Raw genomic sequence first — 57671 nt, forward strand, 5'->3', positions numbered from 1 at the left:
GACGGGGCGTGGGGCGGATTGTTGGCGTGCTGTTCACCTTTCATGTCGTCTGCTTTGCCTGGATCTTCTTTCGCGCACCAAACCTTCAGCTGGCGACGGATTATCTGGCGCTGATCCTGCAAGGCACCACTGACATTTCCATGCTGACGCCCTTCATTGTCGGGTTGATCCTGACCTGCGCCATTGGCCAGTTTGTCCCGGCTCGCACCTATGAGCGCAGCTATGTGATGCTGTCGCGACTGGGAACCGTCGGCATGGCCTTGGCTTTTGCCGCAGGATTGCTGGTGATCCAGTGGATCGCACCATCGGGCACAGCCCCCTTCATCTATTTCCAGTTCTAGGAGCAGACCTATGGCCAAGTCCCATCCCGACCACACCATGCTCCGTGTCCGCAGCGCGTTGATCGCTCTGGTGTTCGCCACGCTGGCGCTGGCTCTGTTCCAGTCAAACGGGTTGGTGAGCTGGTCCTATGATTTGCCGATCTCTCCCCTCAGCGAGCAAATTGTTGTGGCCTGTGAGACTTGGAATGGCTGGATGGAAGCGCTGGGCACCACGACAATTAGCGAGACCGTACAGGATTGGGTCCAGTCGCTGAAGGATCATGAATTCTGAGGCAATGAGCCACGGAATCTTTGATGCAAAAGGCTTTTTCACAACGACAGGCCAAGATCAGACCCAGCTGACCAGACAGGTTTGATACCAGATCTGAAATGAACCTGATGCAGGATTAACACTATCTAAAATATTCGCTTCGGACCGCTTGCACGCTGCATCAATCGGACATAGGCTGCTGCACCATGTTTAGCATATTGTTAACCGGGATTGCGACATGAGCGACTTGAAGAATGGCATGTTTCTGCGCCCTTTGGCGCGGATTGTCATCACCCTGCTGACCCTCGTCACCATGAGCCTTGGCGTGGCAGCAGAGAAAACCAGTGATACTTCGGCTGAAGACAAGAACCCACCCAAAGTGGTGTCGATAGCGGTGCTCGGAGATTCCCTTGCAGACGGACTTTATGCTGGTCTGGTGCAACTTTCTCGCCATGATAAATCGGTCAATCTGAAAGTGACCAAGTATAGCCGCGTCAATACCGGACTTGTCCGTTATGACCGCTATGACTGGTCGAGTGCTGCCAAAAAGATCAGCAAAAAAGACAAGTCTACGATCTATATCCTGATGTTCGGAGCCAACGATCTTCAGACAATACGCAGCAGCAAGAAACGCCACCATTATCAATCCGAAGGATGGTTGAAAGCCTATAAGGAGCGGATCGACACGGTGCTGCAATCGGTCAAGCAGCCGGGGCGCAAGGTCTATTGGGTCGGCTTGCCGATTGTTGGAAAATCCAACTTCGCCAAAGGCTATCAATATCTCAATGGTATTTTTGCCGAACGGGCAAAGGCCAATGGGGTGACCTATATTGAAAGCTGGTCCTGGTTCGCCTCCAAGAATGGCAAGTTCCAGATGAGCGGTCCGGGCGCGGATGGCAAGAAACGGTTGCTGCGCGCCAAGGACAAGGTGCATTTCACTGCGGCTGGCTATCGCGATCTCAGTCACTTTGTAGCGCGCGAGATCGAACTGACCAAGTGAACCTGCCAAACAGACGATCAGGGGGCTCAGGCCCCCTTTTTCAATCTGGTCTGGTTTTCAGAAAAACCCGCCTGACCATATCGATGAGACGGCAGGCAAAAAGCCATTCATCGGGCTGTCCTGTTCCTTCCTTTTGAAGATAGATTTCAAATCCGACATAGACCGGTTGTTCGGCACGCCAGATCGCTTCAGGCAATTCAGGCTTTGAGAAGAGCTGTGAACGCAGGGCCTCCATGCTGAGTTCATCCAAGTCCGCATCCGAAACCATGCGGATCGGCCGCAGATATTTGCCCGTCATGAGCGGATCTTCTTCATGGGCTTTCAGACAATGGTCCAGAAAGGCGGCATCGGCAGCAAACAGATCCGCATCGGCACGATCTTTCTGGCGACAATGCAGGTCGATCATCAGCTGACAGTTGTCGCTAATATCCTCCGCAATGCGACGATAAAGCCGGTCGTGACGATCGAGGTAGGCTTGCAACTGATCGGGTCGGGGCCGCCGCGCAGACAGCCCATGACCTACCCGCAGGATATCGATATTCTTCCCTTGCAGCAGCTTGGCAACCTCTTCACCAAATGCCGCTTCTTCCCGATGCACACCGATGACAACAAGCGTATCCTTGGCTCCAGGTTCGTTGGATATCGTCTTTTTTGAACGGAAGAACGGAAGGCGCATGCGGGAACAGCTCCTGACTTCAAAGCGCAATTGCAGTCGAGTGGCAGTGTGGGAGAAAAGTGGCCCACATGCAACCGCGCAAAGCCATTGCCAAGAAGACAAAACAACCCGGCAGCCTGTTTGCCGGGTTGCATCGCCTTTTCAGTAGACAATGGTGCTCATGGTCAGCCGATCCCACATTTCGCGCACCGTCTGGCGAATGTCGCGCCTGCGATCCGAATAGTGGGTATGGAGCAAGGCATGGGCCTTGTCCGAGTTGGGCGCTTCAAGAAAATCGCGATAGAGCGACTGAACCTGAAGATTCTTGTGCGACTGGCGAACAAGCTGCTTCCGATCAACATTATAGATCGTCGCACGGCGCGCCATGGCCTTGTCGAGATAGGCTTTCTTGGACCGCAGGGATCCGCCACCATCGACGCAACCACCGGGACAGGCCATGATTTCAATAAAGTCAAAATCTGCCTCTCCCTTCCGGATTGCCTCGACCAATGCCCGCGTTTCCCCCAAGCCATGACACATGGCGACCTTGACTGTACCGAATGGACCGCCGAGATCGACGCTGGCTGAGCGAACTCCATCGAAGCCGCGCAATTGTTCCAGCTCGATTTGGTCCAGTTCCTTGTCATTGATCACCGCATAAAGCGTGCGGACAGCCGCTTCCATGACGCCACCAGTGGTGCCGAAAATGGCCCCGGCACCGGAATATTCGCTCATATAGGGATTATCAAAATTTGAGGGTTTGATGGTCTTGAGATCGATCCCCTCGCGCCGCAGCAGGCGTGCAAACTCCCGGGTTGTCAGAACCACATCGGTGTCGGGCATACCATTGGTCGCCAGTTGCGGCCGCGCTGCCTCTTCTTTCTTGGCCGTGCAGGGCATGATCGAAATGACGCGGATCTTGTCAGCAGGCACGCCGACCTTGTCAGGCAGGTAGGTCTTGGACAGGGTAGAGAGAACCTGTTGCGGTGATTTGGTCGAGGATAGCATTGGCAGGATGTCGGGATAATGCATCTCGGCGAAATTGATCCATGCGGGACAGCAGGAGGTGAAAGTGGGCTTCTTGCCTTCCTTCAGGCGGTTCAAAAGCTCGATCCCCTCCTCCATGATCACCACATCGGCTGCAAAGTTGGTGTCGAGTACAATGTCGATACCGATCTTGCGGCAAGCGGCGATAATCTGGCCTTCCACATTGGTACCAGCGGGCAGACCGAATTCCTCACCAAAGGCGACGCGGACGGCTGGTGCAAACTGGACCACCGTTGTCAGCTCGGGGTCGCAGATATAATCAAGAGCCCGATCGGTTTCATCCCGCTCGCCCAAAGCTCCGGTCGGGCAGACCAGCACGCATTGGCCGCAGGACACACAAATGGAGTTGGCGGCATCCACCCCATCGCGCATCTGGACCAGCCGGTTGACCCCGACCCCCGCCATGACGAGAGCATCGACTTGCTGGTGCTGGTGGCAGACCGCGACGCATCGCTGGCATCGCACACAGCGGCGCATGTCACGCACCAAGGCGGGTGATGAGCGATCAACCTCGCGGGCCTCGACCTTGGCGCGATCAAAGAAACGGTTTTCCTTCAAACCTACAAACTGCGCCAGATCCTGCAACTCGCAGTCCCCATGCCGGTTGCAGGTGGCACAATCCTGCAAATGGTCAGCCATCAGCAACTCGACCTGCAGCTTTTGCATGTCACGGACCCGTTGGGTTCGGGTCTGGACATTGAGTCCCTCGCGCACGGGGGTGTCACAGGCGGTGACAATTTTTGTCTTGTCCTTACCAGCCTGTGTGATCTCGACAACACAGACACGGCAGGTGCCCGGTGTATGGTCGATATCATCCAGCTCGCAAAGGGTCGGGATGTAAATGTCATGACGCCGTGCGCAGGCAAGGATCGTCTCGTCCGGGAACGCCTTGCACTGGCTTTTGTTGATGGTCAGCGAGATGGTCGCCTCATCGGGGTCGCGGTGGGCATGGTGCGTCAGATCGAGTGTACACATGGCTCAGTCCGCTCCTTCAGGGATGGAATGTTTGGTCACAACAGAATAGACCCGATAGCAACGCATGCAGCGCTGGGCCTCGGCATAGGCATCCTGACTGGAGATAGTGCCTTCCACTTCTCCAAACATATGCTTGCGCAAGTCGGGGTCGAGTTCCGGATTATGCACCCGATAGGCCGCGCGAACCGGAGTCTGAACCACATCATCGGCAAGGAATTTGTTGTCCGAGAGGAGATGGCGCATCCGGGAGCGTTTGAAAAAGCGAATTGTGCCGAGCTGGATCCAGTCGTTGATGTTGCGGGCCGCCGTCAGGCCAGCCGCCATGGCATAGATCAGGGTTGATGGTCCGGTAACGCAATCACCGCCCGCAAAGACGCCGGGCCGTGAGGTGGCCATCGATTTGGCCGCTTCGATGCAGTTCCAGCGATCCAGATTGATCCCCCCCTGCTCGATGATCGCCCCGTCCTCGACCTGCTGGCCGATGGCGGCAATCACCGTGTCGCAAGGCATGGTGAATTCCGTCCCCGGAACCGGGCGGACGCTGCGCCGCCCGCTCTCGTCCGGCTCGGTTTCCTCCATTCGGATCAGCTCTATGCCAACCACCTTGCCATGTTCGGTCAGAATGCGGGTTGGATTGCACAAAGTGTGGAAGTGGATGTCTTCTTCGTCGGCGGCATCCACCTCCTCGGTGTCGGCAGGCATCGCCCCACGGGTGCGGCGGTAGATCAAATGGACGTCGTCAGCGCCCAACCGGATGGCCGAGCGGACGCAATCCATCGCCACGTTGCCGCCTCCGACAACAACGACATTGCCCTTGAGGCGCAGATCCTCTGTCTCGTTGACATGATCGTGGACCTTGAGCAAAAACTCGATGCCACTGAAATAGCCTTTCGCCTTGGTGTCCTCGCCCTTGACGCCAAGGGTCGTGCCTTTTTGGCAACCCAGCCCAAGAAAGACCGCCTTGTAACCACGCGCAAACAGATCATCGATGGTGAAATCCCGGCCCAGTTGCTGACCAAACAGGAAGCGCCCCCCCAGATCGACGATGATGTCGGTTTCCATGGCCAGCGTGTCCTTGGGCAATCGGTAGCTGGGGATGCCGATCTGGGCCATGCCACCGGCCTGTTCAAGCTTTTCAAACACGTCGACCTTGTAGCCATGCAGCAACAGGTGGTAAGCGCAGGAAATCCCGGCAGGCCCCGCGCCGATAACGGCCACCTTCATGCTGTCATCAAGGGGTTTCTTGATCATGTCGCGGCTGAATTTCAGGGCTGCGGGTCCCTTTTGCTGGTCTGCGACATAGCGTTTGAGCAATTTGATGCCGACTGCCTCATCAACAAACTTGCGGCGGCAAGCCTGCTCGCAATAGCGCACACAAACCCGGCCACAGGTCGCGGCCATCGGGTATTTTTGAAGCACGACCGCCAGTGAGCTTTTCGGGCGTCCATCGCGGATATAGTCGATATAGCGGGGTACATTGACCTTGGAGGGACAGGCCTCGATGCAAGGAGCGGTCATGTAAACCATGCCATGCTGGGCGCGGATCGGCATGTGGTTGGCGACTTCGGCCTCTAGCTTGTCGCGGAAATGATGCAGGACGTCGAGCAAGGCGACCGAGCAGGTCTGACCAAGACCACAAAGCGAGGTTTCGGTCATTTGTTCGGCCAGCATCTCGATATCGTCAAAGGTCAGTGCCGAGTCGAGGCCCCGTCGCATATTGTCGAGCGCATCACGCACCAGCACCGTGCCCATCCGGCAGGGGGTACAGGCACCGCAGGACTGTGTCGCTGCCTTGTCCATATAACGATAAAGGGAGTCGATAAGACTGACTGTCTCATCAAAGACGAAAAAGCCCCTGTCCGCAAAGAAGGCGCGGATGTCGTTGCCATCGTCAAACTCATTGAAATTCTTCAGTTGCGAGAGAGGAGTTTCCTCGGCGATCGCGCCATTGCGCGCATCATGGACCACTCCATCCCAGACGCCATACACAACCTGTGCCATTGCGACCTTGATCCTTGTGTCGGTTGTCGATGCGCAACCCACTCCCAAAATCGCCTTTCAGATCGCCAAGGTCTGCTTTCGGCCTCGACAATCAGGTCCTCCGACGCCCTTTGAACGCGAGTCTACACATGCTCAACTTTAGTTTCACAAGGCGCAAGAATCCATGCATTAGGTCAAAGACCCTTCCGTAAGGTAAGTCATGTATACACAGCGTAGAAATCCGTATTTTGTTGAGTGAATTCTATTTCATATTAAATTTATACTTTTAAATAAATAACATCCGAAACCGGCCTGTTGGGTATCAGCAACAGCTATTAGGCGAAAAACCGGATTAAGATCAGACAGATAGCAGTCAATTTATGGGTAATAGGACTTATTTACATCGTTCTAACCCGCAAAAATTGCGACCAATTCGTTAATTTTGCCGAGCCTGAATCCCGGCATACCTGCCGAGGCAACGGGCTGCGACAAAAGCGCACTCTTACTTTTGTCAGCAAGTAAAAAGGGCGGAAACCGCTTTTGGTTCCCGCCCTTGATGTCTTTCTCAATCCCTTTTGGCTGTCAGCCGGCCTGACTTGGCAACCAAAGCACAATGGCCGGGAAGGCAACCAGCAAAGCGATGGTGGCAGCATCAGCGATGAAGAAGGGGGTAACGCCCTTGAACACATCTTGCACAGACAGATCATCCCGCACCCCGGCCACGACGAAGCAGTTTAGGCCGATGGGTGGTGTGATGAGGCAGAACTCTGCCATCTTGACCACCAGAATGCCGAACCAGATGGCGCACATTGGGCCAGACATGCCGAAGGTGCTGTCAGCAGCGGAGACAAACTCGCCCCCATTGAGTGCCATCACTGCCGGATAGACGACCGGCAAGGTGAGAAGCAGCATGCCGATGGCATCCATGAACATGCCAAGCACCGCATAGGCCAGCAGGATGCAGATCAGGATCAGCATCGGTGACATGGTCAGAGAGGTGATCCAGTCGGCAAAGGCACCGGGCAAGTTGGCAAAGCCCAGGAAGCGGACATAAATCAGCACGCCCCAGATGATGGTGAAGATCATCACACTGAGCTTGGCGGTTTCAAGAAGAGCGTCCTTGAATTCCGACCAACGCATGCCATGCTTGAGTGCCATCAAAAAGACCACGAAAGCCCCAATCGCCCCACCCTCGGTTGGCGTGCCGAAGGCATCACCGCCAAAGGGGTTATAGACGAAGAAAATGATGGTGAAGACGACAAACAGGATCGGCAGAGCCGGTGGCAATGCAGCGAACCGCTCTTTCCAAGTGAAACCGGTGACCGGAGGACCAAAGCCTTTGATGGTGACCGCCATGCCGATGATCAGCAAGCCATAGATAACAGCTGAAAAAGCACCCGGAATGAAGCCTGCCAGCAACAGCTTGCCGACATCCTGCTCGACGATGATCGCATAGATGACGAGAATGGCAGATGGTGGAATCAAGGAGGCAAGTGTACCACCTGCTGCCACCACGCCCGCGGCAAAGCGCTTGTCATAGCCGATTTTCAGCATTTCCGGGATGGCAATCCGGGCAAAGACGGCTGATGTGGCGACCGACGCCCCGGACACGGCAGCAAAGCCAGCGGTCGCAAAAACCGTGGAGACGGCCAAGCCCCCCGGCACCCAGGCAAACCAGCGTTTTGCTGCTTCGAACAGAGCACGGGTCAGACCGGCATAATAGGCCAGATAGCCAATCAGAATGAAGGTCGGGATGAGGCTGAGAGCCTGCGACGACACTTTGGAATGCGGCACCTGACCGGCAGTCTTGACGGCAACCGTCACGGCCTTCATGAAACGATCCGGATTGTAGCCGAATTTCGCCCAGAAGATCCAAATCAGGCCGACCATCCCCGCAGCACCGGCCGCGAACGCAACACGCATGCCCAACAGGACCATGACGAGCATACCGCCCGAGACGGCCAGACCAATATCAATCGGTTCCATATGGGGCTCTCCTATTGGTCATGGCCGGAAACATGTCCGGCTTCTTCTGCGGCCAATTGAGCCGCATCGGCAACAAGCGGCACAGCAATCGGGGACGTATCATTGCGGATAAAGGCACGCAGATAGGCCCAAACCTGCACAACAAGCCGCACACAGAGCAGCGAAAAGGCAACCGGAGCCAACAGCTTGGCCGGCCATATCGGCAAGGCGATGTCCATCGAGCTGTCACGGCTCCACATCGGCATGGCCAAGTCGAAGCTGCGTTCGAAATGGGACCAGGTGCCCCAGACAAGCAGCAGCATCAAGCCCAGAATGAACAGGGTGGTGAGCAGTTCCACCAGATAGAGCGGGCGGCCACGCAGGGTACTGACCACCATATCCATGCGGATATGCCCGCCAGAACGCTGGACATAGGCGATGCCCATGAAGGCAATCAGCGGCATGGCCTGCTCGATCCAGTCGACATAGCCCGGCAAGGGTTGATTCAGGATATTGCGCCCTCCTACGGAGAGCACAGCCAGCACCATCAGAACAAATACGGTGAGACCGCTCAGCAATGCGAAGAAGGCTTCGATTTTCTCGAGAAAACGGTCGGTGCGGCCAAGGGCACTGTCATCAGACAACAGCAAAGAGGAACCTGCCATCGCAGACCTCCTTCATCTTTAAAGCCAGAAAAAAGAAACAGCGCCCGTCGCGAACGGACAGGCGCTGCCTCTGGAGGGTTATTTTGTCTCGGCAATCATGCCGGTGATCATGTCATACAGCTCCTGAGCCGGCAGCCCGCGAGCGGTATTTTCCGTGACCCAAGCCTCTGCTGCCGGGGCAGCCGCAGCTTTCTTGAAGGCGGCAATCTGGTCATCGGAGAAGGTCACCTGTTTGATGCCACGCTCTTCAAGTGCAGGGCCCCAGGCCTTCATGGTCTTGTTGTTGTAGAAGTCGATGTAATAGGCCAGAGACTCTTCAACAGAACCAAGCAGGGCGTCACGATGCGCATCGGACAGATCATTCAGCGCGTCGGTGTTGACCACGACCGGGCAGTTCACGGTGCCTGGATTGAGGTTGGTGGTCCACCAGTTGGCTTTCTCGATGGTGCCAAAGGACATGTGGGCATGCGGTGCAAAGCTGGCAGCCTTGATCACACCGCTATCCATGGCCTGACGGACTTCGGTTGCGGACATGGAGGTCGGGACAGCGCCAACGGTTTCCATCGCCTTGCCAATGCCACCGGTGGCACGCACGGACAGACCTTCAAAGTCGGAAAGCTTGGAAGGTGCGTCGCCCACACCGACAATATTATATTGCGGCAGTGGCGATGGCATCAGAAGCGTTGCGTTCCAGCGGGCCAGATCCTTGACAACAGCAGGATGCTTGTAGAGTGCCATCGACAGCTCGGTTTCCTGCTTGAGCGTGGAAACGCCAAGGAAAGGCAACTCAAGAACGGTGATGGATGGGTTTTTGTCGCGGTGATAGCCAGCGCAGAACTGAGCCATTTCAAACGCGCCGATGGAAATACCATCGAGATTCTCACGGTTCTTGGACAGACCGCCATAGCTGATATTGAGGGTAAACTCGCCATTGGTTTTGGCACTGACCAGCTCAGCCAATTTCTCGACATGCTCGGTGAAAGCACGGCGTTTACCCCAGAGGGATACGTTCCACTCCGTGGCATAGGCTTCGGAAACAAAGGTGACAGAAAGGGCGACCAGAGCCGCCTGGCCTAGGAATTTGCGCATGGTAATCCTCCCGATTTGCATGCTGTCTCATTTTTTGTGTGGAGCTAGCATCCCGGATTGGTTTGGATTTGGCTATGAGTCTTTTCGCGCGATCTGTGGGACAAGCCCTGCGGAAACCCGCAGGGCAGAAGAATATGCCCAAATTCAGAGCAAAGCGTCCTTGTTGAGGCCAAGTTTCACGATCTTCTCGTTCAAGGTGCGTCGGCCAATGCCCAAAGATTCGGCAGCGGCATCCATCCGGCCCTCGTGCTCGCGAATGGCTTTGCCGATCAACTCGCGCTCAAAGGCGGCGACCGCCTCGCGCAAAGTGCTTGGCACCCCAGCGATCAACTGGTCGCTTTCGATGATCTGCATCATCGATGTTCGACCTCGACGCGCCCCCAGCACGCGCCGCTCGGCCACAGAACGCAATTCGCGCACATTGCCCGGCCAGTCGTGGCTCATCAGTGCAGCAAGATCCTCCGATCCCAGCGCGAAGCCCATTTCTGCCCCCTGCTCTACATCCTTGTCTGGCCTTTGCTCAGATCCCTTCTGTGGCCAATCGGCACCATAGACACGGGCATATTCCCCCATAAAGTGGGTCATCAGCAGGGCAATGTCGTCACGCCGCTGGCGCAACGGTGGCACGGTCATCACAAAGGTGTTGATGCGAAACAGGAAGTCCTGCCGCAAGAGGCCATCGGAGACGGCCTTGGACATATCCTCCTTGCTGGCAGACACCACGCGGAAACTGACCGGGATTGGCGTGGAGGCTCCGACCGGCATAATGCGCTTATTCTCGATAACCCGCAGCAACTGCGCTTGCACCGGCACCGGGCAGGAGCAGACCTCATCCAGAAACAATGTCCCGCCAGAGGCGGCCAGCAGACGTCCATCCTTGCCACCGGATGTGCCGAACATTTCGCTCTCAAAGGTATCGGGAGATAGTACCGCGCAATTGATCGCCAGAAAAGGTCCGTCGGCATTGGGGCCCAGATCATGCAGCGCGCGGGCAACCAGCTCCTTGCCTGTGCCGGTTTCTCCCTTGATCAACACAGCGGCAGGGACATCAGCAAGGTCGACAATATCACGGCGTAGCGCCTCGATTTCCTCGCTTTGCCCCAGCAGCATCCGGTCGAGACCGGACAGGCGCCTCAGTCGGGCTTTCAAGCGGGCATTGTTGAGGGTGATGCGATATTGATTGGCGGCATTGCGCAGGATGGTCAACAGGCGGCGCGGCTCACAGGGCTTTTCAACGAAGCTGTAGGCGCCGTCCTGAATGGCCTGCACGGCCATCGGAATGTCACCATGGGCGGAAATCAGCACCAAGGGCGGCGACATGCTCTTGTCGAGACTGGCCAGAAGATCAAGACCTGACATGCCGGGCATGCGAACATCGGACAGGATGGCGTCGGGCTGGAACTCGGCCAGCCGGTCCGGCACCAGATTGGCGCGGGCCACCGCTTCGACGCGCCAACCAGCAGCTTCCATCAGGTCGGTCAGCGATTGGCGCATGGCCTTGTCATCATCGACGATCAAGACACTGATTTGCTGGTCTTCCTTCATGCGTCCCTGTCTTCTCCCACTTCGTCTGACGGGTATTCTTGCAAGGCTCCAACCGCCCGGTCGTCCTTGATCGGCCAAGCGGTCTCGAGCGCATGCAGTTCCACCCGGAACACCGCCCCACCCTCAGGTCGATCCCAAGCGGACATCTGGCCATCATGATCATTGACGATGCCTGCGGAAATGGCCAGCCCCAAACCCATACCGCGTCCACTTTCGCGCGTTGTAACGAAAGGCTCCTGCAATTCCTTAAGGCTTGTGCCGCCAAGCCCGTGGCCATTGTCGATGATTTCGAACCAGACCGTGTGCCGCGTTCGGCCCATTGCAATTGTCATTGCTGGATCATCAACCTCCTCGCACGCATCAATCGCGTTGCGCAGAAGGTTGGTCATGGTCTGCTCAAGGCGAAACCGACTGCCGCGCACAAGGATCGGCTCAACCGGTGGTGAGAAGTGCACCAGAACGCCGCTTTCCTTGAGGTTGGGTTCCACCAGACCAAGGGAAATCTGCATTGCGTCACGCAAATCGACATCCTCGAAATTCTCTTCATCCGTGCGGGCAAAGAACTTCAATTGCCGCGTGATATCCTCCATCCGGTCGACCAAGCCGCCAATCCGTGTCGACAGGGTGGAAGTCAGATTGGAGGTTCCACTGATTTCTGCGGCGGCAACATAATTGCGCATGGCTGCGATGGGTTGCCCCAACTCGTGGGTCACGAGCGCGGCGAGCCGCCCCAACGCCGCCAGACGGCTGGCCCGCTCCAGCTCGTCCTGCGTCTTTTGCAAGGCCTGCTCTGCTGTGCGCCGTTCGCTGATCTCGACAGCCAGTCGTTCATTGGCCTGACGTAGCAGGGCTTCTTCCTCTTCGGACCGTTTCAGCGCTGCGCCAATACGTCGGGTCCGTTGCAACTGGAACAGGATCAGAATTGCCGCCGCGATCATGATTCCGAACCCGGTGACAAGCATGGACCGGGCGACGGCCCGATCATCGGATGCGAAATAGTGCAGGCTCCAGTCATGGGGCAGATCGCTGCTGAACAAATAAAGGCTGGACATGCCATCAATGGTGGCCCGGCTCGGCTCAGGATGCAGGTGTTGTTGCCAATTCAGTGGCTCAAGGTCTTGACCGGGGAATTGCCGTGACAGGCGAATGCGTTCCTTTTGCTTGTCGGTCAACGGGTAGAGCACACGAAACCGCCAATCTGGTTCAGAGGCCAGCAAAACCACGCCGGAACGGTTGGTCAGCAAGATTTTCTCGCCCGCATCGCGCCACCGCTCCTGCACCTTGGAGAGGACAATCTTGATGGCCAGAACGCCAAGGATGGTTCCATCTTCGTCCTTGACCGCATCGGCAAGGAAATATCCAGGTTGGCCGGTGGTTGCGCCAATGCCATAAAAGTGGCCCTGTTCACCCTTCATGGCAGAGAGAAAGTAGGGCCGGAAGGAATAGACCTGTCCGACGAAACTTGAGGGTGTGCCCGCATTGGACGCGGCGATGGTCACCCCGTCGGCATTCATCAGATAGATGGAATCCAGCCCCGTCGCAGCGACAAAGTCCTTGAAACGATTGTTGAGAAAACCGGTATCGCCGCCTGCGCTGATCTCCACCACATAAGGGTCGCGGGCGAGAATGTGTGTCAGATGGGAGAAGCGCTGCAACTCGGCAATCAGCGACGAGCGATAAAGCGACAGACGTCCTTCGGCCTTGCTCTGTTCTTCGGACTGGAAATAGCCAAAAGACCCCCAGAATATGCCGGTGGCGATGGCAAAGACGGCAAACAGGGCGGAGATTTGGGGCAGCCAGCGCATTTAGATTGTTTCAGCCAAGATGTTGGAGAGTGTTGGAGGGACTATATATCTTGGCTTTTTTCGAAACAAGCAAAGGCTGCCCGACGGATAGCGGGCAGTTTCAGGCATCAACAAAACGCGGCGGCTTGTCGATACTGAGCGGCGGCAACGGCTTGTCCCAGCTTTCGACAAAGACCAGCGTGGTATGGGCAATGTTGCCCTGTGCCAAACCGGACGTGCCCTTGTCGATGGTCAGCACATTGGGGTTGCCATGCACTTCCAAGGCTTCACCATCGACCTGAGCAATGTCGAGCCATGCTCCAGTGGGCAGGGAAATGCAATCCCGGCGCATGCCATCTGTCACAGAAATGGCAGCGAGCGTCGCGCCTCGCTCATTGAAAATGCGGACGAAACCACCGTCCTTTATGCCGCGTTCCTTCGCCGTTTCGGGATGCAGGAAGCAGATTTCACGCCCCTCGCGTTTGCTGCCAACCGACTCTGCGCCGCGATCATTCTGGCTGTGAAGCCGTGTCCATGGCTGGGCAGAAATCAGATGCAAGGCACCGTCTGGCGCGTTGGTCAGATTTTCGATCGGCTGGATCCAGCTCGGATGGCCCGGACAATCTGACAGGCGATACCCGGCAATGGTTTCATTGAACAGGGTCAGCTTGCCACTTTCCGTGCCAAGTGGATGGGCGTCCGGGTCTTTGACAAAGTCGGCCAAGGCCACCCGATCCTCATCGCCATGGTCGGGCAACTCGAAGCGGCCCATAGCCTTGAAGCTTTCAAAATCCGGCACTTCGAAGTCGTTTTTCTCAAAGCGCTTCTGGACCTTTTCCCACAGAATGCGAAGCCAGCCTTCGGCGTCACGGCCCTCAGAAAAGGCCTGTTCGTAGCCCATTTCGGCAGACAGCAACCGCATGATGTCGAAGTCATCCTTGGCGTCCCCCAGCGGTTCAAACATCGGGGACATATAAATGACGGACGGATCCGTCTTTTGCATCATGATGTCGGTGCGCTCCAGTGGGCTCGTAGCCGGCAGCACAATATCGGCGCGCCGAGCGGTGGCCGTCCAGCTGTGATCACAAACGACAACGGTGTCAGGTTTCTGCCAGCCCTTCTGAAGGCGATGCAGATCCTGATGATGATGGAACGGGTTGCCGCCGGACCAGAAGATCAGCTTGATGTCGGGATATTGGTATGGATGGCCCTTGTAGAAATATTCGCCGCCCGGATTGAGCAGCATGTCGGTGATGCGGGCAACAGGAATCGTCCGCTTGACCGCATTCTTGCCTTGCGACAGGGATGGCCAGCGGGTGATTTTGGTTGGACGGCCGATGGTGCCGACACCGGAATAGCCAAAACCGAATCCACCGCCGGGCTGGCCGATTTGACCGATCATTGCCGCCAGCGCCCATCCTGCCCAAAGGGCCTGTTCCCCATGGTCCGAACGCTGCAGCGAGAAGGAGACATTGATCAGGGTGCGGTTGGTAGCCATGTCCTTGGCGAGCGCGATGATCTGTTCTGTGGGAATGTCACAAATCGGAGCGGCCCAATCCGCACTTTTGGCCTGACCGTCACCTTCCCCCAACAGGTAGGCGCGGAAGGTCGGCCAGCCACTGGTGCAGCGCTCAAGGAACCCCTCGTCATGCCACTCGTTGATCAGCAGGGTATGGCACAGAGCCAGCATCAGGGCGACATCGGTGCCCGGACGGATAGACAGCCATTCGCCACTTGTCATATCGCTTTGCTGCGGCGAGATGTTGATCTTTCGACCCTTGAGCGCGGCCATCCAGCTTTCGGTTTCGTGACGCGACAGGCCAGAGGAGCTGACCTGACCGGTGCGGCCGGAAATGCCTCCAAAACCGACCAGCAGGGTGCAATGCTCGATCAGGTTCAGCCAGCTGGTGGTCTGTTCCTGAAACTGGGCCTGTGTCAGCCCGGTGATGTAGGGAAACAGCACTTCGGCTGCAGCGTGGGAATAGGTTTCGGTCGAGGTGATTGAGCCACCTGCGAGATTGAGGAACCGGCGCAGCTGGCTTTGGGAATGATGAAAGCGCCCTGCACTGGCCCAGCCATAGGAGCCACCGAAAATGGCCTCATTGCCGTGATCAGTGACCACGCGGCGGACTTCGCCCGCGACCAGCTTGGCGGCCTGCTCCCATGAGACTTCAACATAGACGTCATCACAGCGTTTGGTGCCCTTGTCACCCTCCAGCCAACCCTTGCGAATGGCCGGACGCAGGATGCGGCTGTTTGTGTCACGCGCTGCACTGACCCAGCCCTTGCCGATACGAGAGGGTTCCGGGTCATCCTTGACAGGATGCAACTGGTCGCCCTTGATCTCATATGTACCCCAATGCGCTGCGGTCAATTTCATGTCGGCCTCATTTCTGGAAGTCAGGATCAGCAAGCGGATCCGAAGAAAAGAAGTCAAATGGCTAGCATTGTCCCCTTGCCTTGGCAATCCGCTTTTGCCTTTCCCTGCCAAACAGCCACCGTCCGTTGGTCATTTTTATTGGCGCGGGTGACATAAGGCTCTATCCTGCCCATATAAGAAGTAACCCTTAGCAGCCGAGAAAAGCCGTTCCCGATGGATGAAATGACCCCCTCTTCCCTGTCCTTTCCGTTTGACAACAGCTATGCGCGTGAGCTCGAAGGCTTTTATGCGCCTTGGCAGGGGGAGGAATTTGTCCATCCGCAGCTTGAGATTTTCAACAGCAGTCTGGCCACCCAGCTGGGTCTGTCTCTGGATACCGAGGATGAGCGGTTGGCGGCCTATTTCTCGGGCTCCGACATGCCCGACGGTGCCGCGCCACTGGCACAGGCCTATGCGGGGCATCAGTTTGGAGGTTTTTCTCCGCAATTGGGGGATGGTCGTGCGCTGCTAATGGGCGAAGTCGTCACGCCGGGGGGCAAACGGTTTGACATTCATCTCAAAGGCTCCGGGCCGACCCCTTTTTCGCGCGGGGGCGACGGCAAGGCAGCATTGGGACCGGTTTTGCGCGAATATCTGATGGGCGAGGCGATGCATGCCCTTGGCGTTCCGACCACCCGCGCCCTTGCAGCGGTGACCACAGGCGAACGCATCCTGCGCAAAAGACTGAAGCCGGGAGCGGTTCTTGCCCGGGTGGCGTCAAGCCATTTGCGGGTCGGCACCTTCCAGTTTTTCGCAGCCCGAAGCGAATGGGACAAGGTGCGGCAGCTGGCCGACTATGCCATTGCCCGTCATTTTCCCAGCCTTGCGGGCCGGGATGACAAGTATCTCGCCTTTCTGGCGGCGGTCAGCAAACGACAGGCGGAGCTGATTGCCCGCTGGATGCAAGTCGGCTTCATCCATGGGGTGATGAACACGGACAATATGACCATTTCCGGCGAAACCATCGATTATGGTCCCTGTGCCTTCATGGATATCTTCGATCTCAATACCGTTTTCAGTTCCATCGATCATCACGGGCGCTATGCCTATGGCAACCAACCGATAATGGGGCGCTGGAACCTGACCAGACTGGCCGAAACCCTTGTGCCCCTGATAGACCCTGACAATGAGGACAAAGCCATCAATCAGGCCACCGACGTGCTGGCGGATTTTGTCCGTGATCACAAACAGGCCTGGCTGAACGGCATGGGACAGAAGATCGGCCTGTTGCGCATCGAAGAGGGCGACGATGCCCTGGTCAAGCATCTGTTTGATGCAATGGCAGCGGGCCGTGTCGATTTCACCAGTTGCTTCCGGGCGCTGGCCGATGCCTTACGCGGCAATGACGCACCGCTCACCGGCCTGTTCAGTGATCAGCAAAGGCTCGCCGATTGGCTCGAACGCTGGCAAAAGCGGCTGGCGATGGAGACCGATGATACTCAAGCCGTGGCAGCGGCAATGGATCGCGTCAATCCTCTTTACATTCCGCGTAACCATCTGGTCGAAGCGGTTCTGGAGAAAGCAGAAGAAGAGATGGATCTGGGCGACTTCAAAGCCTTGTTGGCGGTGGTGACCGACCCGTTTCTCAAGCGTGACGGACAGGAGGCCTATGAAGGCCCGGCGCCGGACACATTCGGCCCGCATGTCACCTATTGCGGCACCTGATTCCGCAAATCATGATCCAAAACTCATTAGAACGATCAATTTTATGGCGTTGAATTCATGCATTAAGAAATTACCTTAGAGGCAACGAACCAAGCGTCAGCGGATTCCGAACAAAGGGGCAGCTGTGCGCTATCATTCATAAACGGCAAGCCGAGACGGTGCATCGACCGTATCCTTGCTGTACAGAGGATGGAGAGAGACCATGTCTATCAGACCCGTTGTTTCCACGTCACAAGCTGTTCCGACGATGGAAGGTGCAGGCGTCAAACTGCATCGCGCTTTCGGCTTTCACAATCCGGAAATGGCAGACCCCTATTTGCTGTTTGATGATTTCCGCAATGAACGTCCCGAAGATTATATTCAAGGCTTCCCGTGGCACCCACATCGGGGGATCGAGACGATCACCTATGTGCTGAACGGCACCGTGGAGCATGGGGACAGTCTGGGCAACCATGGCACCCTCGGGGCAGGTGATGTGCAATGGATGACCGCAGGCTCGGGCATCATGCATCAGGAAATGCCCAAGGGCAACGCCAACGGCCAGATGCATGGCTTCCAGCTCTGGGCCAATCTTCCTGCCAGCCTGAAAATGACCGCACCACGCTATCAGGATGTGGAATCGAGGGAAATTCCGCAGGTGATCGATGACGATGGCACCAGCGTGAAAATCGTTATTGGCGAATTCTGGGGCAAGCGCGGTCCCGTGGACGGCATTGCGGCGGATCCGCTCTATCTTGATATTTTCGTGCCTGCAGGGGTGCGCAAGCGGTTCAAGATCGACACTTATCGCAATGCTTTTGCCTATGTGTTCGAGGGTGCAGGCCTGTTCGACAATTCTTCCAAACCACGGGGCATCTTGCTGGAGAAGGAAATTCGCGGCGAAGAAGTCAATATCCGCGACATGTCCGGCGACCGCACCCTTGTGCATTTTGGCACGGGCGACGAAGTGGAAGTGCTGGCTGGCCCTAAAGGGGTCCGCTTCCTGCTGATCTCTGGCGCGCCTTTGCAGGAGCCGGTGGCCTGGCATGGTCCGATCGTGATGAATACCAAAGAAGAGATTCATCAGGCGATCCGGGAATTGCGCAATGGCACCTTCATCAAGCCAGCTCACTAGAGCGATCAACAGACACCAATCGCAGCGCGGGAGCGATGAGGCGCCTTTTTTCTTTCCTCGCCTCGTCCTCCCTGACGCGCACAGAAAGGACACTTCCAATGGGACTTCTCATTGACGGCCAATGGCATGACCAATGGTATGACACAAAATCAAGCGGTGGGCGGTTTGTCCGCAAGGATGCCGCTTTTCGCAACTGGGTGACGGCAGATGGCTCCGCAGGCCCGACCGGAACCGGCGGTTTCAAGGCAGAGGCCGGGCGCTATCATCTTTATGTTTCCTATGCCTGTCCATGGGCCCACCGGACCCTGATCTTCCGCGCCCTCAAGGGCCTTGAGGAAATGATTTCCGTCTCGGTGGTCAACAGCTACATGGTGGAACATGGCTGGACCTTTGATCCGCAGGATGGAATGATCCCCGACCCGATCCACCATGCAGACTATATGCATCAGGTCTATACTGCTGCGGACTCGACCTATACCGGTCGCGTAACCGTGCCTGTTCTCTGGGACAAGAAAACCGGCACCATCGTCAGCAACGAGTCGTCCGAGATCATCCGGATGTTCAACTCCGCCTTTGACGGCCTCGGAGCCAAGTCGGGGGACTATTATCCGCAGGATCTGCGTAGCGAGATCGACACCATCAACGAGACGGTCTATCACAAGGTCAATAACGGGGTATATAAGGCAGGCTTTGCCACCGAACAGGCCGCTTATGAAGAGGCCGTTGTTCCCCTGTTCGAAACCCTCGATTGGCTTGAGGACCGGCTCTCGCGCATGCGCTATTTGAACGGACCCAAGCCAACAGAAGCCGACTGGCGATTGTTCACCACCTTGTTGCGGTTTGATCCAGTCTATGTCGGGCACTTCAAATGCAATCTCAGAACCATTGGTTCCTATCCAAACCTGTCCAACTATGTCCGGGATCTGTATCAGGTGCCGGGGGTCGCAGAGACGGTTCGGATGGACCATATCAAGCACCACTATTATGCAAGCCACGACATGATCAATCCGACGCGCGTGGTGCCAATGGGGCCAGAGATCGACTTTTCTGCCCCGCATGATCGGGCGCGTTTCAAGGATGCCGCCTGACCGCTCGCCCCGGACCAAGCCATTTATGAATTCTGTTCATGACTGCTATCCCCAAACTTTGACCCGCCCTGATTGTCAGGGCGGGTCTGTTTGTTTATTGACGTGATTTCACTTATCCATCAAACTGATATCCAATCGCAAGCGGGGAGTTTTTCGATGAGAACCAAAGCAGCAGTGGCGTTGGCAGCGGGTGAACCGTTGACCATCATGGACGTGGAGCTGGACGGCCCCAAGGCGGGCGAAGTATTGGTGGAAATCAAGGCGACGGGCCTTTGTCACACGGACGAGTTCACCCGGTCGGGTGCTGACCCGGAAGGCCTGTTTCCCTCGATCCTCGGCCATGAGGGTGCGGGCATTGTGCTCGAAGTCGGCGAAGGGGTGACAACGCTCAAGCCCGGCGACCATGTGATTCCGCTCTATACGCCAGAATGCAGGGAATGCCCGTCTTGCCTGAGCGGCAAGACCAATCTGTGCACAGCCATTCGCAATACACAGGGTCAGGGCCTGATGCCAGACGGCACGACCCGTTTCAAGATGCTCGATGGTACCCCTATCTATCATTATATGGGCTGCTCGACCTTTGCCAATCACACCGTGATGCCAGAGATCGCGTTGGCCAAGGTGCGGGACGACGCCCCGTTTGACAAGATTTGCTATATCGGCTGTGGCGTGACCACGGGCATTGGTGCTGTGATCAACACGGCAGGTGTTGAAATCGGCTCTACCGCCGCAGTCTTCGGACTTGGTGGTATCGGGCTTAATGTCATTCAGGGTCTGCGGATGGCCGGGGCTGACATGATCATCGGTGTTGACCTCAATGACAGCAAAGCCGAGATGGCAAAGAAATTCGGCATGACCCACTTCGTCAATCCGTCCAAGATCGAAGGCTCGGTGGTCGAGGAAATCGTCAAACTCACCAAACGGGGCGCTGACCAGATCGGCGGCGTAGACTATTCCTTTGACGCCACCGGCAATGTCAAGGTGATGCGCGACGCACTCGAATGCTCGCATCGTGGCTGGGGTGTCTCGGTGATTATCGGCGTGGCACCGGCGGGTGCTGAAATCTCGACCCGTCCGTTCCAGCTGGTCACCGGTCGCGTCTGGAAAGGCACGGCCTTTGGCGGCGCCAAGGGACGGACCGATGTGCCGAAATTTGTCGACTGGTACATGGATGGCAAGATCGAGATTGATCCAATGATCACCCATAAACTGACGCTAGACGAAATCAATCACGGCTTCGATCTGATGCATGAGGGCAAATCGATCCGCGCTGTGATCGAGTTCTGATCGCTCTGCATTTCGAGACACAATCAAAGCCAGCGCCTGAAAGGGGGCTGGCTTTTCTGTTCACAGCTCGGGGTGAAGCTGTTGCAAGGCTTTTCTGGGATCCCAGTTTGTGAAAGACTGGAACTCCTATCCTTGTGGTCGCCACTGACCATATCGGGCACACACGCCCTTCTCTATCCAAAGGCTTTTCATCATGGTTCCGTCCAACCGAGCGCATCGTGCCGGCATAGTGTTTGCCATCCTTGCCACCGTTATCTTTGCCTGCGGTGATGCAGCCTCGAAAACGCTGGTGGTGGATCACTCGGTCTGGTTCATCATGATGGCCCGCTACTGGTTTCATCTGACGGTCGCCCTGATCTGGGCAGCCTCCCGACCGGGCGGCATCAAGGGCGCTTTGCGCTCCAATCACCGGGCCATTCAGGTCTTGCGGGGCGTGTTGCTGTTTACCGAAGTGGCGCTGATCATCATGACCTTTGCGCGCCTCGGTCTGGCAGAGACCACCACCCTGATCATGGTGCACCCGCTGATGGTGACGGCACTGGCCGCGCTCTTCCTTGGGGAACAGGTTGGCTGGCGACGGATTACAGCCCTGCTGGTCGGCATGACCGGTTTGCTGATCATCATGCAACCAACGGGCAACATATGGGGCGTTGGCGGGCTGATCGGCCTTGCGGCGACCTCTGCCTTTGCGGTCTACCAGCTGTTTACCCGCCTAGTCAGTCGCCATGATGATGCCATGACGTCCTTTCTTTATGCGGGCATCGTGGGCGTGGTGATGAGCACGATTTTGGGTCTGCCCAATATTCCCGACTGGGAGGTGATCAATTGGCCTCTGTTGGCCGGTGTGTGCATGAGCAGCACATTGGCCCATTTCTTCGTTATCAAGGCCCTGACGCTGGTCGAGGCCAGCGCGATCCAGCCCTATACCTATTTGCAGATTGTCTGGTCGATTCCGATCGGCTTTGTCATTTTCGGCACGTTGCCGATCTGGTCGACCCTGTTGGGGGCCGCGTTGATTGTCGCCGCCGGTCTTTATTCGCTGCATCGCGGCCGGGTACAGAACCAAGCGCCAGACGCAACGCAGGGCTGAGGAAATCGCACCAGCAAAACCCAAGGCAGCAAGGTGTTTTCCTGCGACAGAATCAACCAACTTCCCTTGGGTCAATCTGTAAGCAATTGTGCGTACTAATAAAATTCCAAATTCACACATCTTTTTGAGAAGATTTGAACGCAGAGATAATTTGTGAGCTATGCGTTTGATGCAAACCGCGCATTCGTCACGTCAACCAATTGAAATATAATTGTTTTTCGAAGTGCCCTATAATGGGTATAATTTGCTTCCGGCCATGGCCTTCTTATATACTAACGTCGAAAGGCAATGCTGGAGTATGAGCGAAGCCATCGAAAGTCTGAACACCATATTCCGCGCCCGGTAACCCCAGGCAACATGAAGAGAAACGCAATCGAGTGGTCCCCCGCTGCTCGAAACGGTGAAGCTGTGCCTGATGCGCCGTGAAGCCATGCTTGAGACATTGGAACCGCGTTCCAATCGTGACATGAGGAAGCCAAAATGAATTTTATGAGTGACAAGCCAGTCGTCGTCGATCCTTGGGCAGGCTTTTCGGATGGTGAGTGGCGCAGCAAAGTCGATGTGCGCGGCTTCATCCAGGAAAACTATACCCCCTATGAAGGCGATGATGCCTTTTTGGCAGATGCCACCGAGCGGACCAAGAAACTCTGGGACGAACTTGGCGAGCTGCTGAAAGAAGAGCGCAAGGTTGGCGTTCTCGATGTGTCGCCTGTGCCTTCCTCCATCACGGCCCATGACGCTGGCTATATCAACAAGCAACTGGAACTGATTGTCGGTCTGCAGACCGATGCACCTTTGAAGCGCGCCATCATGCCAAATGGCGGCCTGCGCATGGTGGAAGGTGGCATGGAAGCCTTTGGCTTCAAGCCAGACCCACAGGTGCATGAGATCTGGACCAAATATCGCAAGGATCACAATCAGGCGGTGTTTGATGCTTACAGCCCGGACATTATGGCCGCCCGTAAATCGGGCGTTGTCACAGGCCTGCCAGATGCTTATGGCCGCGGCCGCATCATTGGTGACTATCGCCGTGTGGCTCTTTATGGCATCGACTTCCTCAAAGAGCAGAAGCTGGCCGAGAAAACCGAGCTGGATGATGCCGTGTTCGACATGAACACCATTCGCACCCGTGAAGAGCTGAGCGAGCAATATCGCGCGCTGGACGAGCTGCGCGAGATGGGCCTGAAATATGGCATCGACATGAGCCAGCCGGCCTCCAATGCCCGTGAAGCCATCCAGTTCACCTATCTGGCCTATCTGGCCGCAGTGAAAGAACAGAATGGCGCTGCCATGTCGTTCGGCCGCACGGCGACCTTCATTGACATCTATATCGAACGTGACTTTGCCGCCGGTCTGCTGACTGAAGAAGAAGCGCAGGAAATGATCGACGATATGGTCATCAAGCTTCGCATTATTCGCTTCCTGCGTACCCCTGAATATGATGAGCTGTTTTCTGGCGACCCAACCTGGGTGACCGAAGTGCTCGGCGGCATGGGTCTGGATGGCCGGACTTTGGTCACCAAAAACTCCATGCGCTTCCTCAACACGCTCTACAATCTGGGTCCTGCGCCAGAGCCAAACCTGACGGTTCTGTGGAGCTCCAAGCTGCCACGCGGCTTTAAGGATTTCTGCGCCAAGGTTTCCAAGGACACCAGCGCCATTCAATATGAGAATGACGACCTGATGCGTACGAAATGGGGCGACGACTATGGCATTGCCTGCTGTGTCTCCGCCATGGCTATCGGCAAACAGATGCAGTTCTTCGGTGCGCGTGCCAACCTTGCCAAGGGTCTGCTCTATGCGATCAATGGCGGCATCGACGAGAAGAGCGGCCAGAAAGTGGCTGAAGGCCTCGAACCGATCACCGCTGATGTGCTTGACTATGACGAGGTCGTTGCGAAATTCGACAAGTCGATGGACTGGCTCGCCAAGACCTACGTCAAGGCGCTGAATGCGATCCATTATATGCATGACAAATATGCCTATGAGCGGATCGAAATGGCTTTGCATGACCGCGACATCCTGCGCACCATGGCCTGCGGCATTGCCGGCCTGTCCATTGCAGCCGACAGCCTTGCAGCGATCAAATATGCCAAGGTCAGCGTCATTCGCAACGAACAGGGCATTGCGGTCGATTACAAAATCGAAGGCAACTATCCAGCCTTTGGCAACAATGATGACCGGGTTGACTCCATTGCCAGCTGGTTGACCGAAGTCTTCATGAAGAAAGTGGCTGCCCAGCCATATTTCTACCGCGATGCAACCCCGACCCAGTCGGTACTAACCATCACGTCAAACGTGGTTTATGGTAAGAAAACCGGCTCGACCCCTTGTGGTCGTCAGGGTGGCGAGCCCTTCGCGCCGGGTGCCAACCCGATGAATGGCCGCGACAAGAAAGGCTTTATCGCCGCGGGCGCTTCGGTTGCCAAATTGCCTTATGAGTTTGCTCAGGACGGCATCAGCTGGACCGCTTCGGCAACGCCAGACTCGATGGGCCACAATGACAATGAGCAGATCCGCAACCTTGCCAACTGCCTTGACGGCTTCACCGATGCCGGTGGCTTCCATGTCAATGTCAATATGCTGACCCGCGAAACGCTGGAAGATGCCATGGAGCATCCGGAGAAATATCCGCAGCTGACGGTTCGCGTGTCTGGTTATGCGGTAAACTTCGTCAAGCTGACCCGCGAACAGCAGCTCGATATTCTGAGCCGCACCTTCCATGCTGGCATGTAAGGGTCCGACTGCTCAGACCAATTGAAGTGATATGGAGAGCCGGAAAGCCCTTGCTTTTCGGCTCTCTTTATACCCATCTATAGGCATAAGCCCTTATCATCTTTCGGGAGCATCGGATTGACTGTCAGCATTCATGAAACCCACCTGCAAGAGGTGCATGCCCATGCAACGCACGGCTATCTGCATTCGATTGAATCCGGCGCTGCGGTGGATGGCCCGGGCATGCGGTTTGTGTTTTTCATGGCTGGCTGCCTGTTTCGCTGCCTTTACTGCCACAATCCCGATACCTGGAAGTTGCACAATGGCCAGAAAGTCACCGTCAAGGATCTGGTCCGCGAAGTGCATGGCTATGCCGGTTTTCTGAAGAATTCCGGTGGCGTGACCTTTTCCGGTGGCGAACCAATGATGCAGGCGGAATTTGTCGGCAAGACAGCTCATGCGATCAAGAAGCGCTTCGGTCTGCATATTGCGCTCGACACGCAAGGCTATTTGCATGGCAATGTACCCGATGAATGGTTTGATGATTTCGATCTGATCATGCTCGACATCAAGCATATCAATCCGGATCGCTACAAGGCATTGACAGCACAACCGTTGCAGCCAACCCTCGACTTTGCCGAACGGCTGGCGCGTCTGGGCAAGACAATGCGGGTGCGCTATGTGCTGGTGCCCGGTTGGAGCGACGCCCCGGACGAGGTAGCAGGCATGGCCGATTATGTCGCCCATCTCAGGGATGATCTGGGGGCCGACATCGAAATGATCGAGCTTTTGCCCTTTCACCAGCTTGGGGTATCCAAGTGGGACCAGCTGGGGATGACTTATCAGTTGCGTGACCTGCGCGCGCCGACACCAGCGGAGACTGAGGCAGCCCGCGACATTTTTCGCAGCCGGGCTTTCACCGTCACTTGATCCATGTCCTGTTCAGGCGGTCAGGCATGGGTAAGCTTGTGGGTCTCAAAGCCCATCGTTGACGCATCTTTTTTGCGCTATCTTTTTGGGCCTCATTAAGTTCTGGAACAAGACCCATGCGTATCCCTCCCCCCGTCGTCACCCTGACCCTCAACCCAGCCATTGACCAGTCCGCCCGGGTCAAGGACTTTCAGGCCGGCGCGGTCAATCGCGTCCAATCGGTGCAGATCGATGCTGGTGGCAAGGGGGTCAATGTCGCGTCCTTTCTGGCCCATTTCGACCATCGGGTCACGGCCACCGGTTTGATGGGACAGGACAATGCTGTGATTTTCGAGCGGCTTTTTGCGGAAAAGAGCATTGAGGATCGCTTCATTCGCATTCCCGGCCGGGTGCGGGTCAATGTGAAACTGGTCGACGCCGTGCGTGATCAGGTGACGGATATCAATTATCCAGGTGCTGCCGCTCCGGCTTCGGGCTACAATGCCGTCAAGGACATGATCGTCAGGCTGAGCGATGAAGGCATGGAACATTTCGTGCTGGCAGGCAGCATGCCGCAAGATGGACCGGATCATCTGTTTCATGACCTGATCGACCTTTTGAAGGCTAAAGGCGCCTGCGTCTATCTCGATACAAGCGGCGAAGCCTTGCATTGGGGGCTGAAGGCAACGCCGGATGTCATCAAGCCCAATCTGGCTGAATTGCGTGCTGTAACCGGCAAACCGCTCACCAGTCATCACGAAATCATCGACGAAGTGCATAAACTGAGCGACGGCGGAATCGGGCTCGCGGCAGTGTCGATGGGGTCAGAGGGAGCCCTGTTCATCACGGAGACGCGTTGCGTGCTGGCCAAGGCCCCCGAGACCAAGGTCGTCAGTTCAGTCGGGGCTGGCGATGCCATGGTGGCGGGCATCATCCACGGGCGGCTTTCAGGCTTGCCGCTTCACACGATCGCGCGCCAATCGACCGCCTTTGCCGTGGCGGCTCTCGGTGAGATCGGGCCGCGTCTGCCTCACAAGGAGGCCGTTTTGTCGATCGCCGATCAGGTCGAGGTTGAGGATCTTGTCTAAGTCTCTTGCGGTGTGGTTGCAGTATCGTCGGTCACGATGCTGGCGATGAAATGATCCATTAGGGCGCTGTGATATTTCTGGCGGTGCCAAACAAGCTTTAGCGTGCGCGTGAAGCATTGATCGATTGCAAGGATTGCCAACGTCTTTTGCTGCAAGCGCGACTCAACCGCGAGACGGGAGACCAGCGTCACGCCAAGGCCCTGCTCAACCGCGAGAATAAGAGCCTCGATGGAATTCAGTTCCAGCACTTTTCCCATTGATGCCAGATGCGGAGCGATGGCGCGGTCAAACTGGGCGCGCGACCCCGATTTCGGTTCGCGCAGTATCCAGTCACACCCGGACAGATCAGCAAGCGCCACCCCTTGCCGCCCCGCCAAGGGGTGATCGGGTCTGGCGACCAGCAGCATTTCATCTCTGCGCCAGATACGGGTCTCCAGATCCGGATCATCGGTACGCCCCTCGATCAGGGCCAGATCCAGCTCGAAGCGGATGAGCCTTTCACACAGTTGCTGGCTGTTTGCAATACTGACCTTGGCGTCAAGGCCGGATATATCGGCCAGCAAGCGGGGCAAAAGATAGTTGCCGATGGTTTGGCTGGCACCGATCCGCAAGGTGCCGACCGGAGAGCCGCCATGATCGAACATGTGCCGCACATCCTCGACACGATCAAGAATATCCTCTGCCAGAACCTGCAACTGACGCCCCTGATCATTGAGCCGCAATCGGGGGTGAACCCGATCGAATAGGCGAGTTCCCAGACGCAGTTCCAACTCGGCCAGAGCCTGTGAAACAGCCCCCTTGCTCAGATGAATGCTGTTGGCTGCATCCCCGAGATTTCCATTGCGGGCAATGGCGACAAAGGCATTGAGTTGTTTCAATGTAGGCATTTAGTTTTTCCAAACATTATGTTTAATTCATTTAGATATCACGAATGCCGAAACAGGTCTATGGTGCCTGCATTGCGCAAAAGGCTTCTTTTGCAGCAAATTGTTCTTTCCTACAGCGCTCACCTGAAAATCCAAGACTTGCTTCCGAAACGAGTTCCCCATGACCAACATCCGTTTTTGCGACATTCCCACCCCCCTTGCCGGTCTGGCACTCGGGATCGCCAGTCTGGGGAATTGCTGGGAGATGACAGGGCTGTTTTCAGGGGGGGCGCGCAGCCTTTCAGCAGGTCTTGCTTTTGCGTTGCTGTTGCTGATCGCCGTCAAGTTCTTGCTCCATCCGGCAGCTCTTAAGCAGGATCTTGAGCACCCGGTGGTCGGCAGCGTGGTGCCGACACTTGCGATGGCGTTAATGATTGTTTCGATGGGGCTTGAACCCGGTCTGCGTCTGACCATGTGGTTGGTGGCGGTTGGCTTGCATCTGGGCTTTCTGGTGATGTTCCTGCGGGCGCGCCTACCGGGTTTTACCCTTGGCCAGATGGTGCCCAGTTGGTTCGTGCCTCCGGTGGGGTTAATCGTGGCCAATGTCAGCGCTCCGCCTGTGGCTTTGGCGGGAGGCCTGCTTGGCCTCTTCCTTGATGGGCTGTTCTGGTTCGCCCTTGCATGTTATGCGGTCATGCTGCCGGTCATGCTGTATCGCCTGATCTTTTTGGAGGATATCCCGGACGCGGCAAAGCCGACCATTGCTATTCTGGCAGCCCCGGCAAGCCTGTCTCTGACTGGCTACCTCTCCATGACGCCCTATCCTTCGATGCTGCTGGTGATGTTGCTGCTTGGCATCGCTTTGTTGATGACAACATTGATCTATGTGGCCTTTTTCCGGCTGATGCGGCTGCCCTTCAGTCCGGCCTATGCGGCATTCACCTTCCCGATGGTGATCGGGGCCACCGCCTTGTTCAAGGTTGCTCCCCTGTTGGCAACATGGGGCATGGACACCGCCTCGCTCAGCATCCTGCTCGGACTGGCGCAGCTCGAGTTGGCCATAGCAACGCTGGTGGTTGGCTATGTTGCGGTCCGCTATGGCCTGTTTTTCGTCAATAGTGGTGCAGCAGCCCACACCGGACCTGTGCGGTCTTCGCAAGACTGACAGGCTCGGGGAAAAGGGATCTAGATCTCGGGCAAATCAACTTGTTGGCCATCCCGATTGCCTGAGCGGGTCATGGCGTCGATCAGGCGATGAACCTCCAGCGCCTGACGGCCAGAGGCCAGCAAGTCAGCTTTTCCCTCCAGATGATCGGCGAAATTCTCGATAATGGCGCGGTGCCAGTCGCATGGAAAATCCATCGGATCAGCACCACCACCCGACTGGCTTTCTTCACCGAATGCCTCGATCCGGCCATCACGCCAATGGAGGGTCAGCTCTCCAGCTTCCAGCTTGGCGCTGCCCAGCGTGCCATCAATGCAGATGCTTTCCACATCCCCCGGAAAGGACGCGGTGGTGGCGACAACCGAGCCGACAGCCCCATTCTCGTAGATCAAGCCAGCAGTGGCAAAATCCTCGGCCTCCATCCTGTGCAGGCGCGAGGTGGTCAGCATGGCCTGCACGGCTTGAACAGGCCCGCACAGAGACAACATGAGATCAAGCACATGGATAGCTTGGGTGATCAGCACACCGCCGCCATCCTGCGCAAAGGAGCCTCGCCCCGGCTGGTCATAATAATCCTGCCCGCGCCACCAAGGCACATTGGTGCGGACCATGGCGATTTCGCCCAAAGCACCATCCTTGAGCATTTGCGCCAGCCGCAGAGAGCCTTGCCGCGCGCGATGCTGGAAGACGATGCCGAGTTTGACATTGGCATTTTCCGTCATTTCGACCAGCTCAATGGCGGCCCCAAGGCTCCGCTCGATGGGCTTTTCCATCAGGATGTGCTTGCCTGCAGCAGTCAGTTTTTCCACGATCTCTCGCCGCGCGTTGGGCGGGGTGAGGATCAAAGCGGCATCTGTTTTCGGATCTGCGGCGATGGCATCGATGCTGTCAAATGTTGGCCAGCCATAGTCCTTCGCTGCGGCCTTCCGACGGGCCTCGTTGCGCATGTGAAGGCCGGTCACTTCGACTCGACCCTCAAGTTGTTTCAAGGCCGCGACATGGGGCTTTGCTGCCATGCCGAGGCCAATCACTGCCAGTTTCAATTTCGTTCCCCCGGTAGCAAGGCCAGTCAATTGGTGTGGCCTTATTGTTTCAAATAGCTAAGTTCAGCCTCAATCGGCGGCAGGTGAGAGCGTCGTTGCCGCGTTACAGTCAAAATTTTGGGTCGGTCGGGCAGCAAGGTAACGCAATTGTCCGAGTAAATCCGATCGCCCCCATGGTGATAGGTTACAAAAAAAGCAGGCTTGTCGGACAGCAAGGTGATTTCGGTCTCCCCTTTGTCATTGACATGCTCATCAAGGCTGATGGAAGGCGTGGGCAGGTTGAAATCCTTTGGCCGCTTTGGCAGATAATCATTCTCGCCACGATGAAGACCGTCCTTGCTGAGCCAGTTGAAATGCAAGAAGGCATCCTCTCCCAGCGCCTCACGCTTGATGCGTGTCACTTCCATCGCCCGCCCCATGGGACAGGTGACATGAACATCTCCAAAGGCTTTGACGCCTCCTTGTAGCTCGACTTTGGCAATCGAGAGTGTGAGGTCAAGCGGCGCCGGGCTGTCATTGATCGCCGTGAGTATTATGTCGCCGCTTGCGCGGTCAGGCTGAGCGGTGACCAGCACAGGGGCATAAAAGCGGCGGGCCATATAGTGGAGCAGTTTCCAGCCGCCCCCATATTCCAGCCCCGACCAGCTTGCCACCGGCCAGGTGTCATTCAACTGCCAATAGAGGGTTCCCATACAACGGGGCTTGGCAGAGCGCCAATATTCAATGGCGGTTTTCATGGCCAAGCCCTGACTGATCTGGCTGAGATAGGTCAGATCGTCAAATCCATCAGGGAACCGGAAATAGCGCGCGATGGTCTCAACAATCCGGCTGTTGCCGCCTTCATTGCGTTGATGGGTCTCCATAACCGGCGAGGAGACATTGCGGTCTTGTGGCTCGGTGAAGCTTTCAATCACCCGCTTTGACGGGAAGGACTGAAAGCCGAACTCCGAGCAGAAGCGGGGCTGAACGCTGCGATAATGCTCGAAATCCTTGGCCGAGTGCCAGACATCCCAGAAATGCATGTCACCGGCTGTGTCATCATGCCAGCCATCGCCAAAATTGAGAGGCCCGACCGAAGGCGAAGATGGCCAGAAGGGACTATCCGGCTGCTCGGCATGGATGGCTTCTTCCAAGGCGTGATTGAGGCGATCATACATCACCAGATAGCGGTCGCGATCCTTCTTGCTTTCCTCATACCATGTCAGTGCGCCGACCAGCTCATTGTCGCCGCACCACAAAGCCATGCAAGGCTGGCTTGACAGGCGACGGATCTGCTGGTGGGCCTCGCGGCGCACAAGGGCCAGCCAATCAGGATCCGAGGCAGGGTAGAGATTGCAAGCAAACATGAAATCATGCCAGACCAACAGGCCCAGTTCTGAGCATAGGTCATAGAACCAGTCCGGCTCATACTGGCCACCACCCCAGACGCGGATCATATTCATATTGGCCTCGACGGCCGAGGTCAGAAGATCGCGCACATGGTCAGGCGTGGCGCGGGCGGGCAAGGCGTCAGCGGGAATCCAGTTGGCACCGCGGCAGAAGATCTCACGCCCATTGACGCGAAAAACAAAGCGATTGCCAATTTCATCTCTGTCAGTGACCAGCTCGATCTGGCGCAAGCCGATGCGGCGCTCGATACTCTGGCCATCAAGCATGATGGTCAGATCGTAGAGAGGCTGTTCGCCGTGCCCTATTGGCCACCAGAGGCGTGGCTGGTCGATGGTGATCGACAGATCCGCCTTGCCCTCGCCCGGCCAGACCGTGATGGCCTGGCTGGCCACCTGCCCATCGAGGCTGGCTGCCAGGGTCAATTCAGCAGGCTCATCGGCATGATAGAAGGCCGTTATATCAAGCCGCACCACCCCATCCGCGTGATGCTGGCGCACCATGACGTCATCCAGCCGCACTGTGCTGAGTTTGCGCAACCGAACCGTGCCATAGATACCCAGTGGCGAAAGAGCGATGTTCCAGTCCCAGCCCGCATGGCACTGGGCCTTACGCAAGAAATTGTAATGGGGCAACCGACAATTCGAGAAAATATGTGGCACCTTGAAGGGGAACTGATCCTGCTTGTCGCGAGCCTCGCGGGAATTGGACAAAAACCGGATGGCGAGGCGATTGGCACCCTTTTGCAAGGCCTTGGACACATCAAAATCGTAGCGCAGAAACTGGCTTTCACAACGACCAATCTCGATGCCGTTCAAGAACAGGATGGCGTGGCAATCGACGCTATCAAGCGTCAGACAGTAAGCCCCTGTCGGGTCTGCTTCCATGGTGAAGGTGGTTTCGGCCTGCCACTGGCTTTCATGCACCCAATCGAGACTGGTTTCCGTATCACGCCAGAAGGGATCGGGGATTTCCTCTTCCGCCAACAGTGCGGAATGCACATCGCCGGGAATGGCAAAGGGAACCTTTGTTGGTGCTCCGATCCGCGCCAAAATCCAGTCATCATGCAATAGCCACTCACTGTGCGTCCCGCGCATTGCGTTTGTCCCTGTCATCGTTATCCGAGCCCCCGTCTTTCTTGTCTGATGTTGCCTGCACCCTGCCAACAAAAAGCCCCGACACCGTCGGCGTCGGGGCTATCATAGCGCTTTTTGTCGGTTTGTCAGAGTCTTAGTCTGTTGCCTCAGGCCTCAAACTCAACCAGCAGATCCTTGGCATCGATCTGGCCACCCGGGGCGACATGAACCGCTTTGACGGTGGCATCGCGCTCGGCATGAATGCCGGTTTCCATTTTCATGGCTTCGATGGTCAGCAGCAGATCGCCGGCCTTGACCTTCTGGCCTGCCTGCACGCCGATCGACGCCACAACACCGGGCATTGGCGCACCAATATGGTTGGCATTGTTGGCTTCCGCCTTTGGCCGCTTGGCCGAGGTCGCCTTGATCTGACGGTTTGGCACACGAATGGCACGGGGCTGACCATTCAGCTCGAAGAAGACCTTGGCATCGCCTTCCTCGTTGGTTTCCCCAACCGCCAGCATGCGGATTTCCAGCGTCTTGCCGGGATCGATTTCAGCCGAAATCTGCTCACCCGGCTTCATGCCATAGAAATAGGTCATGGTCGGCAGGGTGCGGACCGGACCATAGGTGCGATGACGGCCCATATAGTCGAGGAAGACCTTGGGATACATCAGATAGCCGTTCAGATCCTCATCATCGATTTCAAAGCCTTCCAGCTCTTCAGAGACTTTGGCGCGGATTTTTTCCAGATCGACCGCTTCGAGATGCTTGCCCGGGCGTTCGGTGTTCGGCTTTTCGCCTTTGAGCACCTTGGAGACAATATTCTGAGGGAAGCCGCCTTCTGGCTGGCCGAGATTGCCGCGCATCATGTCAATGACCGAATCAGGGAAGGCAACATCCACCTTCGGATCTTCAACTTCATCGCGGCTCAAACCCTGACTGACCATCATAAGAGCCATGTCGCCAACCACCTTGGAGGATGGGGTCACCTTGACGATGTCACCAAACATCCGGTTGACGTCGGAATAGGTCTGGGCGACTTCGTGCCAGCGTTCTTCCAGACCCAGCGAGCGGGCCTGTGCCTTGAGGTTGGTGAACTGACCGCCGGGCATTTCATGAAGATAAACTTCAGAAGCAGGGGCCATCATGCCGCTTTCAAAGGCGGCATATTGCGCCCGCACCGCTTCCCAATAGTCAGAAATTTCCCGCACGGCCTTGATGTCGATGCCGGTGTCACGCTCGGTGTGACGCAGGGCTTCGACAATCGAGCCAAGGCAAGGCTGGGAGGTGGAGCCAGAGAAGGCATCCATAGCGGCGTCGACAATGTCGGCCCCGGCCTCAGAGGCTGCCAGAACCGTGGCACCTGCAATGCCGGAGGTGTCATGGGTGTGGAAGTGAAGCGGCAGACCGACTTCTTCCTTCAGCGCCGTGATCAGTACACGCGCCTGTGCAGGCTTCAGCAAGCCAGCCATATCCTTCAAACCGAGAATATGAGCGCCTGCATCACGCAGGTCCTTGCCCATCCGGACATAATATTTCAGATCATACTTGGCCCGATCCGGATCGAAGATATCACCGGTATAGCAGATGGTGCCTTCGCAGATCTTGTTATTCTCCAGCACCGCATCCATGGCAACGCGCATATTTTCAACCCAGTTAAGGGAATCGAAGACGCGGAAGACGTCGATGCCGGTGGTTGCGGCCTGTTTGACGAAGGCCTCGACCACATTGTCCGGATAGTTGGTATAGCCAACGCCGTTTGACGCACGCAGCAACATTTGCGTCATCACGTTCGGCAAGCGGGAACGGATGTCGCGCAGGCGCTGCCATGGGCATTCCTGCAGGAAGCGGTAAGCCACATCAAAGGTTGCGCCACCCCAGCATTCAAGCGAGAAGAGCTGCGGCAAGTTGGCGGCATAGCCTGGCGTCACCTTGACCATATCGAGCGACCGCATCCGGGTCGCCAACAGGGACTGGTGGCCATCACGCATGGTGGTGTCGGTCAGCAGCAATTGCTTCTGATCTTTCAGCCACTCAACGACACCTTCGGGGCCTTTTTCCTCAAGCAGATTGCGGGTGCCTGCGGCCGGTTCGTCGGTTTTCAACTCTGGCACATGGGCATGACGCAGATTTTGCGCCGGCTCCGGACGGCCCTTGGTTTCTGGATGACCGTTGACCGTGATATCGGCGATATAGCTCAACACCTTGGTGCCACGGTCGCGTCGCTCGGCGAAGTCGAACAATTCTGGCGTGGTGTCGATGAATTTGGTGGTGTAGCTATAATCAAGGAAGGTCGGATGCTTGAGCAGGTTCTCGACGAACGGAATGTTGGTCGCGACCCCGCGAATACGGAATTCGCGCAAGGCACGATCAAGGCGGGCAATCGCCTGTTCAGGGGTCGGCGCCCAAGCGGTAACCTTGGTCAAGAGGCTGTCATAATAGCGGGTGATGACGCCGCCCTCATAGGCGGTGCCGCCATCAAGACGGATGCCCATGCCGGTCGCCGAGCGATAGGCGGTCAAGCGACCATAATCGGGAATGAAATTCTGGTGCGGGTCTTCGGTCGTCACGCGACACTGGAGCGCATGGCCATTCAGTTTCACGTCATCCTGGCTCTCTTTGCCCGTGGCGTCCGCAATGGTCTTGCCTTCCGCGATCTTGATCTGGGCGCGGACGATATCGATGCCGGTCACTTCCTCGGTCACCGTATGCTCCACCTGCACGCGTGGATTGACCTCGATGAAGTAGAATTTGCCACTGTCCATGTCCATCAGGAACTCGACCGTGCCAGCGCATTCATAATTGACGTGTTTGCAGATCTTGTAGCCAAGCTCGCAGATTTCGGTGCGCTGTTCTTCGGTCAGATATGGCGCTGGTGCGCGCTCGACGACCTTCTGGTTGCGGCGCTGAACCGAGCAGTCACGCTCATAGAGATGGTACATGCCACCATGCTTGTCACCGAGGATCTGAACCTCGACGTGACGGGCACGGATGATCATCTTTTCCAGATAGCCTTCGCCATTGCCAAAGGCGGCTTCGGCTTCACGACGGCCTTCGAGCACCTTGTCTTCCAGCTCATCGGGGCCCAGAATCGGGCGCATACCGCGACCACCGCCGCCCCAGCTGGCTTTGAGCATCAGCGGATAGCCAACCTCGTCGGCCTGCTTGGCGATTTCGCCCATGTCATCCCCCAACACTTCGGTTGCCGGGATAACAGGAACTCCAGCCTCGATGGCAACGCGACGGGCAGAAGCCTTGTCGCCAAGGGCGCGCATGGTTTCAGCCTTCGGGCCGATGAAGGTGATGCCTGCAGCGTCACAGGCGTCGACAAATTGCGGATTTTCCGACAGCAGACCATAGCCGGGATGAATGGCATCAGCGCCACATTGTTTGGCAACGCGAATGATATGCTCGATCGACAGATAAGCGGCAACCGGCCCAAGGCCTTCCCCCACCCGATAGGCCTCATCGGCCTTGAAGCGGTGCAGGCTGAGCTTGTCTTCTTCGGCATAAATCGCAACAGTGCGTTTGCCCAGCTCGTTGCAGGCACGCATGATACGAATGGCAATTTCGCCTCGGTTGGCAATCAGGATCTTATTGAATTCAGCCATAACTGTTCCTGTAGCTTGGCCGTTCTCCATGCAGCCGCCTTGATGGCGAGACAGAAGGAAAGCGGCAAAGGTGGGTTTGCAATCCGGATCTTGGTGTCCGTTTGATCGCTTCGGTGATCTGGGAGAGGCCGCTAGGGCACTTCCTGATAATGTCCCCCGCCCCCTTGTTTCAAACCGGGTGACGCAGGATCCGCATTCGCCCTCATGATACACGCAATCAGACAAGCGTCTAGCGGGTGGTTGAACCAGACACAGTTTTGCGCGGGTCCCACCGGACATTTTGGTAAAATTTTTTTACCAAAAGAGAGTGCGCTGCACAAGATGTCGCAGTAGAAACTTTGGTATTGTGCATAAATCTCTACCAAGAAGCGGTAATTAGCATTGATATTTCAATTTATTGAAATATTTTCGCAGTTGCGGAAAAGAGGATGCCAAAACCAGAAAGGGCATCCCGCTTTCGGGATGCCCTTTGATGCAAAAACATGTGCCTTTCTGTCCTGCGGCTTTATCGCGCGCGGCGGAACAGTGTCAGAGCGTTGCGTGTGCCCGTGCCAAAATCACCGTCAATCGGTCCACGATAATAGTTGTCCGATTTCAGACGTTCCTGAATCTGTTTGCGGGTTTCAAGAGAGATGGCCCCCGGTGCTTCATAGAGCAATTTACGAGCTTCCACATCGTCAGCTTTTAGCGCCTTTAGGAAATAGCGTGCGGCTTCATCCGGCTCTTTTTCCACCCCCTGCCCCCGGTCCAAAAAGACCGCAAGGCCGGTCATCGCTTCCGCGACATCAAGATCGGCGGCCTGCTGATAGAAAAGAGCAGCCTTTCCGTAATTCTGAACCGTTCCAGTGCCATCGCGATGCATCGCGGCTGCGAAAACCATGGCGGCAGGATTGCCTTTCGCGGCGGCTTTTTCAAACCATTCCAGCGCCTTGCCTAGATCCTTGGGAACGGCCTGTCCTTGCTGGAACATCACCGCAAGGAAGGCCATGGAATGACCACTGCCAAGCTCTGCTCCTTTGCGGGTGGCCTCGAAGGCTTCCTGCATCCTGCCCGCCTTGTGGAGACCGCGGGTCAATTGGGAATAGAAGCGCGCTTCATCGGGAAATGTGTCGATCGCTTGCTGGCAAATTTCGATCACCTCGCCCGCCTTGAGACTGGCATAGGCAACACCCTCGACCTTGGCATCGGGATCGAAGGAATGGGCGGCCAGGCGATCACAATCATGAATGTCGGCGGGATTGCCCTTGGGTGCCATTGGCGTTGCGTCAACAGCGTCAGCGCCCACATCTGCAGGCGCAGGCATTTCAACAGCCGTGTCAGGTATCGAGCCTTTGAGTTCAAGTTTTTCTGAGGGACCATCCAGTGCTTCAGACTGCTGCACCTTGTCCGCCATTGGTGCCGTCTCGGGCTTTGATGCAGCGGACGCTGGCTCTGCCTGCTCAGAGGCATGAGACTTGGAAGCCTCTTTCATGGGCGCTTCAGCTTCTGCCTCGCCAGACATGGGTGCCTTTGGTGTCCCGTCAGCCTGTTGGGTCATTGGGTCGTCAGCCGTTTCCTGCTGCTTGGCAAGCTCTTGGGAGGGGTCTTCCGTCTTTTCCATGTCAATGGCGGAAGGTGCCGTCGTCATTTCCTCAGACGGCTTTGCCTCGACAGGCTCCCCATCGGTTTCTGGCACCTCAGCCTTGGTCATTGCGACCATTGGCTTGGTATCATCAGGTGTTTTGGCTTCCGGCTTGGCAACGACATCCGCCCCTGTTTCAGGTTCTTTTTCTGCTGGCGGCTGGTTGGCGATGGAATTGATCACAGCAGCAAAGCCCGGCTCAGGCATGACAATTGGAGTCCCATCGGGAATGGCGACAATCACGTCGCCATTCAACGCCTTGACGGTCCAACGGGTCTTGTTGACCTCCTTGGACATAGTGTCAGGGGTCACGGATACACGCACCTTATCACCGATGGCCACCATGCTGCCTTTGGGCAGGGTCAACTCAATGGCGCCGGTGCGATTCACCGTCTTGATACGCGCCTTGATTTCGAATGCATGGGCGGAGAAAGACATTGTCAGTGCAGCAATCATCGCCATCGCTGCACTTGCCAGAACGCGTCCCCTGCGAGCCACAGGAGCCTGTTTGCTGAATAGTCTGATAGCCATCTAATCCCCTCTTGAACGAACCACCCGAATCCTGTCAGTCCCGATTCCATAGCATTTCACCCCCTGTCATGCATGACCAAACGGCAATTTTTGTTCACAACCACGTCATATCAGGGGCGGTTTCAAGCACACGGGCATCACCAGATGGCACTTTGTTGTGACCACCAAGCGGCCAAACCGAGCCGAACAAACGCACCCGTGGAAAGAGTACTGATTTTTCAGAACGCTGGACTGTTATCAAAGTGCAGCATAATTGCGCTATCCCCACTCTGGGCATCATTGATCTTGCTGGCTTATTCCTGACAAAGGGGGTCAGACACCGCTGTCAGCCGCCTGTTTTTGCCTTTGGCCGTGCTTCAAAGCCGGTTTGCGGTTGGCAGGCACCCGATATGCACCAGAGGACGATTGGTTTGGTTGAAAGCTGGTGACCAGCGGCATAAATGGGTTGAAGCACGGCGCTGAAAGAAGGAATGTGCCGTCAAAGCCTATGCCGCCTTTTTGGCCGCATTGCCAGACCACAGGGTCACGAGAACAACAAGGACTGCATGCAATGAAAATCTCGGTCATCGGCTCAGGATATGTCGGATTGGTCAGCGGAGCCTGCTTCACCGATTTCGGTCATCACGTCATTTGCGCCGACGTCGACGCCTCGAAAATCGAAGCGCTCAATAGTGGCAAGATCCCGATCTACGAGCCGGGACTGGAACAAATCGTTTCCCGTAACAGCAACAATGGCACCCTGTCCTTCACCACCGATGTGGAAGCCGCTGTGCGAGAAACCGACGTGGTCTTCATCGCGGTTGGCACCCCTTCGCGGCGTGGCGATGGGCATGCGGATCTGTCCTATGTCTATGCTGCGGCCCGCACCATCGCCAAGGCGATGAAAGGCTACACGGTGGTGGTCAACAAGTCGACGGTGCCGGTCGGGACCGGTGACGAAGTGGAACGGATCATCCGCGAGACCAATCCGGATGCGGATTTCTCGGTCGTCTCGAACCCCGAATTCTTGCGCGAAGGCGCCGCGATTGAAGATTTCAAACGCCCGGACAGGATCGTGGTCGGCGTCGAGGACGAGCGCGCCAAGGCGGCGATGGAAGAGGTTTACCGGCCTTTGTTCCTCAACCAGTCGCCTCTGCTGTTCGTCAACCGCCGCACGTCCGAGCTGATTAAATATGCGGCCAATGGCTTTCTGGCGATGAAAATCACCTTCATCAATGAAATGGCGGATCTATGCGAAAGCGTCGGAGCCAATGTTCAGGATGTGGCGCGTGGCATTGGCCTCGACAACCGAATTGGATCGAAATTTCTCAATGCCGGACCGGGATATGGCGGTTCCTGCTTTCCAAAGGACACGCTGGCTTTGGCCAAGACCGCGCAGGATTACGATCATCCGGTACGGCTGATCGAAACCACCATTGCCATCAACGATAATCGCAAACGGGCCATGGCCCGCCGGGTGATTGCAGCCTGCGATGGGGATGTCAGAGGCAAAAAGATCGCCATTCTCGGCCTGACCTTCAAGCCCAACACCGACGACATGCGCGACGCACCCTCCATTTCGATCATTCAGGCCCTGCAGGATGCAGGCGCCGACATCCATGCCTACGATCCCGAAGGCATGGAAGAAGCCAAAAAGCTGCTGGGCAATGTCACCTATTGCGACAATGCCTACAGCGTCGCAGAAAATGCCGACGCGTTGGTGATTGTCACCGAATGGGATGCTTTCCGGGCGCTTGATCTCTCACGCCTCAAAGCGAGCATGAAGAGCCACAATCTGATCGATTTGCGCAACATCTATCGCAAAGATTATATCGAGAAAGCCGGTTTCCAGTATATTTCCGTTGGTCGCCCATAGGGGCAACCTGATCGGACAGTTGCCAAGACAAAGTTCAATGCCGGGGCGCAATGCGGTCCGGCGTTTTTGTTTTTGTAGAACCGCCTCTAAGGCAGCGTGCGGACGGGGATTGAGGATTATTTCTCTCACCCTCGCCCGATTTGCATAGAATTGCCGCAAAGCGGGTGTAAACTATTCCCCACTGTTTGACGATTTTATCGCTACCGTCAGGTCCACGCCCACGCAAGAATGGCACCAGCGGTCCATCCACTTTTTTTTCCTAAAGGAACCCCGCGCAACATTTCTGCGTGCTCATGCTTCGGGCATTGGGGGCCATATTGGATGATATTTCGGGAGGGGTCATGACCCGGTTTCTGACGGCACTTGCGGCGTTGCTCGCATTCTCCATTCCATCCATCATGCCATCTGTGGTCACGGCGCAAGCACAAGGCGGCAGTCAAATGCGCGACGTGATCATCGAGGAGGATACCGACTATTACGGGTTTGATATCAAGACCCAGCGCCGGGTTTCCTTCGATCAGTGCCAGCAAGCCTGTCTTCATCTCAATGAATGCCGGGCCTTCACCTACAATGTCCGGGCCCGCTTCTGTTTCCTCAAATCCGACTTCAAGACCGCAACACCTTTCGTCGGGGCCATTTCCGGCCGGATCGTCAGCCAGTCAGCCGAGCCGGATTTGGGGGCAGCCCCTCGCCTGTCCTATCTGTCGGCCAGCTGGTATCGCTCAGCCGAGCAACTCAAGCAGACCATCACCAAGATGCAGGGCAATGACACCGGTTTTGAGGAAATGCTCGCACGCGGTCGGGACGAAATGGGTTTTGACAATGTAGCAGGAGCAGTCGGCTGGTTCCAGTCGGCCATTGCCACTCGACCGGACTCCTCTGATGCGTGGCTGGCCTTGGCTGACGCCTCGGCACGCTTGGCCCTCACGGTTCAGAACCGCTCGGAGGCCCGCCGGGCGCGGAATGATGCGGTGAGTGCCGCAGTCAATGCCTATGGCACCTCGCGCACACGCAGCGATCGAGCGGCATCCCTGTCGCGTCTGGCGCACAGTCTCGAGGCTGCCAACTGGTATCGCGAGTCCATCAACAGCTTCAAGCTGGCCCTCGATTTGAAGGAAAATCCTGCGGATCGTGATGATTATATGCGCCTTCTGAAGGCCCATGGTTTCCGGATGTTGACCCATTCTCTGGATGCGGACCTGAAAGTGCCCCGCATTTGTCTGCAATTTTCCGAAGACCTCAAGAAGGGCTTTTCCGACTTTGCCTCCTATGTGCGGGTCGACCAGCAACCACCGCAATCGATTGATGTCTCGACACGGCAGATCTGTGTCGAAGGGCTTGCCCATGGCAAGAGCTATCAAATCGATCTGCGCGAAGGGTTGCCCGCGGAAAATGGCGAACGGCTGCTCTCCAACATCCAGCTTGATCTCTATGTCCGTGACCGGGCACCATCCATGCGCTTTACCGGCAACAATTATGTGCTGCCTGCCAGCAACCGTCGGGGCATTCCGCTGGTCTCGGTCAATAGTGATGAGGCCAAACTGGCACTTTATCGTGTCTCGGATCGTTCCCTTGCGCAGTTGATGCGTGGCTCGAATTTTCTCAAGCAATTGTCGGACTGGGAGCTGTCCAGTCTCGTCTATAATCTTGGAGCACCGGTCTGGAAGGGCGCCATCGACATCCGCCCTAAAAAAAATCAGGATGTGGTCACCTCGATCCCGATCGATGAAGCGCTACCTGAGCGCCAGCCCGGGGTCTATTTGATGACCGCCTCAACCAAGACCAAGAATTTGCGCGATTATGAGGCGCTGGCGAGCCAATGGTTCGTGATTTCCGATATCGGGTTGACCACCTTTATGAGCAGCAATCGTGCCGCCTCTGGCGAGGATGCGACAATGGGCGGGTTACAGGTCTTCGTTCGCTCGCTGGCCAGTGCCGAGCCTTTGGCTGGCGTCGAAGTGGAACTGATTGCCCGCAACAATGATGTGCTGGGCCGAGGCACCAGTGACGCGAAGGGGCTGGTGAGTTTTGACGCCGGTCTGGTGCGCGGCAAAGAAGGGTTGGCACCAGCGGTGGTGACCGCGGCCAAGGATGATACTGATTTCGTCTTCCTCGATATGACGCGGGCCGGATTTGATCTCTCCGACCGTGGCGTGACGGGACGTGCGTCACCGCAGGGTGTCGATGTCTATGCCTGGACCGAACGCGGCGTCTATCGTCCCGGCGAACAGGTGCATGTGTCTGCCTTGGCTCGCGATGCCAGTGCCCGCGCCGTTGATGACCTGCCGCTGACATTTGCCTTCTATCGCCCAGATGGGGTTGAGCTGCAGCGACTGGTCGGCGATGGCCGCGCCTTGGGTGGCTATGCGGTCAGCTTGCCATTGACCAGCAATGCGCCGCGCGGCACCTGGCAGGTGCAGGTTTTGGCCGACCCGGATGAACCGGCATTGGCAGAAATGCGGTTCCTCGTTGAAGATTTCATTCCGGACCGCACGGACATGGCGTTGAAACCCGAAAGCGACATGATCACCCCCGGTTCGGTCGCAACGGGCAGCATCGAAGGGCGTTATCTTTACGGAGCCCCCGCTGCTGGCCTTGATGTCGAGGGCGAAGTGCTGGTGCGCGAAAGCCGCTCACGCAAGGGCTTTGATGGCTATGTCTTCGGCCTGGCCGAAGAGGACAAGGCAGGCACCGAACGGATTCCGCTCGATATATTGCCACCGCTTGATGCGCAGGGGCATGGACGCTACGAGGTCGCACTTGACACATTGAAGGCATCCACCCGACCGAAAGTTGCCGATCTGGTGATGCGGATGCGCGAAGGTTCGGGCCGCGCCATTGAACGCCGGGTGCGCTATCAGGTGCGTCCGGACACGGTGATGGTCGGCATCAAGCCGCTATTTGAGGATGAACGGGTCTCGGAAAACAGCGAGGCTGGGTTCCAGCTTCTCGCCATCGATCCAGACGGCGCACAGGTGGCGCGCACTGGCCTTGACTGGGCGTTGATCAAGTTGGAGCGCCATTATCAATGGTATCGCGACAATGGCCGCTGGCGGTTCGAAAGCGTTGATCTCGAGCGCAAAGTGGCTGACGGGAGCATTGATTTGTCAGCAGATAATGACCCTGCCGCTTTGTCCTTGCCTGTGGAATGGGGCCGCTATCGCCTTGCAGTCGGAGATACAACCAGCATCGAATTCACCGCTGGCTGGAGTTCTGGCGGATCACTGGATTCTCCGGACGGGCTACAGCTGGCACTCGACAAAGCCAGCTACAAGGCAGGCGAAACCGCCAAGCTGCAGGTTTCACCACGCTTTGCCGGACGTCTCCTGATTGCCATCGGCACGGACAGCATTCGTGACACGCTCTCGGTTGATATCCCTGAGGAAGGGGCAACCATCGACATTCCGGTCGACAAGGATTGGGGTGCCGGGGCCTACTTGCTGGCGACGCTTTATCGGCCGGCTGACAAGGAAGCCTCCCGCAATCCGGCCCGCGCCATTGGCGTACAATGGCTGGAGATCGACCCTGAAGACCGGGCACTTCAAGTGGAGTTCAAACTTGATGAGGGGCTGCGTCCCAATGAGCAGATGATCATTCCGGTGACCGTCAAGGGGGTGAAGGCGGGCGAAGAAGCCTATATTCAGGTCGCTCTTGTCGATGAAGGCATTCTGAAGCTGACCAATCACCCGTCCCCTGACCCGAAAGGACGCTATTTCGGCCAACGGCAGTTGGGTGTTGCCATTCGCGACCTGTATGGCCGTCTAATCGATGGCTCGCAAGGGGCGACGGGAGCGCTTAGAACCGGTGGCGACAGTCTTGGTCCACGCATGCAATCGGCGGGAGACAAGCCGACGCAGGAACTGGTTGCCTTTGTCTCCGGGATTGTGCGCCTTGATGATCAGGGCGAGGCTGAGGTGGCTTTCGACATTCCGCAATTCAACGGCTCGGCCCGTCTGATGGCCACAGCCTGGACCAAACAGGCCGTTGGTGGCTCGGACAAAGATGCGCTGATCCGTGATCCGATCATTGTGCATGCAAGTCTGCCCAAGGTTTTGGCGCCAGGCGATGATAGCCGCGCGCTGATCGAACTCACCAATCTGGAAGCGGATGAAGGCGACTATGTCATTTCGGTTAAAACCAACAAGGCACTGAAACCGGATCTGACCCAGATCCCGCAGGTGGTGCGACTCAATCGGGATGAACGGGTGTCTCTCAGTCTGCCGATTGTCGCCATGGCAGAAGGACGTGGCGATGTGACGATAACCCTGTCACAGGTCACCGAAGAGACTGATGGACTGGCGGATATCATTCACGAAGCGTCCTTGCCAATCCGCTCGGGCATTCTGCCGGTAACACAAGTGATGAGCCTGCCGCTTGCCAAGGGTGACAGCTTCACCGTCGATCAAAGCCTGCTTGCAGGCCTTCAGGTGGATGGGGCGCAGTTGACCGTCGCCGTCAATGAACCGGGCGGCTATGACATTGCATCCCTTTTGTTGCAACTGGACCGCTATCCCTATGGCTGCGCCGAGCAGATCACCAGTCGCGCTTTGCCTCTGCTTTATGCCCGCGATATTGCGCTGACCTTGCCTGAGCATCTGGCGGGTCTGTCGGGCAAGGAAATGGACAAGCGTCTGCAACAGGCGGTCGACAAACTTCTGTCCTATCAGAGCAATGTCGGCGGCTTTAGCCTCTGGGGCGGCAATGCTCCGGACGATGCATGGCTGTCGGCCTATGTGGTCGACTTCCTGACCCGGGCCAAGGAACGGGGGCTTGATGTGGCCGCCGAACCAATGAAGCGGGCGCTGACCAGCCTGCAGAACCGTCTTGCCTATCAAAGCGATCTTGGCCGCGATTCCGCTTCTGTCGCCTACGGGCTCTATGCGCTTGCCCGCAATCGGGCGGTGTCTGCCGGGGACTTGCGCTATTATGTCGAGACCAAGCTGACGGAGTTCAAAACGCCGCTGGCACGGGCACAATTGGGGGCCGCTCTGGCGCTCTATGGGGATCGCAACCGCGCGGATCGGGCGTTTAACTCCGCGCTCAGTCTGGCAAACACTCTGGCTGCCAAACAAACGATGCCGGAAGAGCAAGTCTATGCCTTCGCTTCGCTGCAGAGGGATGTGGCGGCAATGCAGGCTCTTGCAGGTGAGCTGTCACCCGCACCGGACGCTCTGTCAGGCATCAAGGCGCTGGCCGCCGAGCTGTATGATCCCAGCCGTCGCCTCAGCACTCAGGAGCAGGCATGGATGGTTATGGCAGCGCGCTCAAGCCTTGCCAATCCGCAGGATCTTGGCATCGCTGTGAATGGGGCTCCCCTCAAGGGGTCTCTCAGCCAGACTTTGTCTGGATCGTCTTTGGCCAACGCACCCCTTGTCATCGACAATGATGGGACAAAGGCCCTGCAGGTTAATGTGACGACCATCGGCACGCCAACCGAGCCTTTGCCCGCGAGCGAGAATGGTTTGGTGATTGCCCGCTCCTATCACAAGCTGGATGGCAGCCCGACCTCGATGGCCGAAATCCGCCAAAATGAGCGCTTTGTCGTCGTTCTGAGCGTCAACCAACTGGATGATCTGCCGTCGCGGATCATGATCAGTGACCTGCTGCCAGCAGGTCTCGAGATCGAGAATCCGCATTTGCTGAAAAACAGTGACCTCAAGGATTTCAGCTGGCTGCCAAAGACCAACGTGGCTCATTTGGAATTCCGCGATGATCGATTGCTGGCGGCAATCAACCATGATCGTGGGGCGACACGCACCTACACACTGGCCTATCAGGTGCGAGCGGTAACACCGGGCAGCTATATGCACCCGGCTGCGGTTGTTGAAGACATGTATCGTCCGGACCGTTCAGCCCGGACGGCCAGCGGCTTCATGCGGGTCGTCCGTTAGGAGGCACCCTCATTATGGCCCCGCTGCGATCCATCCTGACCAAGATTCCCATGCCGAAGCTTTTTATCGGCATGGGGCTGGGCATTGGCTTTTTTTTGATGCTCCTTGTTGGTGGCTGGATTGGATTTGTCCAATTCGACAAGACCAACCCACCACCACTGTCACCGCTGACCAAATTGTCGGTTGAAGTGGTGGATCGGGAGGGGACGTTGCTCAGGGCCTATGTCACACCAACCGGACACTGGCGCCTGAAGGCAGATCTCGGTCAGATTGACCCGGAATTCATCAAGATCCTTCTGGCCTATGAGGACAAACGCTTCTTTGCCCATCATGGCATTGATCCGCAGGCCTTGCTGCGGGCCAGTTGGCAACTGGTGTCCAACGGTCGGATCATTTCGGGTGCCTCCACCATCACCATGCAATTGGCGCGGTTGTTGGAACCCCGAGAAAATCGCACCATCGGTGCCAAATTGTGGCAGATGCTGCGTGCCGTCCAGCTGGAACGCCGCATGAGCAAACCGGAAATTCTGGCAGCCTATCTTACGCTTGCGCCCTATGGTGGCAATATCGAAGGTGTCAGGGCGGCGACCCTCGCCTATTTTGGCAAGGAGCCGGGAGCCTTGAGCCTGTCTGAAGCCGCCTTGCTGGTTGCCCTGCCCCAGTCGCCGGTTGCCCGCCGACCGGATATCCACCCAGAGCGCGCCTTGAAAGCCCGTAATACCGTTCTGGAACGGATGGCCAAGGCGGCAGTAATCGATATCGGTGAAGTGGCGCGAGCAACCGCCCAACCGCTCAGGGGCACTCGTCAGGATTTGCCGCAACTGGCAGCGCACGCGGCGGATCGCTTGATCCGTGCGGCACCAGAGAAAGCCATTCATCACACTTTGTTGCGCAAGGACAGCCAGCAGCAACTGGAAACTGTGGTCAAACGCGCCGCGGGTCGTCTCGGGCCGACCCTGTCCGTCGCTCTGGTGATGGCAGATGCGAAGACGGGCGACATTCTGGTGGAGATTGGATCGCCGGACTATGTCAGTGCGGCGCGGGCCGGTTGGATCGACATGAGCCGTGCCTTGCGCTCGCCGGGTTCGGCGCTCAAACCCTTCATCTATGGGTTGGCCTTCGAAGAAGGCCTTGTGCGGGATCAAACCTTGATTGACGATCGACCGGTGAATTTTGGCGGCTATCGCCCCAAAAACTTCAATATGGACTATCAGGGGGAAGTGACCATCCGCGAGGCCTTGCTGCAGTCGCTGAATGTGCCAGCGGTTGCCCTGCTTGATGCCATCGGTCCACAGCGCATGATGGGCAGAATCCGGCAGGGCGGTGTTAAAGCGGAACTGCCCGAAGGTGAGACGATCGGGTTGGCGGTCGGTCTGGGCGGCATGGGCCTCAGCCTCAAGGATCTGACCCAGCTCTATACCCTGTTTGCCAATAATGGCCGTGTGCGTCCCCTGCGGCTTCAGGCGAAAGACGCCGTCCCATCCGAGCTGACAGAGGCGTCACTAGAGGCATCCGGTGCTTCGGTCCTTGATCCAATCGCCACGTGGCACATTGCCAACATTCTCAAGGATGCCAGCCCGCCAAGGGGCAGTGCCAAGCTGGCCATCGCCTACAAGACCGGCACGTCTTACGGCTATCGGGATGCCTGGTCCGTGGGGTTTGATGGCCGCCATGTGATTGGGGTCTGGGTGGGCAAGGCAGACAATGGTGCCGTGCCGGGAATTACGGGTTGGTCCGCTGCTGCCCCGATCCTGTTTGAAGCCTTTGCGAAATCCGGCCTTGCCTTGGAGCCATTGCCTTCAGCGCCCCTCGGGGCGCTTGACCAAGCGCGAGCAGACTTGCCCCCCACCATGAAGCGCTTTCACATCGAGAGCCGGTGGGATCAGGACGCTGCCTTGCCAGAGCCTCCGCCACGGATCAGCTATCCGCCCAGCGGAGCACAGATCGAACTGGCCCAAACCAGCGACATGTCTCCCTTCCCGGTGGTGATCAAGTTGCAGGATGGTCGGCCGCCCTTCCGCTGGCTCGCCAACGGACAGGTGTTCGACGCCAATGGCAACCGGCGGCAGATCCACTGGACACCGGACGGTGCGGGTCAATCGACGCTGACGGTGATCGATGCTGCGGGGCGTGCGGACAGTGTCAGTCTGTTTCTGCGCTTGCCATGAGAGTCAGGCTGGACATGTTCGGGTTTGACCATTGGTCTTCGCGCATGATGATGCCGACATCACGGATTGGGCCAGCATGGCCTACAGCGCGCGCAATCACCCATGCTCCCTCCATCAGCAAGAGCAGCTTGTTACCCAGATAGCGGACGATGTCCACTGCCATGCCAAACCGCTTTCCCTCGGTGATGAAGGCTTCCTTCCACTCGACAAACAGAGACACAGCCTCCTTACGGAAAGCCTCGTTTGAGGCCCCGTTAAGCAGGGTGGCAGAAACCGGGCTCAATTCATGGCTTTCCATCGCGTCAAACAGAAGCGCAATCTCTTCGATCAGATATTGTACGCCGTCGTAAAAGCAACCATTGCCAATGCGTGCCCTTTCGAAGCATCCCTTCATCAACTCCAGAACACATTGAGACGAATGGCGGGCGGCGGCAATCGCCAGATCCTGCTTACCGCCGGGAAAATGGTGATAGAGCGACCCCTTGGCAGTATCGGCTGCGGTGAGGATGTCTGAGATACTGGAAGCGGAATAGCCCTGTTGCCTGAAGAGCGTAGCGGCCACCATCACCAGATTTTCATATGTGGAACGAGGCATGACACACTCTTTACAACCCTTGACCGAACGGTCTAGTAATGATTTGTACGCCGCTGTCCCATCGATCACAATGAATCATCGCCAAATCCATGCAATCCATCTCCAGAGACATGCAACACCTCCTTGATACACCAAAATTGGCCTCACAACTAAGAGGAGTGGTTAATTCTGATGTTTTGCAAGGATAAATGTACAAGTTTCGATCTTGGGGAAGCGCTTTTAGTCAAAAACGCTCAAATTGCATCGGCATATTGTTCTCCACCTCTCCTTTTTGTGTCTGATTGCTGCCGGAAATCTGGCAAGAGAATCAGCTCAATCCATTCAATCAGACCATCCATGGTCGCTTATTGATCATGTTTTCGAGATTGGCTTGTGGACCCCTGTCCCCACAAGGCTGACGCAAGCCATAGACCATACCGCGCCATACCCCCAATTTGGCGCGGTATGGTTGCCTGTTCCAGACTTCAATCACGCAGACAAAGGCGGTAAAAAGAAAGGCCCGCGCAGTGTTGCACAGGCCTGTTTCTTGAAGGGCAGGAGCGGCCGCAAGCGGTCGCCTGATGTCAGCGATGGAAGACGACAGTCCGATTTCCATCAATGAACACACGCCCCTCGGCATGCAGGCGCAGAGCGCGCGAAAGGACCCGCGCTTCGATATCGCGCCCACGCCGGACCAGTTCATCTGGATCATCGGTATGGGTCACCCGCTCGGTATCCTGCTCGATGATCGGACCTTCATCCAGATCCGGCGTCACATAGTGGGCGGTCGCACCAATCAGCTTCACCCCCCGTTCCCATGCCCGATGATAGGGCTTGGCCCCTTTGAAGGCTGGCAGGAAGGAATGATGGATGTTGATGATTTTGCCAAAGTGGCGACGCGACAGGGCATCGGACAAGATCTGCATATAGCGGGCAAGCACGACAAGCTCGGCACCGGTGCGCTCGATCAGCTCGTCGATCTTGGCTTCCTGCTCTTCCTTGTTTTCCTTGGTCACCGGCCAGAGATAGAAAGGAATGCCAAGGCGTTCCACATTGTTGCGGCTATCGGCATGGTTGGAGACCACAGCAACGATATCGAGCGGCAACGCGCCTTTCTGCACACGATAAAGGATGTCGAGCAGGCAGTGATCGAAACGGGAGACCATCAGGACGGTTTTGACCACCGCATCACTGCGATTGAGTGAATAGGTGGCGCTGAATTTGTCGGCAAAAGCATCAACGCTCTTGCGAAGGGCGGCCAGATCGGTACTTTCAGGCTTGGACAGGACCACACGCATGAAGAATGTACCCAGACCATCATCCCGTGTCGATTTCGGGGCGGGCTGGAAGAACTGATTGCTCTCCAGAATGTTGCAGCCAAACTCCAGCAGTCGGGCGCTGAGGTCAGCGACGACACCGGGTTGGTCCGGGCAGGTCATTTTCAGGATCATGCTCATGGGAAGTGCTTCTTTTCATACGGTCACAAATAACAGGGCCGGGAGGGAGGTCGCAGTCAGGCGGCAGTCCCGGAACGGGTCGGACCTTAGCCAAGTGACACGCCGCTGAAAAGCCTTGGAGAGGGAGTGGTGCACCGGGAAACGCCGAATTTGCGTTAAAAGTTTGTCATTTGGGCCTCTGGGCTAGCCTTTGCGCGGTTCGGTTCGGGGTGGGCTGAGCCACAAGTGGTCATTAGCACTTGCTCCAATACAATCCCCTCTTTATCGATGAAAGTCCCGGGTCTTGTCCCCCTGTTCCATACCGGAGAGATTGTTGATGACCAAAGAGCCAATCAATGCCAGAGGCACCTTCACCCCCCTTGGGGTTTCACGTTCGTCTGAGCGCGTGAGCCGGGCAGTTGGCGAAAGCCTGCGGCACTATGCCGTGATGGAGGACCTCAAACACCAGGCTGATCTGGCACTCAAAGCCTGGTCGGGTGCAGAGGCTGGGACACTGGTTCATTGTACGGCGGCGGCCATCACCTTGTCGGTTGCGGCCTGCATGACGGGAACGGACAAGGCATTGGTGCGCTGTCTGCCACTGCCCACCGGTGGGCCGAGCAAAGTCGTTTTGCCCGCAGGGCACAATGTCAATTACGGCCATCCGGTCCGTCAGGCGATCCGCCTTTCAGGGGCAACCCCGCTCATGGTGGGAGAGGCGGATGCGTGCAGCGAAGGGGATCTGGCATCGGCTCTCAAAGCGCCGGACATCTGCGCGCTGCTGCTGGTCCATTCCCGGTTGGTGGAGGGGGTAACCCCCTCCCTTGCTGCGATGATCTCGCTCGCAAAGGACCAAAATGTACCGGTGATCCTTGATGGGGCGGCGCAGGATTTCAAAGTTGCCGAGCTGGTGGCGCTTGATCCGGATCTGTTGCTGCTCAGTGGACAGAAATATCTCGCTTCTCCTACGGCTGGGATCGTCGTCGGCAAAGCGGAAATGGTGGCGGCAGTGGCCGCACAAGAATCCGGAATCGGACGCGGGATGAAAGCCTCGAAGGAGGCAATCGCGGGGGTACTGGCAGCGATTGAGGAACGGCAGGCTCTGGATCTCGCCGATTGGGCGCAGGACAAGGCTGCCAAGCTTGCTGCCTTTCTTGAGCGGGCCAATCTGCTGCCCGGAGTGACAGCCTATGCGGTGGCCGATCCGACCAATTTGCCCTTTGAGCGCGCCTGCCTGCGCTTGCCGTGCGAGGCGGCTCCAATTATTGCTGCCTTGAAAGCCTCCAACCCTGCGATCTGGGTGATGGAGGATCGAGCCAGCCGGGGTGAAATCCTGCTCGAAAGCGTCATGCTGAGTGTTGCCGAAGAAGATTTGATCCTTCAGCGTCTTGCCGTTCTGTTGAGGGATTGTTGACTTGACTTTCCTTTGCGGATCGCCACCTTGGCAACAGGGTCTGATCCCCGTCCATTCGACAGGATGCAGGACGGCCAAGGACGTTGAAAGGAATGGGCATGTTTGAAGAAAAAACCGTCATCGTTGTCGGTGCGGGACAGGCTGGGGCCACTCTGGTGCAGCGCCTGCGTGAGCTGGGTTTTGCCGGGCGGGTGACCCTGATCGGGGCAGAGCCTTACCTGCCTTATCAACGCCCTCCTCTGTCCAAGGCCTATCTGTTGGGCGACATGAGCCTTGAGGGCCTGACCCTGCGACCACAGAATTTCTATGATGATTTCAATATCGCGGTGCGTTGTGGAGTGCCGGTATCCGGAATCGACGCCCAGTCCCGCATCATCACGGTCGGGGACGACCAGCTTGCCTATGATCATCTGGCACTGACCACCGGGTCCGACCCTATCCGCATGCCCGAAGCACTTGGCGGCCAATTGCCCGGGGTGCATGTGGTGCGAGGTCTTGCCGATATTGATGGGCTGGAGCCGGAGATTGTCGCCGGGCGACGGGTTCTGATTGTCGGCGGAGGCTATATCGGCCTTGAGGCGGCAGCGGTATGCGCCAAGCGTGGTCTCGACGTGACGCTGGTGGAAGCGGCAGACCGGATTCTGCAACGGGTCGCTGCAAAGGAAACCTCGGACTATTTCCGCAGTTTGCATGAGCGCCATGGGGTCAAGTTGCTCGAAGGCAGCAAGCTGGCGCATTTTGTCGGCAATGAACGTGTCAGTGGAGCGTTGCTCGATGATGGCACGATGCTGGAAGCAGACTTCGTCATTTGCGGCATCGGCATACGGCCCAACACGGTATTGGCTGACATGGCCGGACTGACGCTGGACAATGGCATCGCAGTGGATGTTCACGCCCAGACCTCCGACCCACATATCTGGGCTGCTGGCGACTGTGCGTCTTTCCCTTATCAAGGCAATCGCATTCGGCTGGAAAGTGTCGGCAATGCTATCGATCAGGCAAAGACTGTCGCGGAAAACATGCTTCAGAGCCTTAAAGGCCCCCCCCTGAAAGACTATGTTGCGAAGCCATGGTTCTGGTCCGACCAATATGATGTCAAATTGCAGATTGCCGGGTTGAATGCGGGCTATGACAAGATCGTCACCCGCGACGGGGGAGCGGTGAAATCCTTCTGGTACTATCGCGGCGACCAGTTGATTGCCCTTGATGCGATGAATGATCCGCGCGCCTATATGGTCGGCAAACGACTGATCGATGCGGGCAAAAGCGCGGACCCGGCCATTGTCGCCGACCCGACCGCAGACCTTAAACAACTGATGAAGCGCTAGACGGCGCTCTGCTTCTTCTGTGCCTCACCCGCAATATAGGTCTGGGCGATTGCACGGTCGTCGGCCATGATTTGCAGGATGAAGAGCTCTTCGGCGAGGCTTTGGCAGGTCTCCATACGCAGGGCCATGGCCGGGGTGGAACGGGCATCAAGGACCGTGATATCGGCTTCTGAGCCTGCCACTAACGTGCCGATCCTGTCTTCAAGCCCCAAGGCCACCGCGTTGCCCAGGGTCATCCAGTAAAAGGCGCGGTAGGGGTGGAGCTTCTGGCCCCTTAGCGCCAGCACCTTGTAGCCTTCATTGAGGGTTTGCAGCATCGAGTAGGATGTCCCCCCTCCAATGTCGGTTGCCACGGCGCAGGTCGCACCGCGTGCTCTCAGGCCCTCATAATCGAACAGACCGGAGCCTAGAAACAGGTTGGACGTCGGGCAGAATACAGGCCGCGACTGGGTTTCGATCATCACGTCGATCTCGCGCGGCTGCATGTGAATGCAATGGCCGAGCAGCATTTTGGGGCCGAGCAGACCATAATGCTCATAAATGCCTAGATAGTCCGGTGCGTCGGGATAGAGCTGGGTTGTCAACTCGATTTCAGCGTGGTTTTCATCGAGATGGGTCTGGATGTAGCAATCGGGATGTTCCTTCACCAGAGCTGACGTGGCTTCGAGTTGCTCCGGCGTCGAGGTGATGGCAAAGCGCGGGGTGATGGCATAAAGCGCCCTGCCCTTGCCGTGCCACTGAGCGATCAGTGCCTTGGTGTCATCATAGCCGCTTTGCGGCGTGTCGCAGACGGCGTCGGGCGCGTTGCGATCCATCAGCACCTTGCCGCCAATCACCCGCATGTTGCGCCGGGCGGCCTCAGTGAAATAGGCCTCGGCCGAGCTTTTGTGCGAGGTGCAATAGGCAACGCTGGTGGTGGTTCCGTTGGCAATCATCTGATCGAAAAAGTGGCCAGCCATCAGTGCGGCATGGTCGGGGTCGACATAGCGCGCTTCCGCCGGGAAGGTGTAGTTTTCCAGCCAGTCAAGCAACTGCGCGCCCCAACTGGCAATCACCTGCACCTGCGGGAAATGCAGATGCGTGTCGATGAAGCCGGGCATCAGGAGATGAGGACGGTGATCGATCACCTCGGCCTCCGCGCGGGCCAACGGGCGCACCGCAGCATAGCTGTCACAAGCAACAATCCTGCCTGCCTCGATCAGCAAGGCACCATCTTCGATATAAAGATGGGCGCTCTCATCGTGAGGGGTTTGCGGTTCGGCATGGAAAGTCAGGATCCTTCCGCGCAGGATTTTTTGCGACATGGTGTGTCCCGTCGTTGATGTGAGTCGTCGGCTAGCTTGCTTATGGTCAGATTTCTGCCCGATTGGCGATTGCTTCACCCGGGCCTGCCGCATGGGGTTCGATGCGAAGGCTTGAGGCAGACCGTCGCGCAGTATGCCGAAAGGACCGGAGCAGGGAAAGGGGCGATTGCGCTTTTTCAGGCTAAGCTGCTTCAACCAGAGCCGAACAATCAAGCAGTGCGATCAGGCCCTCACAAAATTGTGAAGACCAAATTCTTTGTCACGCCTTGCCTGCGACATTCTGACGCACTTCTCGTGCTACACTTGAGACCTTGCGGTAGAGGGGTTCACCGCAAGCCAGCGGCCAAGCCTCTTTTTTAGCCGCTCGACCATGAAGACAGAATAAACATGATTTTATTTTGAACCTTTTTCGGTGGGCTGCGACCAACAAGCATAACGCCATGCTCGCACCCACCCAGTCAAAACAAAGAGGCTCACAATGACCATCCAATCTCAGACCATCTCTCGTCTCACCCTTCTTGCCGCCACCGCCATCACCGCCCTGTCGTTGCAGGCCGGTGCGGCGCAGGCACTGCAGAAAAATGTCCTGTTTGTCATCGATAGCTCCAACTCCATGTGGGGTCAGGTTGACGGCACACCGAAGATCGACATTGCCAAACAGGCGTTGGTTGATCTGGTCAAGAAAATGCCGCAGGAAACCAAGATGGGCCTTGTTGCCTATGGCCATCGCTTCAATCACAAGCTCAATGATTGTGATGATATGGAACTGGTTTCCAGCGTTGGCTCGGTCAACAATGAAACGATCCAGGATTCCCTTGCTGTCATCAAACCGAACGGTCAAACCCCCATCGCCAATACGCTGATGGAAATCGGAAACTGGCTGCAACCCAATCTGGAGGAGGACAACACGGTTGTTCTGGTTTCCGATGGTCTGGAAAGCTGTGATGGCGACCCATGTGCCGCTGCAGCGTCGCTCAACAAGGCAGGCATTGCCACCAGCATTCATGTGGTCGGTTTTGATCTCAACAATGACCAGCGCTCCGGCATTCAATGCATTGCCGACAACGGCAATGGCCAATATTTCGATGCCAAGGACAATGACGGTCTGGTCAAGGCATTCGAGAAGGTCCGCGAAGTGGTCGAGACCAAACCGATCAAGGTGGCACAAGCCAAGATCGAACCCATGATGGCCAGTGATGGTGTCTATTTTGAAGACAATTTCGATGGTGATGCGCTCGGTACTCATTGGACCATAGACAAGGAAAATGCTGAAAGCTACATCGTCGAAGATGGCAAACTGACTGTCCTGTTTGGCGATACTGGCAATGACACCAGCAGCTACAAGACAACGCAAAATATCTTCCGGCTGGATAAGAAAATCCCCAAGGGTGATTGGACGATGACGATGCGCGTCTTGTTCACCGCCCAGACCCACAAGGAGTGGCTGCGGATGGGCCTGACCAAGGATCAGGACAATTCCATGCTGACCAGCCTGCAAATGCATCCTTACAATTATGCCTTGACCCTGCTCAATGCACGCGCGGACAAACTGGCCAAAGGCGCCAACACGCACTTTGTGAGCAAGATCGCGCAATTTGACGACAACAACGTCACCGCCCGCACCGATAAGATGGCCGCGTCGACCGGTTCTGCGCTGCTCCGCCTGACCAAACAGGGCCGCAATTATATTTCGGCAGTTAAACTGGAAGAGGCCGAAGGCGCTGGCGACAAGGCACCGAACACCAACTGGGTTGAGTTGCAAAAACTGACCAGCCTGAAACTGCCCGGCGACGCTTTCTCCTTCCTGTTCGGCCATGGGACGAGTGGCTATGTTCCCAAAAACGGCGAAGGCCTTGTTGAAGTGGATTGGGTCAAGATCGAGAAGAACTGATGCACACGCGCCATGAAGAACAAGGGCAGACATGGTCTGCCCTTGTTTTTGCAAAAGGGGAAGCTTCATACATTAGCATTTACAAAAATTACGGACCACTTACATACCAAATTTGATATAAATCAAAATATTTGCGCAATAATTGTCCGTAATTCCCACTATATCCAGAAGATGCATTGAAATTGGTTTCGATTGGTTTTCTACTAAGGGCAAGTTGAGTCTGCTGCGATGCAGGCTCTTTCCTGTTGTTGGCCTTGATAAGGTCACGGCCAGAACCTTGAGAGAGATCCGGCGATGACAGATGCATTCGACTATTATTTGGGGATCGATGGTGGAGGCACCGGCAGCCGGGGACGCCTACGGTCCAAGGATGGCACTTTGCTTGGTGAGGCGGCTGGCGGTCCCGCCAATACCCGGCTCGGCGTCGTGCAGTCACAAATGCAGGTAGACCGGATTGCGCGTGAAGCGATCAAAGCGGCCGGCTTGCCGGAAGCTGCCTTGAAAAAAACCAGCGCCGGGATCGGATTGGCCGGGTTACACATTCTGGCAGACAAGGAAGCCTTTCTGGAATGGGAACATCCTTTTGGAGCCATCCAGATCTCAAGTGATGCCCATGTAGCCTGTCTAGGTGCCCATCAGGGTGCACGCGACGGGGGCATCATGATCATTGGCACGGGCAGCTGTGGCTACGGGCTGGTCTCTGGCCATTCGGTTAATGTCGGAGGCTGGGGTTTTACCTTGTCGGATCTGGCGAGCGCAGCCCAGGTGGGTCTCAGCGCTTTGCGCTATGCGATCGCGGCACTCGACGGCATTTACGAAGTAAGCCCGATGACCGATCAGATCATGTTTCGATTCAGCGACAGTCAGGAAGAAATGGTGCTTTGGACCGCCTCAGCGACACCTGCTCATTATGGCGAATTCGCCAAGCTGGTGGTCGAATATGCCGACCGGGATGATCCGGTCGCTGTCAAGCTTATGAGCCAGTGCGGTTCGGAAGCGAGTGCAATTATGCGCGCGTTAGCGTGGCGTGGCATCAATGACATCACACTCATGGGCAGCTTTGCCGAGAAAATCGAACCGTGGCTTGAAGCCGATGTCAATGCCCTGCTGGTGGATGGCAAGCATGACGCGCAAGATGGGGCGATCCTGCTTGCAGGTGGTCGCCTACCGCCCCCAACAATGGAGCATTGAGTCATGGGTGATCTAGCACGCCTGATCGACCATGTGCGCACCCGATCAGACCTTCACGGCTATAGTGCGACGCCGCTTTATCTGCGGGTTCAGAAAGGCATTGAGGATTCCATTCAAACCGGTCTTGTCGACGTCAATGACGCCCTGCCTGCAGAACGTGAATTCGCCAATTCTCTTGGAGTGTCGCGCGCGACCGTGCGCAATGCGGTTCGCGCACTGGTGGAAAAGGGTGTGTTGGTGCAACGCCATGGCGCAGGCACCTTTGTCGCCTCTCGCATTGATGCACCGCTCAATCGGTTGACCAGCTTCACGGAGGACATGCTTAGTCGCGGCGTGGAGACCGAAACAAAGTGGCTCGACCGTTCTGTTGGCTTGCCAACACCGACTGAATGCGAAGCTCTTGAGTTGATGCCTGAAACGCCGGTTGCACGCATCTATCGTCTGCGCAAGGCTGACGGTGTGCCGATGTGCCTTGAACATGCAGTGCTGCCTGCCAGCATTCTGCCAGATCCATCGCTTGTGACCCTATCGCTGTATGCCTGGCTTGAAGCCTGTAACCGGCGGCCAACGCGGGCCATTCAGCGGCTGTCAGCCCGGATGCTCGATGTTTCCCATGCCCATTTACTGGAGGTGGCGACAGGCTCTC

Annotated in this window: 37 protein-coding genes (2 of these 37 running past the window's edge); 20 read left to right on the forward strand and 17 right to left on the reverse strand. The window is 56.8% G+C overall.

Going from position 1 to position 57671, the window contains the following annotated elements; all coding sequences use genetic code 11:
* The 3 genes from FDK21_RS14350 to FDK21_RS14360 form a co-directional block, all read left to right on the forward strand.
* Positions 1-341: the 3' end of an MBOAT family protein gene (locus FDK21_RS14350; protein WP_138149311.1), read on the forward strand. 1066 nt of this gene lie to the left of the window's left edge; the window shows 341 of its 1407 coding nt (coding positions 1067-1407); its start codon lies off the left edge, out of view; the stop codon is at positions 339-341.
* Positions 342-351: 10 nt separating this feature from the next.
* Entirely contained in the window at positions 352-612 is a 261-nt protein-coding gene (locus tag FDK21_RS14355) for a hypothetical protein (RefSeq protein ID WP_114010079.1), read from the forward strand.
* Positions 613-829: 217 nt separating this feature from the next.
* On the forward strand, positions 830-1591 hold the full coding sequence (locus FDK21_RS14360) for a DUF459 domain-containing protein (protein ID WP_114010078.1): 762 nt from the start codon (positions 830-832) through the stop codon (positions 1589-1591).
* A gap of 40 nt (positions 1592-1631) precedes the next feature.
* Here the strand turns inward: FDK21_RS14360 and FDK21_RS14365 are convergent, their stop codons facing one another.
* The 9 genes from FDK21_RS14365 to FDK21_RS14405 form a co-directional block, all read right to left on the reverse strand.
* Positions 1632-2267 carry a hypothetical protein gene (locus FDK21_RS14365; protein ID WP_138149313.1) on the reverse strand — a complete coding sequence of 212 codons (636 nt, stop codon included), beginning with the start codon at positions 2265-2267 and terminating at the stop codon, positions 1632-1634.
* A 141-nt stretch (positions 2268-2408) separates the two neighbouring features.
* Positions 2409-4268: a [FeFe] hydrogenase, group A gene (locus FDK21_RS14370; RefSeq protein WP_138149315.1), complete on the reverse strand. Its 1860-nt coding sequence runs from the start codon at positions 4266-4268 to the stop codon at positions 2409-2411.
* Positions 4269-4271: 3 nt separating this feature from the next.
* Positions 4272-6269 (reverse strand): FAD-dependent oxidoreductase, encoded by a 1998-nt coding sequence (locus FDK21_RS14375; RefSeq protein ID WP_138149317.1) that lies wholly within the window; start codon positions 6267-6269, stop codon positions 4272-4274.
* Between the two features lie 561 nt (positions 6270-6830).
* Positions 6831-8234, reverse strand: coding sequence for a TRAP transporter large permease (locus tag FDK21_RS14380; protein WP_138149319.1), 1404 nt, complete (start codon positions 8232-8234; stop codon positions 6831-6833).
* A gap of 11 nt (positions 8235-8245) precedes the next feature.
* Entirely contained in the window at positions 8246-8878 is a 633-nt protein-coding gene (locus FDK21_RS14385) for a TRAP transporter small permease (protein ID WP_138149322.1), read from the reverse strand.
* A gap of 78 nt (positions 8879-8956) precedes the next feature.
* A complete protein-coding gene (gene dctP / locus FDK21_RS14390; RefSeq protein ID WP_114010072.1) occupies positions 8957-9967 on the reverse strand; it encodes a TRAP transporter substrate-binding protein DctP in 1011 nt (336 codons plus the stop codon).
* Between the two features lie 144 nt (positions 9968-10111).
* Positions 10112-11512, reverse strand: a complete 1401-nt coding sequence (locus tag FDK21_RS14395; RefSeq protein ID WP_114010071.1) for a sigma-54 dependent transcriptional regulator — start codon at positions 11510-11512, stop codon at positions 10112-10114.
* Entirely contained in the window at positions 11509-13317 is a 1809-nt protein-coding gene (locus FDK21_RS14400; RefSeq protein ID WP_138149324.1) for an ATP-binding protein, read from the reverse strand. Before FDK21_RS14400 ends, FDK21_RS14395 begins: the two co-directional genes overlap by 4 nt.
* Before the next feature lie 100 nt (positions 13318-13417).
* Entirely contained in the window at positions 13418-15676 is a 2259-nt protein-coding gene (locus FDK21_RS14405; RefSeq protein WP_138149326.1) for a molybdopterin-dependent oxidoreductase, read from the reverse strand.
* A gap of 213 nt (positions 15677-15889) precedes the next feature.
* Here FDK21_RS14405 and FDK21_RS14410 point away from each other — a divergent pair, with 213 nt between their 5' ends.
* The 8 genes from FDK21_RS14410 (at position 15890) to pfkB (ending at position 26671) form a co-directional block, all read left to right on the forward strand.
* Complete coding sequence (locus FDK21_RS14410) at positions 15890-17380, forward strand: protein adenylyltransferase SelO (protein WP_210238788.1); 1491 nt, start codon at positions 15890-15892, stop codon at positions 17378-17380.
* A 202-nt stretch (positions 17381-17582) separates the two neighbouring features.
* Positions 17583-18494 (forward strand): pirin family protein, encoded by a 912-nt coding sequence (locus FDK21_RS14415; RefSeq protein WP_138149328.1) that lies wholly within the window; start codon positions 17583-17585, stop codon positions 18492-18494.
* 98 nt (positions 18495-18592) lie between these two features.
* A complete protein-coding gene (locus tag FDK21_RS14420) occupies positions 18593-19582 on the forward strand; it encodes a glutathione S-transferase family protein (protein WP_138149330.1) in 990 nt (329 codons plus the stop codon).
* A 156-nt stretch (positions 19583-19738) separates the two neighbouring features.
* A complete protein-coding gene (locus tag FDK21_RS14425; RefSeq protein WP_114010066.1) occupies positions 19739-20869 on the forward strand; it encodes an S-(hydroxymethyl)glutathione dehydrogenase/class III alcohol dehydrogenase in 1131 nt (376 codons plus the stop codon).
* A 193-nt stretch (positions 20870-21062) separates the two neighbouring features.
* Entirely contained in the window at positions 21063-21959 is an 897-nt protein-coding gene (locus FDK21_RS14430) for a DMT family transporter (protein WP_114010065.1), read from the forward strand.
* A gap of 480 nt (positions 21960-22439) precedes the next feature.
* The gene (gene pflB / locus FDK21_RS14435) at positions 22440-24695 is read left to right on the forward strand and encodes a formate C-acetyltransferase (protein ID WP_138149332.1); all 2256 of its coding nucleotides are present in this window, start codon (positions 22440-22442) and stop codon (positions 24693-24695) included.
* Positions 24696-24812: 117 nt separating this feature from the next.
* Positions 24813-25604: a pyruvate formate-lyase-activating protein gene (gene pflA / locus FDK21_RS14440; RefSeq protein WP_210238789.1), complete on the forward strand. Its 792-nt coding sequence runs from the start codon at positions 24813-24815 to the stop codon at positions 25602-25604.
* A gap of 116 nt (positions 25605-25720) precedes the next feature.
* Entirely contained in the window at positions 25721-26671 is a 951-nt protein-coding gene (gene pfkB, locus FDK21_RS14445; protein ID WP_138149334.1) for a 1-phosphofructokinase, read from the forward strand.
* Here pfkB and FDK21_RS14450 read toward each other — a convergent pair.
* Positions 26668-27558, reverse strand: a complete 891-nt coding sequence (locus FDK21_RS14450; protein ID WP_138149336.1) for a LysR family transcriptional regulator — start codon at positions 27556-27558, stop codon at positions 26668-26670. The genes pfkB and FDK21_RS14450 overlap by 4 nt on opposite strands.
* A 160-nt stretch (positions 27559-27718) precedes the next feature.
* Here FDK21_RS14450 and FDK21_RS14455 point away from each other — a divergent pair, with 160 nt between their 5' ends.
* The gene (locus FDK21_RS14455; protein WP_138149338.1) at positions 27719-28702 is read left to right on the forward strand and encodes a TDT family transporter; all 984 of its coding nucleotides are present in this window, start codon (positions 27719-27721) and stop codon (positions 28700-28702) included.
* A gap of 20 nt (positions 28703-28722) precedes the next feature.
* On the opposite strand, the gene FDK21_RS14460 is transcribed toward FDK21_RS14455, so the two are convergent.
* The 4 genes from FDK21_RS14460 to FDK21_RS14475 all read right to left on the reverse strand — a co-directional run bounded on the left by FDK21_RS14460 (position 28723) and on the right by FDK21_RS14475 (position 37973).
* Complete coding sequence (locus FDK21_RS14460; protein ID WP_138149340.1) at positions 28723-29745, reverse strand: Gfo/Idh/MocA family oxidoreductase; 1023 nt, start codon at positions 29743-29745, stop codon at positions 28723-28725.
* 41 nt (positions 29746-29786) lie between these two features.
* Positions 29787-32228 carry a glycoside hydrolase family 2 protein gene (locus FDK21_RS14465; RefSeq protein ID WP_171022099.1) on the reverse strand — a complete coding sequence of 814 codons (2442 nt, stop codon included), beginning with the start codon at positions 32226-32228 and terminating at the stop codon, positions 29787-29789.
* Between the two features lie 146 nt (positions 32229-32374).
* Positions 32375-35821: a pyruvate carboxylase gene (locus FDK21_RS14470; RefSeq protein ID WP_138149344.1), complete on the reverse strand. Its 3447-nt coding sequence runs from the start codon at positions 35819-35821 to the stop codon at positions 32375-32377.
* A 505-nt stretch (positions 35822-36326) separates the two neighbouring features.
* Complete coding sequence (locus tag FDK21_RS14475) at positions 36327-37973, reverse strand: tetratricopeptide repeat protein (RefSeq protein ID WP_138149346.1); 1647 nt, start codon at positions 37971-37973, stop codon at positions 36327-36329.
* Between the two features lie 550 nt (positions 37974-38523).
* Here FDK21_RS14475 and FDK21_RS14480 point away from each other — a divergent pair.
* From FDK21_RS14480 to pbpC, 3 genes are all read left to right on the forward strand, one after another.
* Positions 38524-39828 (forward strand): UDP-glucose/GDP-mannose dehydrogenase family protein, encoded by a 1305-nt coding sequence (locus tag FDK21_RS14480; protein ID WP_138149348.1) that lies wholly within the window; start codon positions 38524-38526, stop codon positions 39826-39828.
* Positions 39829-40169: 341 nt separating this feature from the next.
* Positions 40170-45719: an alpha-2-macroglobulin family protein gene (locus FDK21_RS14485; protein ID WP_171022100.1), complete on the forward strand. Its 5550-nt coding sequence runs from the start codon at positions 40170-40172 to the stop codon at positions 45717-45719.
* Positions 45720-45733: 14 nt separating this feature from the next.
* On the forward strand, positions 45734-47887 hold the full coding sequence (pbpC, locus tag FDK21_RS14490; RefSeq protein WP_246657587.1) for a penicillin-binding protein 1C: 2154 nt from the start codon (positions 45734-45736) through the stop codon (positions 47885-47887).
* Here pbpC and FDK21_RS14495 read toward each other — a convergent pair.
* Both FDK21_RS14495 and purU read right to left on the reverse strand, forming a co-directional pair.
* Positions 47862-48482 (reverse strand): TetR/AcrR family transcriptional regulator, encoded by a 621-nt coding sequence (locus FDK21_RS14495; RefSeq protein WP_138149352.1) that lies wholly within the window; start codon positions 48480-48482, stop codon positions 47862-47864. The genes pbpC and FDK21_RS14495 overlap by 26 nt on opposite strands.
* 563 nt (positions 48483-49045) lie before the next feature.
* Positions 49046-49918, reverse strand: a complete 873-nt coding sequence (gene purU, locus FDK21_RS14500) for a formyltetrahydrofolate deformylase (RefSeq protein WP_138149354.1) — start codon at positions 49916-49918, stop codon at positions 49046-49048.
* 316 nt (positions 49919-50234) lie between these two features.
* Between purU and FDK21_RS14505 the strand changes: the two genes are divergently transcribed.
* Positions 50235-51311 carry an aminotransferase class V-fold PLP-dependent enzyme gene (locus FDK21_RS14505; RefSeq protein ID WP_138149356.1) on the forward strand — a complete coding sequence of 359 codons (1077 nt, stop codon included), beginning with the start codon at positions 50235-50237 and terminating at the stop codon, positions 51309-51311.
* A gap of 98 nt (positions 51312-51409) precedes the next feature.
* Positions 51410-52639, forward strand: coding sequence for an FAD-dependent oxidoreductase (locus tag FDK21_RS14510; RefSeq protein ID WP_138149358.1), 1230 nt, complete (start codon positions 51410-51412; stop codon positions 52637-52639).
* On the opposite strand, the gene guaD is transcribed toward FDK21_RS14510, so the two are convergent.
* Positions 52636-53943 (reverse strand): guanine deaminase, encoded by a 1308-nt coding sequence (gene guaD, locus FDK21_RS14515; RefSeq protein WP_138149360.1) that lies wholly within the window; start codon positions 53941-53943, stop codon positions 52636-52638. The two genes, FDK21_RS14510 and guaD, sit on opposite strands and share 4 nt — an antisense overlap.
* 478 nt (positions 53944-54421) lie before the next feature.
* Between guaD and FDK21_RS14520 the strand changes: the two genes are divergently transcribed.
* From FDK21_RS14520 to FDK21_RS14530, 3 genes are all read left to right on the forward strand, one after another.
* The gene (locus tag FDK21_RS14520; protein ID WP_138149362.1) at positions 54422-55834 is read left to right on the forward strand and encodes a VWA domain-containing protein; all 1413 of its coding nucleotides are present in this window, start codon (positions 54422-54424) and stop codon (positions 55832-55834) included.
* Positions 55835-56128: 294 nt separating this feature from the next.
* Positions 56129-57025 carry a BadF/BadG/BcrA/BcrD ATPase family protein gene (locus FDK21_RS14525; protein ID WP_138149364.1) on the forward strand — a complete coding sequence of 299 codons (897 nt, stop codon included), beginning with the start codon at positions 56129-56131 and terminating at the stop codon, positions 57023-57025.
* 3 nt (positions 57026-57028) lie between these two features.
* Positions 57029-57671, forward strand: partial view of a GntR family transcriptional regulator gene (locus FDK21_RS14530; protein ID WP_114010048.1) — the 5' portion only. Its footprint extends 179 nt past the window's final position; the window shows 643 of its 822 coding nt (coding positions 1-643); its start codon is at positions 57029-57031; its stop codon lies off the right edge, out of view.

It is taken from the genome of Cohaesibacter sp. CAU 1516, from assembly GCF_005771485.1.
In the GTDB taxonomy this organism is placed as follows: domain Bacteria; phylum Pseudomonadota; class Alphaproteobacteria; order Rhizobiales; family Cohaesibacteraceae; genus Cohaesibacter; species Cohaesibacter intestini.

What these genes read in the sequence shown, in the direction of transcription:
- FDK21_RS14355 (WP_114010079.1), top strand. Translation starts at nt 352, where the DNA reads ATGGCCAAGTCCCATCCCGACCACACCATGCTCCGTGTCCGCAGCGCG.
- FDK21_RS14360 (WP_114010078.1), top strand. Translation starts at nt 830, where the DNA reads ATGAGCGACTTGAAGAATGGCATGTTTCTGCGCCCTTTGGCGCGGATT.
- FDK21_RS14365 (WP_138149313.1), bottom strand. Translation starts at nt 2,267, where the DNA reads ATGCGCCTTCCGTTCTTCCGTTCAAAAAAGACGATATCCAACGAACCT.
- FDK21_RS14370 (WP_138149315.1), bottom strand. Translation starts at nt 4,268, where the DNA reads ATGTGTACACTCGATCTGACGCACCATGCCCACCGCGACCCCGATGAG.
- FDK21_RS14375 (WP_138149317.1), bottom strand. Translation starts at nt 6,269, where the DNA reads ATGGCACAGGTTGTGTATGGCGTCTGGGATGGAGTGGTCCATGATGCG.
- FDK21_RS14380 (WP_138149319.1), bottom strand. Translation starts at nt 8,234, where the DNA reads ATGGAACCGATTGATATTGGTCTGGCCGTCTCGGGCGGTATGCTCGTC.
- FDK21_RS14385 (WP_138149322.1), bottom strand. Translation starts at nt 8,878, where the DNA reads ATGGCAGGTTCCTCTTTGCTGTTGTCTGATGACAGTGCCCTTGGCCGC.
- dctP (WP_114010072.1), bottom strand. Translation starts at nt 9,967, where the DNA reads ATGCGCAAATTCCTAGGCCAGGCGGCTCTGGTCGCCCTTTCTGTCACC.
- FDK21_RS14395 (WP_114010071.1), bottom strand. Translation starts at nt 11,512, where the DNA reads ATGAAGGAAGACCAGCAAATCAGTGTCTTGATCGTCGATGATGACAAG.
- FDK21_RS14400 (WP_138149324.1), bottom strand. Translation starts at nt 13,317, where the DNA reads ATGCGCTGGCTGCCCCAAATCTCCGCCCTGTTTGCCGTCTTTGCCATC.
- FDK21_RS14405 (WP_138149326.1), bottom strand. Translation starts at nt 15,676, where the DNA reads ATGAAATTGACCGCAGCGCATTGGGGTACATATGAGATCAAGGGCGAC.
- FDK21_RS14410 (WP_210238788.1), top strand. Translation starts at nt 15,890, where the DNA reads ATGGATGAAATGACCCCCTCTTCCCTGTCCTTTCCGTTTGACAACAGC.
- FDK21_RS14415 (WP_138149328.1), top strand. Translation starts at nt 17,583, where the DNA reads ATGTCTATCAGACCCGTTGTTTCCACGTCACAAGCTGTTCCGACGATG.
- FDK21_RS14420 (WP_138149330.1), top strand. Translation starts at nt 18,593, where the DNA reads ATGGGACTTCTCATTGACGGCCAATGGCATGACCAATGGTATGACACA.
- FDK21_RS14425 (WP_114010066.1), top strand. Translation starts at nt 19,739, where the DNA reads ATGAGAACCAAAGCAGCAGTGGCGTTGGCAGCGGGTGAACCGTTGACC.
- FDK21_RS14430 (WP_114010065.1), top strand. Translation starts at nt 21,063, where the DNA reads ATGGTTCCGTCCAACCGAGCGCATCGTGCCGGCATAGTGTTTGCCATC.
- pflB (WP_138149332.1), top strand. Translation starts at nt 22,440, where the DNA reads ATGAATTTTATGAGTGACAAGCCAGTCGTCGTCGATCCTTGGGCAGGC.
- pfkB (WP_138149334.1), top strand. Translation starts at nt 25,721, where the DNA reads ATGCGTATCCCTCCCCCCGTCGTCACCCTGACCCTCAACCCAGCCATT.
- FDK21_RS14450 (WP_138149336.1), bottom strand. Translation starts at nt 27,558, where the DNA reads ATGCCTACATTGAAACAACTCAATGCCTTTGTCGCCATTGCCCGCAAT.
- FDK21_RS14455 (WP_138149338.1), top strand. Translation starts at nt 27,719, where the DNA reads ATGACCAACATCCGTTTTTGCGACATTCCCACCCCCCTTGCCGGTCTG.
- FDK21_RS14465 (WP_171022099.1), bottom strand. Translation starts at nt 32,228, where the DNA reads ATGCGCGGGACGCACAGTGAGTGGCTATTGCATGATGACTGGATTTTG.
- FDK21_RS14470 (WP_138149344.1), bottom strand. Translation starts at nt 35,821, where the DNA reads ATGGCTGAATTCAATAAGATCCTGATTGCCAACCGAGGCGAAATTGCC.
- FDK21_RS14475 (WP_138149346.1), bottom strand. Translation starts at nt 37,973, where the DNA reads ATGGCTATCAGACTATTCAGCAAACAGGCTCCTGTGGCTCGCAGGGGA.
- FDK21_RS14480 (WP_138149348.1), top strand. Translation starts at nt 38,524, where the DNA reads ATGAAAATCTCGGTCATCGGCTCAGGATATGTCGGATTGGTCAGCGGA.
- FDK21_RS14485 (WP_171022100.1), top strand. Translation starts at nt 40,170, where the DNA reads ATGACCCGGTTTCTGACGGCACTTGCGGCGTTGCTCGCATTCTCCATT.
- pbpC (WP_246657587.1), top strand. Translation starts at nt 45,734, where the DNA reads ATGGCCCCGCTGCGATCCATCCTGACCAAGATTCCCATGCCGAAGCTT.
- FDK21_RS14495 (WP_138149352.1), bottom strand. Translation starts at nt 48,482, where the DNA reads ATGCCTCGTTCCACATATGAAAATCTGGTGATGGTGGCCGCTACGCTC.
- purU (WP_138149354.1), bottom strand. Translation starts at nt 49,918, where the DNA reads ATGAGCATGATCCTGAAAATGACCTGCCCGGACCAACCCGGTGTCGTC.
- FDK21_RS14505 (WP_138149356.1), top strand. Translation starts at nt 50,235, where the DNA reads ATGACCAAAGAGCCAATCAATGCCAGAGGCACCTTCACCCCCCTTGGG.
- FDK21_RS14510 (WP_138149358.1), top strand. Translation starts at nt 51,410, where the DNA reads ATGTTTGAAGAAAAAACCGTCATCGTTGTCGGTGCGGGACAGGCTGGG.
- guaD (WP_138149360.1), bottom strand. Translation starts at nt 53,943, where the DNA reads ATGTCGCAAAAAATCCTGCGCGGAAGGATCCTGACTTTCCATGCCGAA.
- FDK21_RS14520 (WP_138149362.1), top strand. Translation starts at nt 54,422, where the DNA reads ATGACCATCCAATCTCAGACCATCTCTCGTCTCACCCTTCTTGCCGCC.
- FDK21_RS14525 (WP_138149364.1), top strand. Translation starts at nt 56,129, where the DNA reads ATGACAGATGCATTCGACTATTATTTGGGGATCGATGGTGGAGGCACC.